Origin of the sequence: Pedobacter terrae, assembly GCF_036946585.1 — a bacterium.
Classification (GTDB): domain Bacteria; phylum Bacteroidota; class Bacteroidia; order Sphingobacteriales; family Sphingobacteriaceae; genus Pedobacter; species Pedobacter terrae_C.
The window spans coordinates 115343-169932 of the sequence record NZ_JAQIIV010000010.1 but is presented as its reverse complement, the minus strand read 5'-3'; the positions used below and the strand labels follow the sequence as shown (position 1 = coordinate 169932).

47 protein-coding genes (1 of these 47 cut by a window edge) are annotated in these 54590 nt (G+C 38.8%); 24 read left to right on the top strand and 23 right to left on the bottom strand.

What is annotated here, in order from left to right:
- Positions 1-16 precede the first annotated feature (16 nt).
- Positions 17-154 carry an ATP-binding protein gene (locus PGN18_RS14700; protein WP_335320308.1) on the top strand — a complete coding sequence of 46 codons (138 nt, stop codon included), beginning with the start codon at positions 17-19 and terminating at the stop codon, positions 152-154.
- On the opposite strand, the gene PGN18_RS14695 is transcribed toward PGN18_RS14700, so the two are convergent.
- Both PGN18_RS14695 and PGN18_RS14690 read right to left on the bottom strand, forming a co-directional pair.
- Positions 140-400, bottom strand: a complete 261-nt coding sequence (locus tag PGN18_RS14695) for a hypothetical protein (RefSeq protein WP_335320304.1) — start codon at positions 398-400, stop codon at positions 140-142. The genes PGN18_RS14700 and PGN18_RS14695 overlap by 15 nt on opposite strands.
- 138 nt (positions 401-538) lie before the next feature.
- Entirely contained in the window at positions 539-1807 is a 1269-nt protein-coding gene (locus tag PGN18_RS14690; RefSeq protein ID WP_442955362.1) for an exo-beta-N-acetylmuramidase NamZ family protein, read from the bottom strand.
- 142 nt (positions 1808-1949) lie between these two features.
- Here PGN18_RS14690 and PGN18_RS14685 point away from each other — a divergent pair, with 142 nt between their 5' ends.
- Positions 1950-3203, top strand: a complete 1254-nt coding sequence (locus PGN18_RS14685) for an ABC transporter permease (protein WP_335320303.1) — start codon at positions 1950-1952, stop codon at positions 3201-3203.
- Between the two features lie 155 nt (positions 3204-3358).
- Here the strand turns inward: PGN18_RS14685 and PGN18_RS14680 are convergent, their stop codons facing one another.
- The gene (locus tag PGN18_RS14680; protein WP_335320302.1) at positions 3359-3790 is read right to left on the bottom strand and encodes a hypothetical protein; all 432 of its coding nucleotides are present in this window, start codon (positions 3788-3790) and stop codon (positions 3359-3361) included.
- 38 nt (positions 3791-3828) lie between these two features.
- Positions 3829-4629, bottom strand: a complete 801-nt coding sequence (gene truA / locus PGN18_RS14675; protein WP_335320301.1) for a tRNA pseudouridine(38-40) synthase TruA — start codon at positions 4627-4629, stop codon at positions 3829-3831.
- Between the two features lie 73 nt (positions 4630-4702).
- Between truA and PGN18_RS14670 the strand changes: the two genes are divergently transcribed.
- Positions 4703-5086: a YchJ family protein gene (locus tag PGN18_RS14670; RefSeq protein ID WP_335320300.1), complete on the top strand. Its 384-nt coding sequence runs from the start codon at positions 4703-4705 to the stop codon at positions 5084-5086.
- Here PGN18_RS14670 and PGN18_RS14665 read toward each other — a convergent pair.
- The 7 genes from PGN18_RS14665 to mnmD form a co-directional block, all read right to left on the bottom strand.
- Positions 5081-6205, bottom strand: coding sequence for an ATP-binding protein (locus tag PGN18_RS14665; protein WP_335320299.1), 1125 nt, complete (start codon positions 6203-6205; stop codon positions 5081-5083). The genes PGN18_RS14670 and PGN18_RS14665 overlap by 6 nt on opposite strands.
- A 75-nt stretch (positions 6206-6280) precedes the next feature.
- A complete protein-coding gene (mazG, locus tag PGN18_RS14660; RefSeq protein ID WP_335320298.1) occupies positions 6281-7087 on the bottom strand; it encodes a nucleoside triphosphate pyrophosphohydrolase in 807 nt (268 codons plus the stop codon).
- An 18-nt stretch (positions 7088-7105) separates the two neighbouring features.
- Complete coding sequence (locus PGN18_RS14655) at positions 7106-7555, bottom strand: DoxX family protein (RefSeq protein WP_335320297.1); 450 nt, start codon at positions 7553-7555, stop codon at positions 7106-7108.
- 16 nt (positions 7556-7571) lie between these two features.
- Positions 7572-7868 (bottom strand): hypothetical protein, encoded by a 297-nt coding sequence (locus PGN18_RS14650; RefSeq protein WP_335320296.1) that lies wholly within the window; start codon positions 7866-7868, stop codon positions 7572-7574.
- Position 7869: 1 nt separating this feature from the next.
- Positions 7870-8979, bottom strand: coding sequence for an AI-2E family transporter (locus PGN18_RS14645; RefSeq protein WP_335320295.1), 1110 nt, complete (start codon positions 8977-8979; stop codon positions 7870-7872).
- Between the two features lie 80 nt (positions 8980-9059).
- Entirely contained in the window at positions 9060-10007 is a 948-nt protein-coding gene (locus tag PGN18_RS14640; protein WP_335320294.1) for an aldo/keto reductase, read from the bottom strand.
- Between the two features lie 217 nt (positions 10008-10224).
- Positions 10225-10899, bottom strand: coding sequence for a tRNA (5-methylaminomethyl-2-thiouridine)(34)-methyltransferase MnmD (gene mnmD / locus PGN18_RS14635; RefSeq protein ID WP_335320293.1), 675 nt, complete (start codon positions 10897-10899; stop codon positions 10225-10227).
- A 229-nt stretch (positions 10900-11128) separates the two neighbouring features.
- Here mnmD and PGN18_RS14630 point away from each other — a divergent pair, with 229 nt between their 5' ends.
- A complete protein-coding gene (locus PGN18_RS14630; protein WP_335320292.1) occupies positions 11129-11467 on the top strand; it encodes an MmcQ/YjbR family DNA-binding protein in 339 nt (112 codons plus the stop codon).
- A gap of 64 nt (positions 11468-11531) precedes the next feature.
- On the opposite strand, the gene PGN18_RS14625 is transcribed toward PGN18_RS14630, so the two are convergent.
- Positions 11532-12332, bottom strand: coding sequence for a DUF2625 domain-containing protein (locus PGN18_RS14625; RefSeq protein ID WP_335320291.1), 801 nt, complete (start codon positions 12330-12332; stop codon positions 11532-11534).
- Positions 12333-12642: 310 nt separating this feature from the next.
- Entirely contained in the window at positions 12643-14676 is a 2034-nt protein-coding gene (locus PGN18_RS14620) for a M13 family metallopeptidase (RefSeq protein WP_335320290.1), read from the bottom strand.
- Positions 14677-15027: 351 nt separating this feature from the next.
- Here PGN18_RS14620 and PGN18_RS14615 point away from each other — a divergent pair, with 351 nt between their 5' ends.
- From PGN18_RS14615 to PGN18_RS14580, 8 genes are all read left to right on the top strand, one after another.
- Positions 15028-17019 (top strand): heavy metal translocating P-type ATPase, encoded by a 1992-nt coding sequence (locus tag PGN18_RS14615; protein WP_442955361.1) that lies wholly within the window; start codon positions 15028-15030, stop codon positions 17017-17019.
- A 168-nt stretch (positions 17020-17187) separates the two neighbouring features.
- The gene (locus PGN18_RS14610; protein WP_335320289.1) at positions 17188-17430 is read left to right on the top strand and encodes a hypothetical protein; all 243 of its coding nucleotides are present in this window, start codon (positions 17188-17190) and stop codon (positions 17428-17430) included.
- Positions 17378-17821, top strand: a complete 444-nt coding sequence (locus PGN18_RS14605; protein WP_335320288.1) for a Uma2 family endonuclease — start codon at positions 17378-17380, stop codon at positions 17819-17821. Before PGN18_RS14610 ends, PGN18_RS14605 begins: the two co-directional genes overlap by 53 nt.
- A gap of 48 nt (positions 17822-17869) precedes the next feature.
- A complete protein-coding gene (locus PGN18_RS14600) occupies positions 17870-18505 on the top strand; it encodes a Uma2 family endonuclease (protein WP_335320287.1) in 636 nt (211 codons plus the stop codon).
- Positions 18506-18716: 211 nt separating this feature from the next.
- Positions 18717-21395 (top strand): valine--tRNA ligase, encoded by a 2679-nt coding sequence (locus PGN18_RS14595; protein WP_335320286.1) that lies wholly within the window; start codon positions 18717-18719, stop codon positions 21393-21395.
- A gap of 367 nt (positions 21396-21762) precedes the next feature.
- Positions 21763-23118 (top strand): Gfo/Idh/MocA family protein, encoded by a 1356-nt coding sequence (locus PGN18_RS14590; RefSeq protein ID WP_335320284.1) that lies wholly within the window; start codon positions 21763-21765, stop codon positions 23116-23118.
- Positions 23119-23232: 114 nt separating this feature from the next.
- Positions 23233-24597, top strand: coding sequence for a 3-keto-disaccharide hydrolase (locus PGN18_RS14585; RefSeq protein ID WP_335320283.1), 1365 nt, complete (start codon positions 23233-23235; stop codon positions 24595-24597).
- A 265-nt stretch (positions 24598-24862) separates the two neighbouring features.
- Positions 24863-26056 (top strand): Gfo/Idh/MocA family protein, encoded by a 1194-nt coding sequence (locus PGN18_RS14580; RefSeq protein WP_335320282.1) that lies wholly within the window; start codon positions 24863-24865, stop codon positions 26054-26056.
- An 887-nt stretch (positions 26057-26943) separates the two neighbouring features.
- Here PGN18_RS14580 and PGN18_RS14575 read toward each other — a convergent pair.
- From PGN18_RS14575 to PGN18_RS14560, 4 genes are all read right to left on the bottom strand, one after another.
- Complete coding sequence (locus PGN18_RS14575; RefSeq protein ID WP_335320281.1) at positions 26944-28611, bottom strand: GH39 family glycosyl hydrolase; 1668 nt, start codon at positions 28609-28611, stop codon at positions 26944-26946.
- Between the two features lie 364 nt (positions 28612-28975).
- Positions 28976-30625 (bottom strand): protein-disulfide reductase DsbD family protein, encoded by a 1650-nt coding sequence (locus PGN18_RS14570; protein ID WP_335320280.1) that lies wholly within the window; start codon positions 30623-30625, stop codon positions 28976-28978.
- Positions 30626-30641: 16 nt separating this feature from the next.
- Entirely contained in the window at positions 30642-31091 is a 450-nt protein-coding gene (locus tag PGN18_RS14565; RefSeq protein ID WP_335320279.1) for a protein-disulfide reductase DsbD domain-containing protein, read from the bottom strand.
- A gap of 21 nt (positions 31092-31112) precedes the next feature.
- Positions 31113-32159: a PLP-dependent cysteine synthase family protein gene (locus PGN18_RS14560; RefSeq protein WP_335320278.1), complete on the bottom strand. Its 1047-nt coding sequence runs from the start codon at positions 32157-32159 to the stop codon at positions 31113-31115.
- Between the two features lie 196 nt (positions 32160-32355).
- Between PGN18_RS14560 and PGN18_RS14555 the strand changes: the two genes are divergently transcribed.
- Complete coding sequence (locus PGN18_RS14555) at positions 32356-32823, top strand: Lrp/AsnC family transcriptional regulator (protein WP_335320277.1); 468 nt, start codon at positions 32356-32358, stop codon at positions 32821-32823.
- Between the two features lie 354 nt (positions 32824-33177).
- On the opposite strand, the gene PGN18_RS14550 is transcribed toward PGN18_RS14555, so the two are convergent.
- The 5 genes from PGN18_RS14550 to PGN18_RS14530 all read right to left on the bottom strand — a co-directional run bounded on the left by PGN18_RS14550 (position 33178) and on the right by PGN18_RS14530 (position 39666).
- Positions 33178-34539 (bottom strand): DUF3526 domain-containing protein, encoded by a 1362-nt coding sequence (locus PGN18_RS14550; RefSeq protein WP_335320276.1) that lies wholly within the window; start codon positions 34537-34539, stop codon positions 33178-33180.
- Between the two features lie 8 nt (positions 34540-34547).
- A complete protein-coding gene (locus PGN18_RS14545; RefSeq protein WP_335320275.1) occupies positions 34548-35993 on the bottom strand; it encodes an ABC transporter permease in 1446 nt (481 codons plus the stop codon).
- On the bottom strand, positions 35993-38500 hold the full coding sequence (locus tag PGN18_RS14540) for a TonB-dependent receptor (RefSeq protein ID WP_335320274.1): 2508 nt from the start codon (positions 38498-38500) through the stop codon (positions 35993-35995). The genes PGN18_RS14545 and PGN18_RS14540 overlap by 1 nt, the downstream gene beginning before the upstream one ends.
- Before the next feature lie 19 nt (positions 38501-38519).
- Positions 38520-39215, bottom strand: a complete 696-nt coding sequence (locus PGN18_RS14535; RefSeq protein WP_335320273.1) for an ABC transporter ATP-binding protein — start codon at positions 39213-39215, stop codon at positions 38520-38522.
- Between the two features lie 91 nt (positions 39216-39306).
- A complete protein-coding gene (locus PGN18_RS14530; protein WP_335320271.1) occupies positions 39307-39666 on the bottom strand; it encodes a hypothetical protein in 360 nt (119 codons plus the stop codon).
- A 425-nt stretch (positions 39667-40091) separates the two neighbouring features.
- On the opposite strand from PGN18_RS14530, the gene PGN18_RS14525 reads away from it, so the two are divergent.
- From PGN18_RS14525 to PGN18_RS14510, 4 genes are all read left to right on the top strand, one after another.
- Positions 40092-41696 (top strand): tetratricopeptide repeat protein, encoded by a 1605-nt coding sequence (locus PGN18_RS14525; protein WP_335320269.1) that lies wholly within the window; start codon positions 40092-40094, stop codon positions 41694-41696.
- A gap of 259 nt (positions 41697-41955) precedes the next feature.
- The gene (locus PGN18_RS14520) at positions 41956-44733 is read left to right on the top strand and encodes a TonB-dependent receptor (RefSeq protein ID WP_335320268.1); all 2778 of its coding nucleotides are present in this window, start codon (positions 41956-41958) and stop codon (positions 44731-44733) included.
- Between the two features lie 22 nt (positions 44734-44755).
- Positions 44756-46015 (top strand): right-handed parallel beta-helix repeat-containing protein, encoded by a 1260-nt coding sequence (locus PGN18_RS14515; RefSeq protein WP_335320267.1) that lies wholly within the window; start codon positions 44756-44758, stop codon positions 46013-46015.
- 2 nt (positions 46016-46017) lie between these two features.
- Positions 46018-47094: a phytase gene (locus PGN18_RS14510; protein ID WP_335320266.1), complete on the top strand. Its 1077-nt coding sequence runs from the start codon at positions 46018-46020 to the stop codon at positions 47092-47094.
- 186 nt (positions 47095-47280) lie between these two features.
- Here PGN18_RS14510 and PGN18_RS14505 read toward each other — a convergent pair whose 3' ends face one another.
- Positions 47281-48177: an AraC family transcriptional regulator gene (locus tag PGN18_RS14505; RefSeq protein ID WP_335320264.1), complete on the bottom strand. Its 897-nt coding sequence runs from the start codon at positions 48175-48177 to the stop codon at positions 47281-47283.
- A 543-nt stretch (positions 48178-48720) separates the two neighbouring features.
- Between PGN18_RS14505 and spt the strand changes: the two genes are divergently transcribed.
- The 7 genes in view from spt to PGN18_RS14470 are tightly spaced (at most 19 nt apart) and all read left to right on the top strand, a layout consistent with a single transcriptional unit that may run on beyond the window.
- Entirely contained in the window at positions 48721-49926 is a 1206-nt protein-coding gene (gene spt / locus PGN18_RS14500; protein ID WP_335320263.1) for a serine palmitoyltransferase, read from the top strand.
- A complete protein-coding gene (locus PGN18_RS14495) occupies positions 49923-51044 on the top strand; it encodes a hypothetical protein (RefSeq protein WP_335320262.1) in 1122 nt (373 codons plus the stop codon). Before spt ends, PGN18_RS14495 begins: the two co-directional genes overlap by 4 nt.
- Positions 51041-52030 carry an NAD-dependent epimerase/dehydratase family protein gene (locus PGN18_RS14490; protein WP_335320261.1) on the top strand — a complete coding sequence of 330 codons (990 nt, stop codon included), beginning with the start codon at positions 51041-51043 and terminating at the stop codon, positions 52028-52030. The genes PGN18_RS14495 and PGN18_RS14490 overlap by 4 nt, the downstream gene beginning before the upstream one ends.
- A 19-nt stretch (positions 52031-52049) precedes the next feature.
- Positions 52050-53375, top strand: a complete 1326-nt coding sequence (locus PGN18_RS14485; protein WP_335320260.1) for an inositol-3-phosphate synthase — start codon at positions 52050-52052, stop codon at positions 53373-53375.
- Positions 53375-53830, top strand: coding sequence for a phosphatidylglycerophosphatase A family protein (locus tag PGN18_RS14480; RefSeq protein ID WP_335320259.1), 456 nt, complete (start codon positions 53375-53377; stop codon positions 53828-53830). Before PGN18_RS14485 ends, PGN18_RS14480 begins: the two co-directional genes overlap by 1 nt.
- Before the next feature lie 2 nt (positions 53831-53832).
- Entirely contained in the window at positions 53833-54207 is a 375-nt protein-coding gene (locus tag PGN18_RS14475; RefSeq protein WP_335320258.1) for a GtrA family protein, read from the top strand.
- Positions 54208-54590, top strand: the beginning of a protein-coding gene (locus PGN18_RS14470; RefSeq protein ID WP_335320257.1) for a DUF5686 and carboxypeptidase-like regulatory domain-containing protein. 2161 nt of this gene lie beyond the right edge of the window; only the first 383 of its 2544 coding nucleotides appear in the window; it begins with the start codon at positions 54208-54210; its stop codon lies off the right edge, out of view.

The following is a 54590-nucleotide window of genomic DNA, read 5'->3' as shown; positions in this document are numbered from 1 at the left end:
TCGTGTAGATGGCAGTTTGCAGCATACCTATCCGGGTTTAGGTTTAGGCCTTTACATCTCGGCCGAAATTATAAAAAATGAAGGAGGAAGGATTTGGGTAAATAGTGCAGTTGGAGAAGGTGCTACTTTTTTCTTTGCTTTAAAAATAATATAATCGTTCAGATCCTACAACTTGGTGCAGTCTGAACGATTGATTAGGCTTTCGGTGCCTTTTAATCGGATGTACAGGTTGCTCCTCGTTTTCACGCTGTTTGGCCGGATTATTTGTGCGAACAGGTTTATTGGGTGTACTGTCATTTTCTTGTCTTACTGTTTTATGGTCAACAGGTTCCCTGCCTTTTGGCACCTCTTTCTCGTAATTGCTTCCAGGTTTATCACTTTTAACTTTTGGACCGCTCATGATTAACTGATTAAATTTTAATTAATTGAATAAAGAAAATCTTCATCCCTATAAATCATAACAAATCAGCATAGGTTAAGTTTAAAAATCTTTTAAAGTTTATCCATTCTCTCATTCAGTCATTCTCTCATTCAATCGTTAATTATAAAGCAAGTATTTCTTACGCATGGTTTTATATGCACTTAAACCGGGCTCCCAGCTTGCTCTGATTTCTGCTTCACTTTTTCCATCAATTACCTGCTGCCTGAAATCTGCAACACCAACTAATCTTTCAATAACGCCCATCTCTTTGCTCAGTTTAGTGTTAAAAAAGTCTTCTTTTTTAGGTGATGCCTGATACAATGAAATCAACCACGATAAATTAATCTGTTTGCTTTTGCGTAATTCAGCTGTATCGTAGGTTCTTAAATCTAAACCATAACAAACCTGATCTTGAAATAATGGTGTCTCAGCCATCCCTTTTATGCTTTTTGGCGTAAAACTAAACTCGAATTTACCTTTAAGATAAGGGGCTCCAACAATCGTAAAAGGAAACATGGTTCCACGGCCATGGTTTAAATAAGTACCCTCAAATAAACAAGTTGATGGATAAAGTAAAATAGATTGCTGCGTGTTTAAGTTTGGAGAGGGCTTAACCGGTAAACTATACTCCATATTATGATCATAATTTGCATTTTTGATAATGGTAATTTTACATTTCGCCTTATCTTTCAACCAACCCTCGCCATTTAACATTTGTGCATACTCGCCAATAGTTAAACCATGTGCAATAGGTATGGGCTGTATACCAATGCCCGATTTAAATTTAGGGTCTAAAATCGGCCCATCGATTAAATAACCATTTGGATTAGGCCGGTCTAAGATCAACAAGATTTTATTGTTCGCGGCACAGGCTTCCATCACATGCTGCAAAGTATTGATATAGGTGTAAAAACGGACACCTACATCCTGAATATCGAAAACCATGATATCAATATCAGCTAAATCTTCAGCTGTAGGCGTACTGTGTTTACCATAAAGAGAGATGGCTTTTATGCCTGTTTTAGTGTCAACATCATCGTTAACGGTAACGCCAGCGCTGGCATTGCCTCTAAAACCATGCTCAGGTCCAAATATCTTTTCGATTTTTACCCCTCTTTTTAACAGACTATCAACCGATGTTTGTGTACCAATAATTGATGTGGGATTAACTACCATGCCCACACGTTTGCCTTTTAACAGCGGTAGATATTTTTCTGTCTGCTCTGCGCCGGTTTTAATCGCTATGGGTAGCTTTACCGTCTTAATCATCAGTTTTTTGTTTTCGGAGCTATTTTTTCCCAAAACTTCCTGTTCTTTTGGCTTTGGTTGCCCGCAGGCCGATAAAGCAATTAAACCTGTTAAAGTGAAGCTGATGTATTTTTTCATTTTAGTGTATGCTAATCTTCTGGTATGATATCAAAACAATTTACAGTATATTTTATTTATGCTACTGGTATTTCTTACTATAAATGATGATTGACATTAAAGTTGGTTATTTATTTTCGAAAATGCCATTTTTTAAAAGGAATTGAGCATTTTTGTTACTTACAAGCTGATTAAATTGAATTTCGAATATTTCATAGCGGGGCGCATAGCCATTAAATCTGAGCGTACTTTTTCAAAACTCATTGTACGTATCGCAATTGCGGGCGTGATGTTGAGCTTGGCTGTAATGATTCTTTCCATAGCCATTATAAAAGGCTTTAAAACTGAAATTCAGGATAAAGTAAGGGGATATTTAGGCGATATACAAATTACCCGTTACGATCTTAATAATTCATTTGAGCATTCCCCTTTTATACTTGATGGGGAAACGGAAAAGATGCTCAAAAACAATCGTTATGTCGAATATTATTATCCTTTTGCTACAAAACCTGGTATTCTATCGGCCAATAATGAAATTGAAGGCATTAATTTTAAGGGAATTGATAAAAGCTATAAATGGGATTACATTAAACAGCATATTATCAGCGGTACCATTATCGATTTTTCCGATAGTACAGCAGCCATGCAAGAGCTACTGATTTCAAAATACACGGCCAACCGGTTAAAACTTAAAACGGGTGACGATTTTATCATGTACTTTGTTCAAAACCAGTTACGTCCACGTAAATTTAAAATTGTAGGTATTTATGATATTGGGGTAGAAGACATTGATAAAGGTTTCGTGCTTGGAAATCTTAATATCATTAAACGCCTGAATAACTGGAAAGCTAATGAAATTGGTGGCATAGAGATCAGGATTAAGGATTTTAACAGACTTAAGCCCATTTCAGATCATATTTATGAGAGTCTCCCGCGTAATTTACGCTCGTATTCCATTGAAGAGAATTTTCCTAATATTTTTACCTGGTTGGGTCTTCTTGATGTCAATACCAGAGTGTTATTAATCCTGATGCTCATTGTTGGTGTGATCAACATGATTACAGCGTTGTTGATTATGATTTTGGAAAAAACTAATATGATCGGGATGTTAAAGTCGTTCGGGGCCAGCAACTGGAGCATTATGAAAATTTTCCTCTACAATGCGGCTTATTTAATCGGGATAGGTTTGTTGCTGGGGAATATGCTGGGCTTAGGGCTTGGATTTTTACAGCAGTCTACGCACATTTTTAAACTTAATCAGGCCTCATACTTTTTAGCTTATGCCCCAATAGAGTTTCATTTTATTGATGTGCTATTGCTGAATCTCGTTACAGTAGTGGTATGTTTAACGGTTTTGATCATTCCTTCGCTATTGGTGAGTAAGGTTTCCCCGCTAAAGGCAATCCGGTTTAAATAAAAAACTTGGGACACCGGACAGATCAATTTCCGATGCCCAAGCAACCTAAACTAAGTTCTTGTTTACGCCAACTTTGCAGTTTTTGTATATATCTTTTCTAGATATTAGTGTATACTTGATAATTAATTACCTAAAGAAGATCAATCACAACAAAACTAATTGCTCCTTTTTAAGATATATTCATAATCTGTTGTAGCCGGCGCGAGATCTGTTTTCGTACTAAATCTTTTTCTAAGGGTTAAATCTTTTCCGTTGCTTCTAATATTATATTCTCCGTTTAAAATCGTATTCCAATCAAAATCTGCTGTCCACACATTTTCATCTTCAAAATAACCAATGCCATTTTTAAAAGTATAGGTTCCTTTCCCTCCCAATGGTTTTGAAGTGGCGCCTGCATTTGCAATATTGAATTTTCCACCCTGTAAAACCATTGAAATGGGGCGGGTTTCGGGCACAGATATAAAACTATTGGTAATTACCAGTATCCCAGTATAATTACCATCCAATAAAACATTTGCGATTGTAGATTTTTTACAACCCAAAGATAGGATGAGGATAAAAAGGAAAATGCAGATTTGGACTTTCATCAACCCCTTAAACGGAGTTGAAAGTAAAAACGCTACACTTAAATCGAAATCCAGTCTATGCCTTGAGTATTATAGATAAATTCAGTCCGTGGTTCGAGGTTTAAATAGGGATAAGTAACTTTTGAAAGATACAATCCTGTTGGATGAGCAGGTAATGATATTTTTGAAGGCTGAAGGGTAATCAGCTCGCTTTCAAACTCATCAAAACTAAGCTGTCCCTTGCCAACCATCAGGATTTTTCCCATAATCAAACGGATCATTTTACCCAAAAAGCGGTTGCTGGCAATATGAAACCTTAATCTGTCACCCTTTGCGTTTACAAACAAATCAGCTTCCATTACGTTGCAGATGGTGTGTTCATATTTATCCGGATGTGTACAAAAAGCCCTAAAGTCTTTATATTGAGGTAATAATTTTACAACAGCCTTCATTTTATCAAAATCTAAATCGTTTAATAGATAGAAAGAGCTTTGGGCAGTTAGAAAAGGATCTTTATAGGTATGGATAAAATAATCATATTTACGCTGTACGGCATCAAACCTGGCATGGGGCTTGCCCTCCATTTTAATAATGTCGAATACGGCGATGTTAGCAGGTAAAGCTTTATTCAAAATGTAAAGCAGATTAGAGTTGATCTCTTTTTCAATATCGGCATGGAAGAAAAACTGACTGGCGTGCACATGCGCATCAGTGCGGCCGCAACCATTAATGGCAATAGGAGATTTTAAAATCTTCGACAGGGTTTGTTCGATTACTTCCTGAACGCTTTTTATGCCAGGTTGTTTTTGCCACCCATTATAATGCTGGCCTTGATAGGCAATATGAAAGAAATACCTCATTATTCTGCTGCAATTTTACGGAAATTTTAGCAGCAGGAATATTAAATGATACTTTTGTGCTTAAATTTTAGTCATGGATTTAATAAACTGTCCTTGTGGAAGTGGAATAACCTTTCACTACTGTTGCCAGCCTTATCATATAAAAAAGAAAACAGCGCCTACTGCAGAGGCGCTAATGCGGTCCAGATATTCAGCTTTTGTAGTAGCCGATGCAGATTATCTTTATGAAACCACTCATCCTAGTAAACGAAAAAACCATTCCAAAAATGGTTACCTAATCAGTGCGAAAAATACCAAATGGCTAAAGCTAGAGATTATTTTCTCGGCTTTTGATTTAGTAGAGTTTAAAGCTTTTTACCTGAATAACAAATTTCAGACTGAAGTATTACATGAAAAATCTAACTTTAGGTTAGAGGATGGGAAATGGTATTACGTAGACGGGAAATATTATTTATAGCAAAAATTCACTTACATTGTCTGGTGTGATTACTTTCGTTTCTACATTATCATAAGCCTCCAAAAATGTTTTTGGAAATTTTACATTAGCTTTCGGATTCCATTTAAATTCATAAGCATTCATCAATCCGTTTCTTTCTTCAATATAATCTATTTCCTGTTGGGCATGTGTACGCCAAAAGTATTGGTTGCAATTAATCTGCTTGTAGGCAAGAAGTTTAACCCGCTCACTAATAACGAAATTTTCCCAAAGGGCACCAATATCCTGTCTTAATTCTGCCGGACTAAATTGATTAATTACAGCATTTCTGATTCCGTTATCGTAAAAGTAAATCTTCCTGCTTTTCTTCAACTCATTTCTTAAATTCCTGCTTAAAGAACCCAATCTAAACACAATGAAGGCCTTTTCAAGCAGATCAATATATTTTTCTGTTGTCTGATTATCCAATCCTGATAACTGTCCCAATTCATTATATGATACCTCATTGCCAACCTGGAAAGCCAAAGCTTGGATTAATTTTTCCATCTTATCTGGCTTTTGTATTTTTTCCCAGATTAAAACATCTTTATATAAATAACTATCAGACAATTGCTTTAATCTTATTTCCTCTCCGCCTGGATTATTAACAATTTCTGGATAGTATCCATAAATTAAACGATGGTGTAATAACCTTCTCTCGATAAGGAGACCTTGTTCATCCACCATTTCTCCAAATGAAAAAGGAAAAAGGTGATATTCCCATTTTCTACCGGTAAGCGGTTCGTTAAGGTGATTGGCCAACTCAAAGGCTGAAGAACCGGTAGCAATTACTTTTACATCTTTAAGCTGGTCTATAATTAATTTTATGGAAAGTCCGATATTATCGATTCTTTGTGCTTCATCAATTACAAGTGTTTTTGATTTTCCCAGAAGAGCACGTAATGACGTAGCGGTGGTATTAGTCAGTAGCGTCCTAACGTCTGCATCATCACCATTCCACCATGCAACTGGTTTAGCAAATTCGGAAGATAACTGGTTTAAAAGTGTACTTTTCCCCACTTGCCTTGGTCCTAAAAGTATAATTGCCTTTTCATCTTTTAGGTTTTTCTTGATAAAGCTTGAAATTGCTCTGGAAATCATATTCGCAAAATTAATATAAATTTTGCGATTGTAATCGCAAAATTTATATTAATTTTGCGAATTTACTCCTTTTAGCTATATTTTCTTTGCTTCATTCCAATAGATATCCATTTCCGAAAGTGTCATGTCGGCCAAGGACTTTCCATTTTCTTTAGCTTTCGTTTCGAGGTACTGAAAACGTTTGATAAATTTTTTATTGGTTTTTTCTAAGGCATTTTCAGGATTGATATTGATGAAACGGGCATAGTTGATCAGCGAGAACAGTACATCGCCAAATTCTGATTCAGCTTTTTCCAGATCAATTGCCATGTTGTCTGCTACATTAAATTCAGTTTTAAATTCCTGTAGCTCTTCCTCAACTTTTTCCCATACCTGGTTTTTATCTTCCCAATCAAAACCTACTCCACGGGCTTTTTCCTGAATACGGGCAGCTTTAACCAAAGCAGGAAGTGATGATGGAACACCAGCCAATACCGATTTGTTACCTTCTTTGAGCTTAATCTGTTCCCAATTGCGCTTAACATCTTCTTCGTTCTCCACTTCAATATCACCATAAATATGTGGATGCCGGTTTACGAGTTTATCGCAAACGCCATTTAAAACATCAGTAATATTGAAATCGTTGGTTTCAGAAGCAATTCTAGCATAGAAAACAAGGTGCATCATCAAATCGCCAAGTTCCTTTTTAATTTCGTCTAAATCGCCGTCTAATATGGCGTCGCTTAACTCATAAGTTTCTTCTATGGTTAAATGGCGCAGTGTTTCCATGGTCTGCTTTTTATCCCATGGGCATTGCGTACGCAGGGTATCTAAAACGGTAAGTAAACGTGTAAAAGCATCGGCTGGATTACTGGCGCTTGGCGGAATTGGGTTGTTAGGCATGTTTTATGGTTACTAGATTTAACGAACGCTAAAGTACCAAACCCAAATGATTAAGAAAAGCTGAAAAGGAATTCTGAACCATAAATATTTTGGTCCTGGTCCTGGTTTATACAAATCTTCGTAGTTGACGCGGTTTTTGGCAGCGTAAATATTGGCAGGTAAAATAACAATTAAAAAAATAATTAAGGCTGTCCCGGTGAAATATCTGATGCCTGGTATGGCCAATCCGATTGCAAATAAGATTTCCAAAACACCTGTTAAAAGTACAACTTCTACTTTTTTTGGGATGAATAACGGAACCATGGCCGCCATGCTGGTTTTGAATTTGAAATGGCCAACAGCAGTAAATACCAGCATCGCAGACATCGCCATATTGCCTGCAAAAATATCCCCTTTGTCAAAGGTCGTATGTCTGCCAAAAGCCAATAGCGCAACATAAACGATTACCAATACAAATAAGGGCTTCATAATTAAGTGAGCTAATCTACTTTATCAAATTAAAGGCAATTAAAATGGTTGCAATAAACAATACCAACAGGCCAGATAAAAAGATAAAATCAGCAGCTTTTTCGAGCCGCTGGCTTGCGGTTATTTGTCTTCTCATGGAGATAAAAGATAAGATACAGCTGGTCATAAAAAACATAACGGCAGCCACAGCAAATTCGTCAATCAAAGAGCCATCATTGAGTGCAAGTTTTTTTAAAGACGTGAGCACAATAAAGCAAATACCCAGGAGATTGGCCGAAGTGCTTAAGATATGAGGCGATCTGTTTTCTGCCATTTTAATCTTTTTCTTCTAATTTAATCTTTTTTGTAATCCGGTAAACACGTTTCTTTTTATCAGGCTTATGTTCTTCTCCCATTAATATGCCCCAGGGTTTTAAACTATCAACCCTATCAAAGATTATTTTTAAAATGGCCAGATAAGGAATACATAAAAACATGCCCGATATGCCCCATATCATTTCACCTACAACGATACCAATAAAGGCAAACAATGCGTTTATTTTCACTTTAGAGCCTACTACTAATGGCATGAGAACATTTCCATCTATCGCATGTACACCAACGTAGGCAATCAAAACCAGCAGCACTTTTCCAGCGCCCGCTGTAGCGAAAGTAATTAGGCAGCTTACCAGCAGTGCAAAGAATATGCCCAAATAAGGTACTACATTAAAAATACCAGCTACCAGGCCCAATAGAACAGCATATTTAACGCCCAGTAAACTTAGTACGGTAATCATTAGAACCGTAACAATGAGCATTTGCAAGAACAAACCTATAATGTATTTTTTAATAATGTACTGAATCTGGCTTACAATTTCTGATACCTTTTCTTTATGTTCTTCACTAAAAACAGAAGTTAAAAAAGTAAATAAAACCCTTCGGTAGTTTAAAATAAAGAAAGTGAACAGTAATGTAAAACCTAAAAATAACAGGGTAGAAGATAGGGTAGAAAGGGTGGTAGCTACAATTGCAGCACTGGTAGCCAAAGCTTTTTCAGTGCTATCGTTTAAATAACTGAGCTGTTTCTGAGAATTGATACCGAAAGTATGCGAAATCCATTTTTGGAGTTCGTGGTAGGAAACATTTGCTTTCTCTTTAAGTAAAGGCCAATCTGCCCATAAATCACTGAGTTGGTTGCCAAAAAAGTAAACAATCCCTCCAATAACAGCAATCATCAGAATTACGGATAGGAGTGTTGATAAACTTCTTTTAAATTTTAACCGGCGTTCTAAAAAATTACCCACGGGTAATAGTAAGATCGCCATTAAAAAAGAAAAAAGCAAAGGAGCCAGCAAAGAGTGGCCTAAAATGGCGATGTAGGTTAAACTGATTAAACAGAATAGAACCAGCGCCAGTTTGGGTAAAAAAGATAGTTTGTCTTTCATATCTATTAAAAATCCTGTTTAATACAAAATGCCCGAATAATTGTTTCATCAATCGGGCATTTAAATATAAGAGATTATTTTTAATAGCTGCTCGCTTTGTCTAAAAGAGAAATGTCTTCTTCTGATAACTTCAAATTAGCGGCTTCAGTAAACGATTTTAATTGATTTAAATCGGTAACGCTTGCAATTGGAGCCGTAATTGATGGGTGATGAATTAACCAGGCCAAGGCAACAGAAGCTGGCTCCACATGGTGCTGGGCAGCAACCTGATCAAGTGCAGCTAAAATTTTAAAACCACGATCGTTCAGGAATTTTTTGATACCTCCACCTCGCTGGCTTTTGTTCAGATCATTTTCACTTCGGTATTTGCCGGTTAAGAAACCACTGGCCAGCGAATAATAAACCACAACGCCCAAGCCATAGTCTTTACAGATTTTTTCATGTTCTTGCTCAAAGTCAGCTCTATCATAAAGGTTAAATCCCGGTTGGTAAACCTGGTAACTAGGTAAACCATGTTTGGTGGAATAAATTAGAGATTCTTTAAGTCGCTCTGCCGAAAAGTTTGAAGCTCCAATCCAGCGGACTTTACCAGCCTTGATTAAAGTTTCGTAAGCACTTAAGGTTTCCTCAACCGGTGTGCTTTCATCATCAAAGTGAGAAAAATAAAGATCGATATAATCAGTTTGCAAGCGCGATAAAGAATGTTCTACTTCGTTGATGATATAATCTTTCTTCAACGATTTGCCTTGGCCCATATCTGAGCCCACTTTGGTTGCGATAATAATGTCGTGGCGTTTGTTCTGTTTTTTTAGCCAGTTACCGATAATCGTTTCCGATTCGCCGCCATTATTTCCGGGTACCCATCGAGAATATACATCAGCCGTATCGATAAAATTGAAGCCATTTGCTACAAATTGGTCTAATATTTCAAATGATTTCTTTTCATCAATCGTCCAGCCAAAAACATTTCCCCCAAATACTATGGGAGCAATACTTAAGTCGGTTTTTCCTAAGGTTATTTTTTCCATGATATGAATATTAATACATTTTTAACAAAATTAGATGGCGCTGGTTTTGAATGGTAGTCTGAGTGATGTAAAATGACGCTGGTTTTAACCGAAAAGGGCAGAAGAGATTAGCGCAATGCGTACGGCGTTTGGTATCTACAGTGTACCGGGAAAACGCAAAGAAGAATATTTTTTTGAAATTTTACTTCGGACTTTCGGACATCAGATCTCTGGCTATTTAACTTGCTATCTTAACCGCTCGCAACATTTCTCTTTTTCCGGGGGCGCCAGGCAATTTTTCTATGTTAAAACCACAAGCTTTTACCGCTCTTTTTAGTTTTCCGGTGATGGCATAGGTAACAAAAGTACCGCCGGGTTTCAAGAAGCTGCAGGCATGTGCAATAATCTCATCGCTCCACATTTCAGGCTGGTGCTGTACAGAAAATGCGTCGTAATAAATCAGGTCAAATTTTGTGTCGCTGCGGTATTCGGCCAATGTTGTATATGGAATTTCTAATGTACAAAGTGGCGCTAATTTTTGAGGTGCTTTTAATGCTTCCTGATAATTAGAAATAAAATCGGCCCATACTTCTTCTGGAACGTAGGCCGCATAACCCGTTTGCTCAATTATTGTTGTAGTTAGTGGAAAAGCTTCAATACTGGTGTAGTTGAGTTTTATGCTTTTCTCTGTACAGTATTCGAAACTTAAAATAAAATTTAACCCGGTCCCGAAACCAACCTCTAAAATAGAAATTTCAGTTAAATCAACAGCAGCATATTTTAATCCGGCATTTATAAAAACATGTTTGCTCTCCTGCAACGCACCATGTTTGCTATGGTAATGTTCGCCTATGTTTTCATTATAGAGTGTATTGGAACCATCTGCGGTAGGCGTAATGATATTCATGAGCATGGACTATTTTATTTTGAAAGTAATGGTGCAAATATAGGGACAGGATTGATAGGATTTTTAGATTTCCAAGATCAATATGTGGTTTCAGGAGTCAATGAGTAAGAATTAACTATTCAAAGATCAGTTGTCTTTATGCTTTATCTTAATAGTTGTGTCTTAAGTCTTTCCACTTTGAACTTTTGTGCTTAGCTTTGGTTTTACCCTAAACCCTAAACCCTAAACCTAAAATATGGATATCGAATCGTTCAGAGAATATTGTTTAAGTTTAACTGGTACTACAGAAGGTATGAAGTGGGAGCATCTGTGTTTTATGATAGAAGAAAAAATCTATGTCATTATCGCTATTGATGAAGGTAATCGTTTTTCCATCAAATGTAATCCAGATGAATTTGACGAACTCGCCGCAAGAGATGGCATTGCGCAGGCCTATCATATGGCAAAGCGGCAATGGATCCAGATCGAGAATTTAGATGTATTAAACGATAAAGAACTAAAAAGTAGGGTTGCCGATTCGAGAGCGATGGTTTTAGCTAAACTTCCCAAAAAAACGCAAGCAAAATACGCTTAAATTTTATTACAAAGGTTTTGTTTAATTGAATCGAGCACTGGATTGACTTATAACTTAAGGGTAATTATCGCTCGCTTTTAATTTTTTCTTTTGTGGTTTCGTCTTTTTTTATGCCTTTACCAGCATTCAATTCTTTTGACTTCATGATATTAAAACGGTACATTTCTTCAATTCCAACAAGTTTTCGTGAACATTTATCAATGTCGGTACCTTCTTCCCACAAATAAGGGCGGAAACTGTAGGTTTTGGTTCCATCCAGATTGGCAATAAATTGATTCCAGCTGCTCCAGCGTAATCCTTTATAAAACTTAGAAAGATCACTGTCGAAACAAAAAACTAGGAATTCGCCATAACCAGCCCCAAGCGGTTGCCAGGTTAGCGTATTGGGTTCAAGATAATACACGTTTTTAATGTCTTTGCCTAAACCACCATAATTAATCGCAAAAAAACCACCAACCGCATCATCGGCGATTAAAAGGTAGGGAATGTTATCGCCATATTCTTTTAAGGTTTTTCCTTTGTTCCAATCAGCAATATTTCTGTTCAGTCTTTCGCTACCGGAACCTAAAATTCTAATCCAGCCGTTATCAACCATAATGCCCCCGGTATTGTAAATTACCGAACCAAGTGTGGCATAAGTTGTCATTTGCGAATGATATAAAACCTCTTTTGCCCTTGTAGAATCAACGGGCAGGATTTCTACCTTGTTTTTTGCCGAATCGATCCATTTTTTTACCAGTGGCCACGCAGGATCTGTTTTATTGATTAACTTCTCAATACTGATCAAGTTATTTTCCTGAGCAATACCGCTGAAGGAAAATAAGGTTAAAGCGAAGATAAATAGTAAGGTGATGGGACTTTTCATGGATAGGGTATTTATGTTTTTTCAAAGATAGGATGATAATTAGGAATTGCTGAAAGGAGGAGAATAATTTTTGATTTAGATAAAAGGTCGAGTCAGTTATTGAGCACACAAACCACGGCACCTAAAATTGATTGAATTGATACTTTTGGTAAGTGTCAGATGGAAACATCTGACGCCACAGCTAAAAAAAAGCGTCCCGAAATAATCAGGACGCTTGTACTATTGGAATGATATCATAATTAGTTTTTAAAACTAGGCTGAAGAAACTTTAGGCCTTACACCCTCTGCCTTCTAGCCCTCTCCCTCAAAACTACCACATTCTAATCCTGTCTTCTGGTTTTTTGTACAGTTTATCGCCAGGTTTAACATTAAAAGCTTCATACCAGGCATCCATATTTACAGGTGCACCAATGGTACGGTAAGGGCCTGGAGAATGTGGATCTGTTTTAATTAATTGTGCTGCGCTTTCAGGTAAAATGTTACCTCTCCATACTTGTGCCCAAGCTAAAAAGAAACGCTGATCTGGTGTAAAACCGTCAATTTTTTCATTGCTTTGCCCTTGTTTGGTCATTTTGAAAGCGGTATAAGCGGCATTTAAACCTCCTAAATCACCAATGTTTTCGCCCATGGTTAATTTACCGATTACATGAATGGTATCCAATACGGTGTAAGCATCAAACTGCTCGCCCAGAGCTTTGGTTTTAGCATCAAATTTAGCTTTATCTTCAGCTGTCCACCAGTTTTTCAAGTTACCGGCTGCATCATATTGGCTTCCACTATCATCAAAACCATGGCTCATCTCGTGACCGATTACCGCACCTATACCACCATAGTTAACGGCATCATCGGCATTTGGATCGAAGAAAGGAAATTGTAAAATACCGGCAGGGAAAACAATTTCATTCAGTGTAGGGCTATAGTAAGCATTAACGGTTGGAGGGGTCATTCCAAAACGTTTACGATCAACCGGTTTCCCTAACTGATTAACCATTTCATTGTAGCCCCAAATACTTGCATTGCGTAAGTTTTGGAAATAAGTATCCTTGTTAATTACTAAACCATCATAATTTTTCCACTTTTCAGGATAACCCACTTTTGGTGTAAATGCATTTAATTTAGCCAAAGCTTTTTGTTTCGTTTCAGGGCTCATCCACTCTAAACCTTTAATTCTGATTTCGAATGCTTTACGCAAGTTCACAATCATCTGGTTCATACGCTCTTTAGCTTCTGGCTTAAAATATTTAGCTACATAAAGCTGGCCTAATAATTCGCCAATAGTGCCATCTGTTAAAGATGACATGCGTTGCCAACGTGGTGTCTGTACTTTCTGCCCAGTTTGAGCCTGTGTAAAAGCGAAACTCGCCTTCACAAACGGAGAACTTAAGCTAGCAGCAGAACCTTTTAAAATGTTCCATTCCAAATAGGTTTTCCAGTCCTCAACCGGAATTGATTTCAACATTCCGTCCAGACTCGCCATAAATTTAGGTGATGAAACCAGAACAGTATCTTGATTTTTAATTTTGAATTTTGGTAAATAAGTTATCCAGTTAATATCTGGCGTTTTCTGGTTAAGTTCAGCAACGGCAAGCTTGTTATAGGTGGCGTAAGGATCACGCATTTCTAAACGGCTCATTTGCGCTTCAGCAAATTGCTTTTCGATTTTGTAAACCGTTGCTGCTTTTTGTTTAGCTTCTTCAGCTTTACTTCCTGTTAAGGTAAATAAAGTAACCATATAGGTGTTGTAAGCATCGCGGATCTTCACACTTCGCGCATCATCTTTCAGGTAATAATCACGGTCGGGAAGTGTAGTGCCGCCCTGACTAATATTCACCATATATTTGTTTACGTTCTTGCGGTCTTGGCCAACGCCCAAACCAAACATTCCACCACCCAAACCATTGGTGCGCATGTAAGCTACCTGATCCAGCACGCCTTGAATATTTTTGATTTGCTTAATTTTTGCTAAATCGGCTTTTATTGGTGCATAACCCAGTTTTTCGATGGTTGCGCTATCCATGGCGGCTGAATAAAAATCGCCAACTCTACGCTTAACTGAACCAGCAGGTGCAGATTTATCGGCAGCTGCATCTTCCACTAAAGATTTAACGGCATTTATGTTAAAATCGCGAAGTTCGTTAAATGAACCCCAGCGGGTTTCTTTAGCAGGAACAGGATTGTTTTTTATCCATGTGCCACTTGCATAGGTGTAGAAATCGTCGCCTGGTTTAACGGATAAATCCATATTGGCAGGGTCGATAAATTTTTTCGTTTGTGCATTTGCAGAAAAGCCGGCAGCGACTATACCCAGCGCCGCAAAACATCTTTTCAAATTTTGGTATTTCATTCGCTTAATAAGTTAATAATGATGCGAAATTTATGAAATACTAATTAATACTGATGTTATATATTAAGAATATTACTTGTTAAACCAGTAGTAAATTTTTGCTAAGCCAAGCCGTCTGATCAAGTTGGAAGCTGAAAAAGGAATTTTGATAGATTTCATGATTTTAAATCTTTTATACCATTATTAACATTTTTTAACAAAATTTATTGTGCGCTTGTAAAAAATATTGCTATTAAGAATGATTCAGAATAAAACCTATTATTTTCCATAAATTTGAAATGCTTATCAAACCTTGCGCTATTTTCTAGGTTTGGTAGGTAATAATAAGTAATGTCCTACATGCCGTATATAATGAGCCACTCACACCATAACGAAGACAACTGTTGCAGCAGTAAAGTGCATTCCGAACCAAAACATACCCATGACCATGATCACGCACATGGAGAAGGCGATGAACATGATCACAATCATGGCGGGGATCCATCAGCCTTTAAAACTTATTTGCCAGCTATTGTAACATTAGTAATGCTGCTGATTGGAATTGCGTTCGACAATTTTTTGAAGGTTCCGGCATTTCAGGTCATTCGCCCTTATTGGTATATTGTGGCTTATTTACCCGTAGGCATTCCGGTTTTACGTGAAGTATGGGAAACATTTAAAGCCAAAGATTACTTTACGGAATTCTCGCTAATGTCTATCGCTACTATTGGTGCTTTTGCTATTGGCGAGTATCCGGAAGGTGTAACGGTTATGCTTTTCTACACTATTGGAGAGTTATTTCAAATGGCTGCGGTAAACCGCGCGAAAAAAAATATTAAAACATTGCTTGACGTTCGGGCGCAAGTAGCACATGTATTCCGCAATGGGAAATACGAAGACATTAATCCTGAAAAGGTAGAAATTGGCGAAACGATACAGATAAAGGCTGGCGAGAAAATTCCCTTAGACGGAGAATTGATCAGTGATAAAAGTAGTTTCAATACTGCGGCTTTAACAGGTGAAAGCAAACCGCGCACCATTAGTAAAGGCGAATCGATTTTGGCCGGGATGCTTAATCTGGATAAAGTAATTGAAGTAAAAGTAACCAAAGCCTTTGCCGATAGTGCATTGTCGCGCATTTTAGAAATGGTTCAAAATGCCACTACACGTAAAGCTAAAACAGAGCTCTTTATCCGCAAGTTTGCGAAAATATATACCCCAATCGTTTTTGTTTTGGCCCTTGCACTGGTTGCCGTTCCAATTTTGGTTTTAGGAAATGAATACCATTTTCAGACCTGGTTATATCGTTCGCTCGTTTTTTTGGTGATATCTTGTCCATGTGCGTTGGTGATTTCAATTCCATTGGGTTATTTCGGCGGAATTGGTGCGGCATCGGCAAATGGCATTCTTTTCAAAGGCTCAAATTTCCTTGATTTAATTACCAAGCTGAACACTGTAGTAATGGATAAAACAGGAACTTTAACTAAAGGTGTTTTTAATGTTCAGAAAGTAGAAAGTAGTATAGAGGAAACAGATTTTTTAAACCTACTTACGGCTGTGGAAGCCAAATCTACCCACCCGATTGCGAAAGCTGTTGTGGCATATGCAGGACAGAAAGAAATTTATCCTGCAGAAAACATGGAAGAAATTTCTGGGATGGGTTTAAAGGGCTTCGTTAATGGTAAGGAAGTTTTAGCAGGTAATGTTAAACTTTTGGAGAAATTCAATATTGATTTCGACCCTAAAGTTGCATCCATAGAAGAAAGTATCGTTGTGGTTGCTGTAGATCAGAAATATGTTGGTTATGTGCTTGTTGCAGATGAAATAAAAGATGATGCTGCCGAAGCCATCAAACAGCTTCATGAAAATGGAATTAAACAGGTGGTGATGTTAAGTGGGGATAAAACCTCAATCGTTAAAAAAGTAGCTTCAAGTTTAGGAATCGACACTTATTTTGGGGATTTATTACCCGAAGGTAAAGTAGCCAAACTCGAAGAAATTAAAAGCGACAAAAGCAGGGTTGTGGCTTTTGTTGGCGATGGTATTAACGATACACCGGTATTAGCGATAAGCGATATTGGTATGGCTATGGGGGCCATGGGTAGCGATGCTGCTATTGAAACAGCTGATGTCGTGATTCAAACTGATCAACCTTCTAAAATTGCAACCGCGGTAAAAATAGGTAAAGCGACCAAAAATGTTGTGATCCAAAATATCGTATTGGCATTTGCTGTAAAGGCAATTGTTTTAATTTTAGGTGCGGGAGGAATAGCCACCATGTGGGAGGCTGTTTTTGCCGATGTTGGTGTAGCATTTCTGGCGATTTTAAATGCCGTACGGATACAGAAAATGAAGTTTTTCTGATGGTTAATTGTCCAAATTGATTAATCGGTTATTGTCATTAGGTTAAAACATCTTCTTTTTATTGATTCAATGATAACTGCTAGCAGCCAACTGAAAATTTGTTGGTACTGAGTAAGATCTATTGAAAAATATAAAATCAAATTGCTATAAAAATTAGTATATTTGGTTATGTCTGAACCTGTTCCATATCCTATATTAAATGATGATGAGCCTGTCAGGCAGTTCAATGAACTTGATGCATCATTAACTTACAGCTATGGCAGCTATTTAAACTGGCTTTTTCCTGAAAGAGTAGAGTTGATTAAGGGTAAAATCTTTAAAATGAGCCCTGCGCCGCCGAGCGTTCATCAGGAAATTATTGGTAACATATTTCTTAAACTGGGAAGTTTTTTTAAAAAAGCGACATTGTAAAGTCTACATATCACCGTTTGATGTTCGTTTTCCAAAGGAAAGTCACAATGATAAAGCTGTTTTTACTGTTTTACAGCCAGATATTTGCGTAATATGCGATAGGAGCAAAATTGATGCCCGTGGCTGTATTGGCGCACCCGATATAGTTGTAGAGATTTTATCTCCAGGAAATACCAAAACTGAATTGTTTCATAAATACCGCGTTTACGAAGAATTTGGCGTTAAGGAATACTGGGTGGTGAGCCAGAGCGATAAAAGTGTTTTGATTTACACCCTGGATGAAATGGGTAAATTCCAACCTTCTAAAATATTTACCCTAAGCGAAAAAATTTCGTCAACGGTATTGCCAGGTTTTGAACTGGCATTGGATGATGTTTTTGAAGATTTATAACATTCATCAATATTTTTATACTGCTACCTTTTTTAGTGTCTAGAATTTATGTCTGAACCTGTTCCATATCCGATCTTAAACGATGATGAGCCTGTTAGGCAGTTCAATGATCTTGATGCATCATTAACTTACAGCTATGCCAGCTATTTAAACTGGCTTTTTCCTGAAAGAGTAGAGTTGATTAAGGGTAAAATCTTTAAAATGAGCCCTGCGCCGTCAAGAGTGCACCAAGGCATTTCTATTAATTTGTTAAAGCCTTTGATTAATTTTTTAGATGGTAAGCCTTGTAAAGTTTATGCAGCACCTTTTGATGTCCGCTTTCCAAAAGAAAGCAAAGCTGATAAAGATATATTTACTGTTCTTCAGCCAGATATTTGTGTAATCTGTGATAAGAGCAAACTTGATGCCCGTGGTTGTATCGGTCCACCTGACCTGGTCATCGAAATCTTATCACCAGGTAATACCAAAACCGAATTGCTTCATAAATACCGTGTTTACGAAGAATTTGGTGTCAAGGAATATTGGGTGGTGAGCCAGAGCGATAAAAGTGTTTTGATCTATACCCTTGATGAAACGGGTAAATTTCAGCCCTCTAAAATATTTGCCCTAAGCGAAAAAATTACATCAACTGTATTGCCAGGTTTTGAACTGGCATTGGATGATGTTTTTAATGACGTAGAGTAGGCGTTTAATGAAAAAGCATGGTCATTCTTGTGTTTCATTAATTAATTTTTTCTATTCCTTAGCATGTTAGTTCCTGACTTCACTTCGTACCTACAAATTAAAGTCAGCACTAAATCAAAATATGTTACTTGCTTTAGTCTTTTAGCTTTCCACTTACCTGGCTTTGGGCTTTCAGCTTAATTAGCTATTTTTGGGCTTTTATACAATTTTCATGAGCATTTCCACCAAGTACAATCCTGCAGAAACAGAAGATAAATGGTATAGCTATTGGCTATCTAAAAAGTTTTTCCATTCAGAGCCTGACGAGCGCGAACCTTACACCATCGTTATTCCGCCGCCAAACATAACAGGTGTACTGCATATGGGGCATATGCTCAACAATACCATTCAGGACGTTCTCATCCGTAAAGCCCGCATGCAAGGTAAAAATGCTTGCTGGGTACCTGGAACTGACCACGCGTCTATTGCTACCGAAGCAAAGGTTGTGGCCATGTTAAAGGAACAAGGGATCAATAAAAAAGATCTTTCCAGAGAAGATTTTTTGAAATACGCCTGGGAATGGAAAGAGAAATACGGTGGTATCATTTTAGATCAGTTAAAGAAATTAGGAGCAAGCTGCGATTGGGATCGCACCCGTTTCACGATGGAGGAAGATCTTTCTGAAGCGGTTATAGATTCATTTATCCACCTGTATAAAAAAGGATGGATTTATCGTGGAATCCGTATGGTCAACTGGGACCCGGCTGGAAAAACTGCGGTTTCTGATGAAGAGGTAATCCGTAAGGAAGTAAACCAGAAGCTATATTATATCAAGTATCAAGTATCAAGTAATAAGAACCAGGACGAGCCTGAATATTTAACTGTAGCAACCACGCGCCCGGAAACCATTATGGCTGATGCGGCCATCTGTATTAACCCGAACGATGAACGTTTTACGCATTTAAAAGGTAAAAAAGTTTTTGTGCCGTTGGTTAACCACGAAATTCCGGTTATTGAGGATGAATATGTAGATATTGAATTTGGAACGGGTTGTTTAAAAGTTACACCGGCACACGATCTGAACGATTATGAACTGGGTGTTAAGCACAATTTGCCTGTTACCGATATTTTAAATGATGATGGAACTTTAAATGAACTGGCCGTTATTTTAGTGGGTGAAGACAGGTTTGTTGCCCGTAAAAAAATTGCGAAAATGTTGGAAGAGGCCGGTCATTTAGATAAAGTGGAGGATTATAAGTCGCAGGTTGGTTTTTCTGAACGTACCGATGCGGCTATCGAACCTAAACTTTCTATGCAATGGTTTGTGAAGATGAAAGAAATGGCTCAACCGGCTTTAAACGACGTTTTGAATGGCGAAGTAAACCTGATTCCGAATAAATTTGAAAATACCTATCGCCACTGGATGGAAAATGTGCGCGATTGGAACATTAGCCGTCAGCTGTGGTGGGGTCAAAGAATTCCGGCTTGGTATGATGATAAAGGAAACTGGGTGGTTGCCAAAACCAAAGATGAAGCCTTAGAAGAATTTTGGAAGAAAAAACATCTGGATGAGAATTGTTCAGAAGCTGAAAAAGCTGGATTCAAACATCAGTTATCGCCATTTGTAAGACAAGATGATGATGTGATGGATACCTGGTTTTCTTCATGGTTATGGCCGATTTCGGTTTTTGATGGCTTTAAAAATCCTGAAAATAAAGACATCAATTACTATTACCCAACCAATGATCTGGTTACTGCACCCGAAATTTTATTTTTCTGGGTGGCCCGTATGATTATGGCCGGACACGAGTTTATGGGTAAAAAGCCATTTACAAATGTATACTTAACCGGTATTGTACGCGATAAATTAGGACGTAAAATGTCTAAATCGCTGGGTAACTCACCTGATCCGATCGGCTTGATTGAAAAATATGGGGCAGATGCTGTTCGTGTAGGTATGCTAATGTCATCACCTGCCGGTAACGATTTAATGTTTGATGAAAGCTATTGTGAGCAGGGACGTAATTTCGCCAGTAAAATATGGAATGCTTTCCGTTTGGTAAAAGGATGGGAAGTTGATGAGAATCTGACGAACCCAAATGCCCAGGCCATATCATGGTTTGAAAACCGCTTTAACGAGGCATTGGTAGAAATTGAAGCCAACTTTAAACAATACCGACTGTCTGAAGCATTGACAATCACCTATAAGTTGGTTTGGGATGATTTCTGTGCGTGGTACCTGGAGATGGTTAAACCTGCTTATCAACAGCCCATTGATGCAGAAAGTTATCAGGCAACGATTAGATTTTTTGAAAATATTATCAAATTATTGCATCCGAATATGCCTTTTATTACCGAAGAGTTATGGCATGATGATCTGTTTGGCGTTCGTGCAGAAATGGATTGTTGCATTGTGGCTGAATTTCCGAAGGGCGGACCTTTTAATGAGCAATTATTAAAAGATGCCGAGGTAATTAAAACTGTTGTAGCCGAAATCAGAAACGTAAGGAACCAGAAGCAGATTTCTCCTAAAGAAGCCTTGCCTTTGAGTATCAAAATAAATTCTGAACTTGATTATGAAAAATGGTTAAACATCGTTTTTAAACTGGCTAATGTTTCAGAAGCTGAACTTGTAAATGATAAAATTGTTGGTGCAACAACTTTTATGGCTGGTAAAGATGAATTCTTTATTTCACTGACAGAAAACGTTGACGTAGAGGCTGAACGCCAACGTTTACATGCTGATTTGGTTTATCTACAAGGTTTTTTGAAGTCAGTTGATGCCAAATTGAGCAATGAACGTTTTGTGCAGAATGCAAAGCCTGAAATTATTGCGAATGAACGCAATAAAAAAGCTGATGCCGAAGCCAAAATCAAAATCATTGAAGAAAGTTTAGCGGTTTTAGGATAATGATAGTCGCATAGGCCTATAAGGTTTCTAAAACCTTACAGGCCTTAAAGCACGTCAGGGTAAAAGCCTTTCAGATAATTATCTGAAAGCTTTTTTCTTTTAAAAATTTATTAAATTATCTCATTAGGAATAATTATTTCAAACGTTTTCCTACCTACCAAATAAAATAGTTTATGCTTTAAATATTGGTCTCCCGGCTATTTATTTAGGGTTAATACGATTATAAGCCGTTATTTTGAGATAAGGTTTCAAAAATATTACTTACGGATATTTAAGGTTTGTTTTTATTAACCATATTTTAGTTTTTTGATAAAACGGTCTGTCAGATCGTAAACGATTAAGCGATAATCTAACCTAATATCCTGAAATGGAAAATTCCAGAAGAACATTTATTAAACAATCAGCAATATTTGCTGCAGCAACCTATGCGGGTACCATGGGTATGAGTGCTAAAAGTTATGGTCGTATCATTGGTGCAAATGATCGGGTGCGTGTTGGTGTTGTTGGATTTTCTGATCGTTTTAAAGATACGCTATTACCTTGTTTTTTGAACCATAATAAGGAGCTGAACTTTGATATCGTAGGTCTTTCTGATCTTTGGAATTACCGTAGAGATTTAGGAATTGCTCATTTAAAAGAAAAATTCGGCCATGATATAAAAGCATGCCGTAACAATGATGAACTTTATGCTACAAAGGATCTGGATGCTGTAATTATCAGCACTGCCGATTTTCAGCACGCATTACACACCATCGAAGCTGTAAAAGCCAATTGCGACGCTTATGTAGAAAAGCCTTTTGCTGAAACCATGGATGATGCTAAAGCCGCATTTAAAGCCGTTAAAGCAAGCAGACAAATTGTGCAGATTGGTTCGCAAAGAAGGAGTGGAGAAAACTATATCAATGCGGCAAAATTTATACAGGACGGAAAATTCGGGCCGATTACTGCCGTAGATCTGGTATGGAATGTAAACCAGCCTGGCAGATGGCGCAGACCAGATTTAGTAGCCAAATTAAAGGAAGAGGATATTGATTGGAAAAGGTTTTTGTTGAATCGCCCGAACGAAGCTTTTGATCCAAGAAAATATTTAGAATACCGTTTGTTCTGGCCTTACTCGTCGGGAATGCCCGGACAATGGATGAGCCACCAGATTGATACGGTACACTGGTTTACCAATTTAAAACATCCGCGAAGTGTGGTGGCCAATGGTGGAATTTATACCTGGAAAGATGGCCGGAGAAACTGGGATTCGATGGTAGCCGTATTTGACTACGGCCGGCCGGATACGACCGATGGTTTTCAGGTAACTTTTACTTCCAGGATGCAGAACAGCGTGGGCGATGTGGGTGAGGTTTATTACTCCAACGGAGGGGAACTGAACCTAATTACCAATAAAGTGTCGCCAAAAGGTGGTTTAAAAGATAGAGAAGCTGCTGCTATGGGCTTGAAGGCTAATCTATTGCCTGAATTTGATTTAAGCAAAACCGAAATTAAAGCCGCAACCGGTGCCAATATGGGCGGTGACGCCTTAACCTCTGGCCACATGCGCAACTGGATGGAATGTGTTCGAAGCCGTAAAACACCTAACGCCCCGGTTGAAGCGGGTTATTCACACTCTATTGCCAATATCATGACCAATGCTGCGGTGCGTACGGGCGCAAAAGCAGTTTTTGATGAAGGCAAGCAAGAAGTAATGGCAAACGGAAAAGTATTTAAATATTAAAAATATCGTCATAGCAAGGCACGAAGCAATCTGTTAGCAAAAAAGATTGCTTCCCCGAATGGTCAGGACAAGCTGTCCATTCTTCCTCGCAATAACGACTGGAAAAACTCTAACATGTTAAATTTAAAAAAATATAGTATTGTGGCGCTTTCGCTAATCAGTTTATCAGCAGCTGCACAAAAAGCAAAGCCATTATTTGACGGTAAAACGCTTACCGGCTGGAAGGCCGTTGCAGGCGCTGCACCGTATAAGGTTGAAGATGGCATGATTGTGGGAACCATGACGAAAGGCACGCCAAATTCATTTTTGATCACCGAAAAAGAATATGGCGATTTCATTTTAGAGCTAGATGTGAAACTGGAAGGCGAAACCACCAACTCAGGTGTGCAAACGCGTAGCCATATTAAACCCGAAGGGAATGGCGGTAAAGGATTGGTTTTTGGCAGGCAGGTAGAAATAGACCCTACACCGCGGGCATGGACAGGCGGAATTTACGACGAAGCGAGAAGGTTATGGCTTTATCCATTGGAACTTAACCCCTCTGCAAAACCATTATATAAAAAGGATGAATTTAACCATTACAGAATAGAATGCATTGGTAACGAAACCAAAACCTGGGTAAATGGAACGCCCGTTGCTTATGTGATTGATACATTGGATAAATCTGGCTTTATTGGTTTACAGGTTCATGGTATTGGAAATAATCTTGAAAATGATGGTAAGAAAGTTTATTTCAAGAACATCAATATTCAAACAGAGGGGTTAAAAACTAAAGCTTTTCCAAAAGGCATTTATACGGTTAACTTAACGCCTAATACTTTATCTGCTTACGAAAAATCGGAAGGATATAAGCTGTTATTTGATGGTAAAAGCAATGCTGGCTGGATTGGTGCCTATAAAACTGCTTTTCCTGCCCAAGGATGGAAAATTGCCGATGGTGTGATCAGTGTGGAACCTTCAGGTGGCGCAGAATCAACAAATGGTGGCGATATAGTAACCAAAGATGAATACGCCGCTTTTGATTTATCGTTCGAATTTAAGCTGACGCCAGGTGCCAATAGCGGCGTGAAATATTTTGTTACGCTAAGTGAAAAGAATACAGGTTCAGCCATTGGTCTGGAATACCAGGTTTTAGATGATGTATTACACCCTGACGCTAAATTAGGTCGAGATGGAAACCGCACATTGTCCTCTTTATACGATTTGATTACGGCTAAAAAAGAGCCCCGTTTCTTACGGCCAATCGGTAGCTGGAACAATGGCCGTGTGGTAGTTTATCCTAATAACAAAGTAGAACATTATTTAAATGGCGTGAAGGTTCTGGAATATGCCCGTGGCTCGGCAGAATTTAAAAAACTGGTTGCCATTAGTAAATATAAAGATTGGAAAAATTTTGGTGAAGCACCGAAAGGGCACATCCTACTGCAGGATCATGGCAATAAAGTAGATTTCAGAACCATTAAAATCAAGAATTTATAGGTTTTTGATTTGAAAACAGATGTTAAGTTCAATACGACGGCCTGTATTCCCGCTTACGCTAGGCTTTGGGTAGCTAGTTCACCCATGAGCACTAACACAAGTTAATTAGCCCAGACATAAGCGGAAATACTTTTTGTTGCAGTTTCCGATAATAAGGTAATTACCTGGAACAAAAAGATTGTAGCATTGGCGGGACTAGACGTTAATAGCAGCAGTAATTGGCGCTCCAAACCATCATTTTTAAAAAATAAAACATTAACATATCATGCATCGTCGATCTTTTGTTAAAACATCTGCTTTAGTAGGCTCTGGTTTATTTTTGGGCCACCAGGGTTTTGCCAATTTAATGGCTGACGAAATTATTAATGTGGCTATGATTGGTTGTGGCGATCGAGGTAAAGGTGTTTTATCGGTAATTAAATCCATGCCTACGAAGTATAGAATTAAAGCCTATTGCGATCTGCTCGATTTTCGACTTAGGGAAACTGAAAAATATGTCCCTGCTGATGCCAAGGCTATGAAAGATTATCGAAAAATTTTAGATGATAAAACAATACATGCAGTTTTTATCGCCACGCCTTTAAGCGAGCATTTCGGCATTGCAAAAGATGCTGTACTGGCCAATAAACATGTGTATGTAGAAAAAACCATGACTTACAGTATCAGCCAGGCTCTAGAACTTAAGAAACTGGTTGAAAAACATCATAAGCAGGTTTTTCAGGTGGGCTATCAGTATCGCTATTCGCCCTTGTATTTTAAGGTAAAAGAGATGATCCAGAGTGGCTACTTGGGTAAGGTTAGTCAGATCGATTGCCGTTGGGACCGTAACGGTAACTGGCGCAGGGCTGTTCCTGATCCGGCTTTAGAGCGCAAAATCAACTGGAGAATGTATAAGGAATATTCTGGTGGATTAGCTGCCGAACTGCTCTCGCACCAGATCGATTTTATCAATTGGGCTTTTGAAACCCAACCTGATGAAATTATGGGCTCGGGGGGAATAGATGTTTTTAAGGATGGTCGCGAAACTTATGATAACATTCAGGCGATATTGCGTTATCAAGAAAAAGGTATGATTGGCAACTTTGGGGCCACTTGCGGCAACGCACATGATGGTTACCTGTTTAAAATAAAAGGTACGAAAGGTTCAGTTTCTTTGTTAACCAATACGGGCTTGTTTTATCCCGAAGCAAGTACCAAAAAAGAATTGGGTATTGTTGATGGCGTAACGGGGGCGACAAAAATAGTAGTTAATAAAGACGGCGGAATTCCTATTCTTGATCAGCCCACCATAGACGGTACAAATTATGCGCTCGATGAATTTTATAAATCGATCACTACAAAGACACAACCGGCATCCAATATCAATACAGGAACACAGGCCGCTATATGCGTGGCCATGTGTAACGAAGCCATTTATAGCGGCAATAAACAGGTTTGGAAGAAAGGCTATAGTGTTTAGATTAACGCTCCTTTCATTCTGGACGATTGAAGAATCTTTTCTATTGGGAGATGCTACAACGATCATAGAGAAAGATTATTCTACTTTTGTTTAGTTGATGCAATTAAACATCGGTAGACGAAACGCCAACCGATAGATGAAAGTTAAATTTTGATAATTAGGCGGACGCGTCGTGCTAATTCTTGATGTTTTGTTTCTTGTTTGATATTTGGAAACGAACGGTATGAAGTTCTTGGCAGTTTTCGTACCGCTTTCGCTTATAGTCCAGCGCTGTGGGCCATTCCGCTCCTCCGATAGCAATCGGATCGGGTTTAGGAATAAAGTTTTGCGCATGTTCAACCTCTGATTTGAAATGCTGTTTTGACCACTTAGTCCTGCCATATAGTAAGTATAAGCTTATACGGCTGTTATATTTCTCATATGGTCTGATATATTGGAAAATGAGCATTAGGTAGTTTTCTGGCAATTACGGATTAGTTGCGTTTTACTCTGTCTTCGTAGTAAACAATGGTATATGCATACTTTACCCCTAGAATGAAATACTGTATTGGACATTCAGCCTGGCTGGAGCTTTACCCTGCAGCAACCTGGAACGAGGCAGAGAAGCAGAAACGGGAGGGAATTTAGTGTTTTGTAACAGCCCTGCGCTCCAATTAATAAAGATATTTTTACCCTTTTTCTTTAACAGAAAAAAATTATTCAGAAGTGGTCTGTGAGACACAGACCATGGGATTAGAAAAACGGGAAGCAACTTTGTACTTTGCGTTATGATTGCGCATCATCAATAAAATAATTCATCCTTTATCCGTATCTGAATAAAACGAAAAAACGTTTAGGAGTGGTCTGTGGAGACACAAACCAATGGATTAGGATTTCCGGAAGTAAACCTACCAATCCAACTTTAACAAAGCTACCCCCTGTCTGGCCAATTCCATTTCGAAAGCACCACTGCCGGTATTAAATTTTGAGGGTTTACCCATCATTTTAAGTTGGCCAGATTTTTCCAATGTTGCAATTTGTTTGGCATCAGGAGTTTGTGGTGAACCCATTTTTTTCCATTCCGTGTAAGAATTGCTGTTTTCAGTATCTATAAGGTATTGGGTGACAGTTACTGTTTTTACAGGTAATTGATTGAACGAGATGGAAACAGCATCTTTTTTACCTGTTTTATCCTCATCATGGTAATTCCATACCATAACAGCAGCTGTTCTTTCTGCTTTGCTGGCTAAAACACCAATATCTGTTTGCGTTTTTCTGATACTTGAATCCAAAATGGAATTTAAATGATACATATGATCGCTGATGGCTTCCACACGGTTTCCTTTCATTTGGCCAAACATCCTGAATACATTTAAAACAGGTTTATCTACTCCGTTGGTCGCTAAATCGCGGAATCCTGCAAACCAAGGCTGGCTTTCAAATTCGAACGACCAGGTAACAGCCCCCAGGAGATTGATGTTATATTGATCTGTAAGTTCATAAAGTCTGGCAAAAGAAGCTGCGGTATAACTCGAATACATGGTGCCGTTGCGGTAGGCATTTTCCGGATTGGTACTCATGCCACAGGCTGCACAACCTTCTGGATCAGATTCGCCAATTATTACCGGAATATTTTTAAGCTGGGGATACTTACGAATAATCTTATAATTGGCATCAATATTACGGAGCTGCGCCCTAATACTCATTACTACTGTACCATCAATCACCCGTGGCGATCCTTTAGCATGGAACAATACCGCATCTAAAGGCGAACCGATTTTGCCGGTGACATGATTCGTATCTGTTAAACAATGTTTAATAAAAGCGTCTAAATACTTTGTGCCACCACCTGTTACGTTGGCACCGCCAATTTTTGCAGTAGGTAAGGCCCGTTTCAGCCCATCGGCAGCGTAATCATAAAGTTTAAAAAAATCGGCTTGCGTACCTCTCCAATAAGCGCCATCTGGCTCATTCCATACTTCCCAATACCAGCTTTCTACCTCGGCCTTTCCGTAACGTTCTACACAATGTTTAACCCATTCGTATACCAGATTGCCCCATTTTTTATAATCTTTTGGTGGGTAGGCCCAACCGGTTAAAATTTCATCGTATGGTGCGCCAGGTTTCCATTTATGTTGGTATGGAAGAGGTTTGGTAGATAATGCCTCGGGCATAAAACCTATTTGTGCCAAAGGTTTTATGCCTCTTTTTACATAAGTATCAAAAATCTGGTCGACAATTTTCCAGTTATAAACAGGGTTGCCCTGTGCATCTTCGGTGTAGGCATTGGTTGATCCCCACTTTAAGGCAGGGGTGCCATCTCCCGAGGTAAGCAAATTATGGGCACGTACATACACTGGAACCGGACTTAATTTTGAGATCTCGGTGAGCAATTTCTGGCCGTCTTTCATATAGGTATAATTTGGTTCATCATAACCAAACCAGGCCCATATCGGTTTCATAGGTGCTATATTTTTGTCGAAATTAACCTCAATGTTAGTTTTTGACTGAGCGTTTGCAACATAAGTAAAAACGGATAAACTAATGAAAAGGTAAACGTTTTTTAAGAGGTTCATATGTATGTTTTATAATTCTGTCGGGGTATAATGGAAGCTCAACATATAAATTAAATAAAAAATAATGATATTCATCATGTTGCCCGCGAACAAATTCAAATAATCGTCCTCCCAAATCTGTTCGTAGCTTTCAGTATGGCTATACAGACTATCATTGGAAAAGAGTCTGCGACTAGTTCTTGTCAATTGAGTTTGAAACTCCACCTTACAATTGAATACGTCGAGAAGCTGCATTTAACTCTACGGACAGTTTATGGATTATTCCGCTGCAAACCCAGCTGCAAAAGAAAAAAGGACAGACCATCCGGTACTGCCCTTTTACATCATTAACTAAAATTAAATTCAATATTTTTATTCCTATCTGTTAGTGAAAAGCTTTTAAACCACTCACTAAGAATTTTTTATAATTAGCGATTTCATAATCAGCACCTTGTGGTGGTGCCAATAGCGCTTCAGTTTTTGGATCCAGCAGTACATAAGATGGCTGCGAATTAGACTGGAATTTTCTGGCTTGCAGGTCGCTCCATTTTTTGCCAATGGTGGTGAGTTTTTTTCCTTCGGGTGTGACCGTTACATCAGCAGGAGCCAGCTCGGTTTTATCATCTACATATAGCTGGATCAATACATAATCATTGCTGAGCATCTTATATACATCTTTATCCGGCCAAACATTGGCTTCCATTTTCCTGCAGTTTACACAGGCGTGGCCGGTAAAGTCGATCATTACCGGTTTGTTCAGCTTTTTCGCTGCAGCCAGGCCTTCATTATAATCGAAATAAACATTCAGTTTTAACGGCGCATGGAATTTGTCTGCATATTTATGCGGGCCATCAGTTGTTGCGGACTGTTTTCCGCCTAATACACTGGTGGTATACAAATCAAAATCCTGTGTTTCCTGCGGTGGAAGAAAAGCAGAAATACTTCTTAACGGCGCCCCCCACATTCCTGGAATTAAGTAAATGGTAAAAGCCAATACTATAGTGGCGAGAAAAAGCCTCGGTACGGAGATAAATGCCAATGGACTATCATGCGAAAACTTTAGTTTACCCAAAAGATAAATGCCCATCATCCCGAAAATAACAATCCAAAGACTTAAGAAGATTTCACGGTCAAACCATTCCCAATGATAGGCCAGATCTACATTGCTTAGGAATTTTAAGGCAAAAGCAAGCTCAAGAAAACCGAGCACAACCTTAACACTGTTTAACCAACCGCCAGATTTTGGCAGTTTGTTCATGGCAGAAGGAAATAGCGCAAATAGGGCAAATGGAATTGCCAGGGCTAATGAAAAGCCAAACATGCCAATCGCTGGGCCTAACAAAGCACCGGTTGTAGCCGCCTGTACCAACAGGGTACCTATAATAGGACCAGTGCAGGAAAAGGATACCAAGGCCAGCGTTCCGGCCATAAAAAATAACCCTGCCACACCACCTTTGTCCGAATTGGCATCCATTTTATTTACCCATGATGAGGGTAGTGTAATTTCGAAAGCCCCTAAAAAAGAAGCTGCGAAAGCAACAAGCAATAGGAAGAAAAAGAAATTAAAGATCCCATTGGTAGATAAACTGTTTAGGGCATCGGCACCAAAAATTATGGTAACCAGAAGACCTAGTACCACATAAATGAGGATAATAAAAAAACCATACAGTGCTGCCCGTTGAAAAGCTTTTCCTTTTTCTGAACCTTTGGTAAAAAAACTGACCGTAAGCGGCAACATGGGGAAGATGCAAGGCATCAACAGGGCCGCTAAACCGCCAACAAAGCCTGCGATAAAAATGCCCCACAAGGTCTTATGTTCTTCTGTTGATGGTGCAGCAGCTTGATTAACGGTAGCGGGTACTGCGACTGACGTTTTAACAACCGTATCAGTTGCTTTGATGCTGCTGTCAGCCGCTTCAGGCTTAATTTCAGTAAATGTAAGATCATCCGTACCTGTGCTGTCCTGTGCATATCCGTTAAGGGATATGGCACCACAGAACAGCAAACCGAGACAGATTTTTTTTAAGGATTTCATATGCTTGGTTACGCTATTATTTTACAGGAATACTAAAGTCAACCTGTTCTGGTGGCAAACATTGTTTGTCATCGCATACCATAAATTCTACACTGCCTTTAACAGTCGCGGTTTTACCTTTCAACTTTATTTTTTGTTGAAAAACTACCGATTTTTCGAAGTAGCTCACCTCCATTTTGAAAGTAGGTTCGAATTTGGTTATCGCTTTTGGCTCGATTGTTTTTCCAACCAGGGTATAAGCAGCAGCTGTTGGAAAGGTAAAGGTTGTTTTAACAGGACCTCCATCTTTAACAAATTGCGAGTAGAGGTGCCAACCTTGGTCTACAGTGGCTTTAATAAAAACAGTAGCCGTATTTGGGCCAGTTTTTTTTGCAGCGTAACTCCAGGTTACGGGTTTTAAAATCTGGCTGTATGCGCTAAGGTTGATCAGGCATACGGCACATAATAAAAAAATGATTTTTTTCATGTTGTGGTTATTGATTATGGTTTAGTGTAATCTGCTAAAGGCCTGGTAATCCAGAAATTCGACTTCGGGGGTAATGTATCCTGTTTTAACTGGTTCCTGCTTCATTAAATCGGTACTTAAATATTTTTTATTGCTATCAGAAAAGATGGTCACTACGCAGCTTTTAAGTCCCATTTTTTGCTGCTGTTTGATGGCACCTATCACATTTGCCCCTGATGATATACCTACAGCTAAACCCAATTTTTCAGCTAGTTTTTGCGCCATCAGTATGGCATCGCCATCGTTTACCTGTATCACTTCATCCAGTTCGCTCAGTTTAACAATTTCGGGAATGAACTCATCAGAAATGCCCTGGATTCTGTGGCTGCCTACTTTATAGCCTGTAGTTAACGTTGGCGATTCTGCAGGCTCGAGCGGGTGTATCTTGATATCAGCATTTTGCTTTTTTAAAAAATTACCTACACCCATGATGGTTCCTCCGGTGCCTACGCCGGCAACAAAAGCATCGGGCGATATATTTTTCAATTGTAATTGCCCCCAGATTTCCTTTCCTGTAGTATGCTCGTGTGCTTCTGGATTGGCAATATTTTCGAATTGTTTTGGTAAAAAGATATTCGGATCTTTTGCAGCCATTTCTTCTGCAAGTTTAATACTACCGATAAATCCGCCCTCTTCTTTGGTCACCAAAATAATTTCAGCACCTAAACTTCTAATAATATCCATGCGCTCTTTGCTCAGCCAGTTAGGCATAATGATGGTTACCGGATGGCCTAATGCTCTGCCTATGGCGGCAAATGCAATACCGGTGTTGCCACTTGTAGCCTCAACAATGCGGTCGCCAGCTTTGATTTTACTTTCCGAATAAGCTTTCTTCAGGGTGTAAAGGGCCATCCTGTCTTTAATGCTGCCAGTTAGGTTGTAGTGTTCGCATTTAACATAGATTTTACCCATACTTCCCTGATAAGTATAAGTAAGCTCCAGCATCGGGGTATTGCCAACCAAGAGTGATAAATGTTCAAATTTTCCCATTTTGGAAGATGTTAGTTCATTAGCTGTTAATGCTTTCATGGAGATTTTTCTAAATCAATTAAAGTAAATTTTTAATTAATTAAATTTCGGTAAAACTCCATATTATTCTTATTTGTGTCAATACAAGTTAGTTTTTTCAGAAATTTTCTGTTATTTTTAGTTTTTATTAAGCTTTATTTCATTTTAGGCTGATTTTTTTAAGGTTCATTATATTTTTTTTCATTCATAAGCATATATGGTACACGGAGATTTGGATCAGGTTGATATCGAAATATTAAAATTGTTGCAGCATGATGCCGCCTTAACTCATAAAGAGATAGCCTTGAAGCTGCATAAATCGATAGCAACCATACATGAACGGATCAGGAGATTAAAGGAACAGGGTTATATTAAAAGAATAGTGGCGATTCTTGATCGGAAAAAGATGAATAGAAACCTGATTGCTTTTTCGCATGTATTGCTAAAAGAGCATACTGCTAAAACCCTGATCGAATTTGAAACCGAGGTTTCGAAGTTTGGGGAGGTAATGGAATGCCTGCAAATGACGGGAGCGCACGATTTTATTCTCCGTATTGCCACTAAAGATATGGATGCCTATCACGAGTTTTTACGCAATAAATTGGCTACACTGCCTAATATCACGACTGTTCAGAGCTATTTTGTGCTTTCCGAGCCGAAGAGTGAAACTGCTTATCCGTTGTAGTGTTGGTTCATTAGTCATTAGTTCATAGGCTTTATTTTCTCCTTAAAGCCATCATCATTTCGAGCGGAGTGCAACGCAGCCGAGAACCCGAAGGCTCTGCGAAGCAAAATCTATCAAGAGAGATTTATCTGCCTAGCGTTCGAGACTGTGCTTTAGTTGTTGGAATGACGACATTTTCTATCGAAGTGTATCATTGATAATTGAGTGCAATGCAGCTAAAATCTTAATAAATAGATTTCTCCCGGCCCGCACAGGCAGGCATTTCGCCGCCGAGAAAAACGGCCGGCTCCAGTCGAAATGAGGATTTTATTCATGAAAATCCGAAGAAATTATAGACACAGTTTCATTAACATGTTAATTATTGAACCTTTTCAAATTAAAAATTGTGGCACCAATAATGATTATGGTTATCAATGATACCGAAAGCATATTTATCCATATCGCTGGAAACTGTTGACGGTTAAATTTTTCCAGTTTATAATCTCTGATATCCGTATCATCGACGGGTTGATTGAGAAAGATGGCCGGATAAAAATGTAAGCGGATCTGCTCGTGGTATTTTCTAACCGCCTGCTGAAACTCAAGATGTGTATCAAGATCTGATCCCGCTATTTTATTTACACCAAGCTGTGTTTGTATAGTGGGAAAGAAAAAGGCAACAATATTGGTAAAATATTGTCTGCTAGCCAGTTTTTTTTCGATTGCCAATCTACTTAACAAGGCCTGGTCATCGCCCATTTGCTGCATGGCATAATACCAATACCAGCTAAAGGTTTTCTTTTCAGGGAAAGGATATTTCTTTAGTTCTGGATAGTGTTTGAAAAAGGGTTTCATGGTGACGTCTTTGGCCATATCCCATTTCTCAAGGTAACCTTCGCGTTGGTTAATTACATTTTGCAACGCTTCAGGTATCGGATATTTCCGCGTTAGCAAAAGATTAAACGAGGCAGGAATGACGATACAAATAAGCACCCACACGGCTATTAGTGCCGATGCGTTAAAATTAGAAGATTTGCCTAAAGAGATCAAGAAAAAGGAAACCGCAAACCAAAAACTGAGGTAAAGTAAAATGAGTGCGGTGACAGAAAGGAAAGTTAAATTTAGCGGAAGTGCTAAATAAAGCATCGCTACAAATAATAGCAACAATGCTACACTGAAAATCACCACAATCCTGACTAAAAATTTTTGCCAGATAACCTGGAAAGATTGGTTGGTTTGTGCCTTTAAAAGTGACCAGATTCCACTTTCTTTTTGCTCTGAAAGGAGATTGTACGTAAAGGCAATAATAACCAATGGAAACAAAAAGATAAATATAAAACTCAGATCCATATTGCCCAAAAGCAGGCTAACCGGGTTATTGATATCGGTATCATAAAGCTGGCCCTCAAGACCCAACATGGTTACCGAAATTAAGTAAGGGTTTATATCGCGCTGTCCATTGGCAAAAGCCGCCCAGTGATCGGGTGCATTTGCGAGTGTAAACTTATTGTGATAAAATAACAGGCCAATATCTTCACCAAAATGATCAATATTATTAAGGGTGTTTTTCTTTTGCAATTTTGCTGCTTTTTCAATTACAGCCTCTTGCTTGGCAATGAAAGTTTTGCCGAAATATAGGGCAGCAAAACCTGTTATCAGGAGCACAAAAATCCCAATCCATGAAGAACTGCTTCTAAAAAACAATTTAAATTCGAGTTGATATCTATTCTTTTTCATGCGTGTTGCTATATCGTTTTAATCCATTTGCTTGAATATTGAAGCAAGATAACCGTAACCAATAACCAGAAAGTTAAGGCACTTAATGCCAATAACTCATTCGACAAAACAGTATTTAATTTTTTGAAATGATAGTTGAAATCGGGTTGTTCAGCCCAGTTGGCCTTACTAATGGCCGGCGGTTTTTCTTCATCACCTGGTTTTATGTTGCTGATCTTCTCAATTTGTAGCTTATTCATTTTTTGAGCGAGTTGATAGCGGTAAGTTTCTGCCTGTTGCTGAAAATCGACGTAGGTATTAAAATCAGATGCGGTTAAGGCCATCGAAATATTTTTCAGCGACAAATAAGGATTTAAGAAACCCGTAATGGTAGTTAGGCTGTTCTGTTTTTTAAAAATTTTGTTCAGTTCGTCCTGATGCTTAGTGTAAATTTTCGAGGTAATTTTTTCACCCTCGGCCATAATGTAGCCACCATAGTTGAAAGGCAGTTTTTTAACATCATCCACAGCGTAGGCTTTCAGGAGTGAATCTTTAATGGCCGCATAATGAGGATCGTTTGGATCATGGCTATCGCCCTGCTGATGAACTTCAGTAGCAATGGCATCGGCAAATTCTATTTTGGATGGTGAAGGATGGATTTTTACCCCAACCGCCTGGGTAATGCGTGGCATAATCACCAAAAAAAATATCCAGCAGGCAAGCAAGGTAATTAAGGCCGATTTGGAACTGTGGGCAAAGGCAGAAATCAAAACCGTAATGGCTGACATCACGAAAAAATAAATGGCGTAAGTCAAAACCAGTAGAACTAGGCGTAAGGCTGAATCCATACTGATTTGCCAATGACTTAAAGATGCCCATAATAAAGTGATAAGCACTATAAGCGGAATAAATATGGAAAGACATATACCGATAATGCCGATGGTTTTGCCCCAAAGGAGTTGTTTCCAGCTTACATCCTGGCACAACAGGATTTTTAAGGTGCTCGATTCACGTTCAGCCGATATACTGTTGTAACCCAAAAAGAAAATGAGTAAAGGCACCATCAATTGTAATACCATGGCTACACTGATCTCGCCAAAGCTTAACATGCCGTTTGTAAAACCTGCTTCGCTAAAATTAACGGTGTTCTGTTTATGTGCCTCTAAAAAAATAGATACCCCTGCAAAACTTTCTATGCCAAAATCGAAGAAACTAAGTTCATGTTTTTCACGAAAGGCGAGATAACCATAGTGCGCCATCCGGTGGGGATGTTTATCTGGTTTGGCTAACCATTGTGCCCTTACCAGCGTCTTATAATGAAGCCGTTGATTATTTTGCATTTTAAAGTTTTGCCAACCCACATAAGTAGCCAAAAAGAGCGATAGGCCCAATAAAAGCGTCAAGCCGAAGGTGGCGCCATTGTTAAAGGCGGCTTTAAACGTTTGTTTTGCAATAGTGCTTATTCTACCCGACATTATATTCTATAGTTTACGTTAAACATTACATTTCTTGGCGTGCCCGGGAAAAGGCGTAAGTAGTTTTGCGCACCTACCCAATAGGTTTTATTTAAAATGTTGTTTACATTTAAGGCCAGCTGCACCTTTGATCCTGCTGGCGAATAATAAACTGCAGCATCAACCAGGGTATAGGCAGGTAGCGTAAAATCCCTGATGTACAATGGCAGTTTAGTGCCGCTATATTGTAAACCTGTACCAAAACCAAGGCCTTTCAACTTTTGCGTTTCAAAATTATAGCGTGTCCATAAACTGGCACTATGTTTTGGCGTATTCTGCACGCGCTGACCAATCAAAGCGGGATTGAAATCATCCATAATAATAGCATCTATATAACTGTAACCAGCATTAAACTGCCAATTCCAGCTGATAAAACCTGATGCTTCAAATTCGAAACCTCGGCTGCGCTGTGCGCCACGTTCAATTAAACGGTTCACATCCAGAGGATCATTCGCATTCATCAAGAGGTTTTTCTGTTTAATTTCAAAAACCGAAACATTAACCATTAAACTTTTATTCAACCATTCTGATTTTGCACCCATTTCTTTTAAATCACTTGTTAAGGGTTTAAAGTTTGCGCCTGCAGGTGGTGGAATAATGACCAGGGTTGAAGTATTACCCTGTGGTTGATAACCCTGTAAGTAAGTTGTATAAAGGTTAATGTTCGAAGTCACGGCATAGGTTAGTCCGATTCTAGGCAAAAGCTTCTGCTGATCGACCTTCTTTTCAGTTGACAGTTTGTAATTGCTGTAATCTTCATACCACTCCTGTCTTAGTCCAAGGGTCAATGTAAGTTTATCGTAATTGATCTGATCCTGAAAATAAACAGCATTAACTAAATTATAGGCCGGCGGGATTTCAGTTTTAGTGAAAATGTAATCGTTTAAATTTTTAATCGTGTAACTTGGGTTGGCCAGGTTAAAATGCTCTACATTAGGTACGGGTGCATTTACACCATTTACCATTTTAAATAAATAAAGGTCTTTTTTTGTAGGATCATATCTGTTTGCAATGGTGCCATCTTTTAAGCGGTAACCCTGTGCTGCATTTTCCCCGCCACCACGCAGCTTCGCGGTATTGATCCGATCATAGCCGATTACCATTTTGTGATTTAAGCTAAAAGTATTTGCGTTTATACTAAAATAGGTACTCAAATTATCGGTACGCCAATTTTGCTGACGCTGAACTGCCCGCATAGCCGCAAGGGTAGGTATGGGTTGATTATTTTCATCAACGCCAAAAGCATTGGTGGTACGATGCTCTAAAAGATCTTCGTTCCAGTTTTGCTTCATGTAAGCCATATTAAATACAATATCCTGATTAAAACGATGAGAAAAATTGCTCATCAGCATTAAATCCTGACTGTTAAATCGATCGTTGCTGGCGCCCATGTTAAAGCTGATCGGTGTACTTTCTAAGTCGGTTTGCCCGGCAATGGCACCAAAAATCGCCTGGCCGCGGTCCAACCTGGAGTTGCTGTTGTTCATCACCACCTCAACATTTAAGCTGGTACGACCATTTGGGATATAGGAAAAAGAGGGGGCAATCATATAGCCCTTTCTGTATTGCAGGTCTCTGAAGCTTTTGCTGTCTTCATAGCCAAGATTCAGCCGGTAAAGCAATGTTTTATCTGCATTTAATGGACCTGTAAAATCCAATGCACCACGTATCGTGCTAAAACTTCCAGCTGAGACGCTGATCTCTTTTCGATCCTCTGCAAGGGGCTTTTTCGTTACCAGGTTAATACTTCCCCCAGGGTCTACACTCGAAAAAGTAGCACTCGCCGGACCTTTTATCACCTCGATCCGTTCGAGGTTATTGGTTAATGGTTGGTTAAAATAAAATTGGCGGGTACGCATACCGTTGATAATCGCACCTTCTTCGTTTTGGTTGATTCCCCTGATGGAGAATTGGTTATAATAACTGCTTTGCGATACACTGGTTACGTTTTTAATGGCGTCAGCTAATACGGCTGCCTGCCTATCGGCAATCAATTCTTTCGATACAGAAGAAATGGCCTGTGGAATGTCTTTGTTTAAAGTGGCCGTCTTTGTGGCTGAAAAGGAATAATTGCCATAATATTTCTTGCCATTGGTGCCCACCACTTCCACCGTTTGCAGTTCTTCGTTCGAAGCTTGCAATACAATGGCATCAAGATTTAAATCAACAGTTTGATTGATAGGGTATAAGCGGCTAAAACTGCTAAAACCAATGGCACTAACAGTGACTGCGTAATTTGCCGGCTTAGGTAGGATAAGCGAGAAATTCCCTAAAGAATCGCTCATTGTATTCAATTGATCTTTACCATTTCTAAATTTAATGGTGGCTTTGTAAATGCTTTCACTTTCCGCATTGATCACTTTTCCGCTTACTTTAATCTGAGCAATGGCTTGAATACTTAATAGATTGAGCAAAAAGAGTAAACAGACTACTACGGCATCAGAAAGTGCCTTATATTTTGGGTACATTAAAATGGGTTTGATTTTATTATATGGTTTGTAAATATAATTCCTGTAGGTCGGTTGCGTTGATCTCGCTTGCCTTAAGGGTATGGATCAATTCGCCCTGTTTCATAATGCCGATGTGCGAACCTACATTTACGGCATTAAAAATATCATGCGTTGCCATTAAGATTGATTTACCTTCGGCAGCCAATTGTTTAACCAATGTTGTAAACTCTGCTGTTGCTTTTGGATCTAAGCCACTGGTGGGCTCATCCATTAAAATAATTTTCGCATTTTTAGCCAAGGCAATTGCAATACCTACTTTTTGACGCATCCCCTTACTAAAACCAGATAGGCGCTTGTGGTGAGCCGATTCTTGTAAACCGCATTGATTTAAAAAATTGGTTAAGCTTTTAGTCTCATAATTAAAACCTGCCAGTTTCGAAAAGTAATCAAGGTTTTCCATGGCCGAAAGGTTACCATAAAGCATTACTACTTCAGGTATATAGGCCAGGTGTTTGCGGCGTTCGTGATCATGCGCACCCAGTTCCTTACCATCAATTAAAATTTTACCGGCGCTTGGTTCAATAAAACCGAGAAATAAATTAATGGTAGTTGTTTTACCTGCGCCATTTTGGCCTAAAAGGCAAAAAACTTCGCCAGCGTTAACAGTTAAATTAAGTTGGTTTAGAGCCTGATAAGCTCCGTAATTTTTAGATAATGAAATAGCTTGAAGCATAAATATATAGAAAATGTAGGTACATGCCGTATACAGCTGCGAATTAAACAAAATAAATTTGCCGAATGACTTATTAAACCTGCTTTTGAGGTTAGGCCATCAAATTTGGTGGCCCTTTATTACTAAAAGATAAAATGTAAGCAATAGGTTGCTTTATCAGGTAAACACAGGGCTTAATACCTGGTTTATTTAGGGGTAAAAGATATACAAGCGGTACAGGGTGATCAAAAAGGTGCGATTGGTGTTTCACCACTTCGCAGAGTTTACAGGTTAACTTAGCCGAAACCTGTTGTACACTATATTTTGAATGTGATGTCTGGTGTGAGGTCTCTCTCGCGGCGTGGTGGTGAAGACTTTCTATCAGCGTTGCGTTGAGGAACACCGCCAATAACAATACCGCCCATATTTGGGTAAAAATTTCACGGCGATATTTACTCTTTGCATGATTCAATGCAACAAAGTTACATTTAAAAAATTAAAATCAAACCTTTTATTAATCCGAACTCGATTAATGACATGTCTTTAAAGATCTTGGGCAGATATTTTCAACTTAGTATCGTCGTCCTGAATTTATTTTTCTGTGGTGTCTGGTGTTTCTATCTGACATGAAAACGGTTAAGAGAGTTTAAAATTAAAAGAAAGAATTTTCTCTGCATCGTCACCCTGAACCGAGCCTTAGCGAGCTCACCGAAGGTAATTTATCTCAGGGTCTCTAATTGTGGTTTCTGATGTTTCCATCTGACAGTAATACCACTTAAAACTCAGAGAAAAAAGATTCCATGAACCACTTCATCATTTCACTTGATACTTCAACTTAACCTTAAGTTAATATGTACGTTCTTTCTTTGTTCTGCATTGCCTGATAATTGCTTTAACATGATTAAACACATTACTATACTGATATTTTTTCTTTTTTTCATCTCCAACATAAATGCAGGGGAAGACAGATTTGAATCGATTATTGCGTTGAATCAAAAAGATCCAACTGTGGCACTGGCCCGATTAAAAAAAATATACGCCAAAGCTATAGACGATAATGACGAGCTATTAGAAGGCAAATGTTTGCAGCAGATGGGCAAGATCTGTTATACACAAGGCCATTTCAGTCAGTCTTTAGAGTTTTTTTTAAAAGCAGATAAAATATTCGGTAATACCGATCAACCACAGTTAATGGCCGCCAACCTTAACGATGCCGGTGTGCTTTACTATTATATGAAGCAGAAAGATAAGGCTATGTATAGCTATAGTAGAGCCATTGGCATATATAAAAGACTGAATAATTTGAGAGGTCAGATAACCGTTTTAGGTAATATTGGGCAATTATACGAAAAAAGGCAGCTTTATGATAGTGCGTTTTATTATCAAAAGATGGCTTTAAAAATAAACGAAAAGCTCAACGATAAAAGTACGGCTGCAAAAATACACGAAAACCTGGGTAGTATCTATGAAGATCTGGAGCGTTATGATTCTGCATATGTACACTTTAAACAGTCACTGGATTTATATCAGAAAGATCATGATAAACTGGGGAGTATTGAGGTCATTAATAACCTAGGCGATATTTTGCGTAAAACCGGGCATTACAGGGAAAGTATTGTGCAAACTCAAACCGCGCTAAAACTTGCCGAAAAGATGGGTAATATTTATCAGTTAAGTTCTTGCTGCAGAGATTTAGGCAAGGCCTATGAGTTATTGAACAATATGGATAGCGCCTACCACTATGTAAAACTTGGGTATAAATATACCATTGATCTGTATTCAGTGGATGGCGCCAGGCAGGCGGCATTTTTGCAGGTGCTTTATGATATCAATAAAAAATCGGATGAGATTATTAAACTGAAAAATGACCGGAAGGTAAACCGTATTGTTGCTTTTTCTTCTACCATCGTGGTGATCTTGATGGTTGTTTTAAGCTTTGTTATTTTCAGCAGGCAACGTTTAAAGTTAAAAGATCAGCAGATGCTGGCAAGGCAGCAGGCAATAGAACACGAGATGACCAGCCTCGAGCTTAAAAATCTCCAACTTGAAGAGCAAAATCTGAAACAATTGCTGGAGGTTAAAACCAGGGAGCTATCTACCCACACTTTAAATCTGATTAAGCATAACCAGTTTTTAGAAAATTTAAGAAGTACGCTACAAACTATGGTTAAAGAGGATAAACGCGATCAGAAAAAGCAAATGAACCAGATCCTCACCGAAATTAATCAGAGCTTTAATCACGAACGCAATTGGAAAGAATTTACTGTTGCTTTCGAACAGGTGCACCATCAATTTCTCGAAAGTCTTAAAAAATATAGCCATGAGCTTACCTCAGCAGATATGCGCTTGATTGCACTATTAAAAATGAATCTCGATTCTGGCGATATTGCAACCTTGCTCGGTATATCAACTGATAGCTTAAGAGTATCGAGATATAGGTTGAGAAAAAAACTAAATCTAGCTCAAGGCGATAATTTATCAGCATTTATTCAGGCGTTATAACCGTTACATCAGGTTTAATATTCACGTCGTTTTTGACACTTATAGGGCTTAACAATTTGTTAATGTAACGGTAATAAAAGCATAACGGCGCTTTTTGTTGTGTTTAATTAATTGAAATTCATTTATTTGCGATTTTGTGTTGCCTTTTGATATATGCCGGTTGTAACGTTGTTGCCTTTATGTAACCTCAATAATTTCTTTGTGTAACATGGTGTACACACCTTTGCCTGTCGATAATAAAAAGACATGACCAAACACAATGAATAAACTATTACAAATTCTGTTTTTACTTCTTTTTTGTGCGGGCACCGTTCACGCCACAAAATTGAAAGGCCACGTTTACGATAAGCAAACTGGCGAGGCCATTGTTGGTGCAACAGTGGTTTTGGAAAACCCGAGACGCGTAACCAATACCGGATTAGATGGTACTTTCGAATTTAAGGACGTAAAAGCAGGCGCTGCTAAAATCAGTGTAAGCTACATTACCTACAGAACCATAGTAAAAACCTTTGTGATCCTGAAAGAAGATAACGATCACTTAAAGTTCTACATGGAGAGCGATTCAAAAAGTCTTGACGATATCACTATTAAATCAAATGCAGTTAGTTCTACTGATCAGGGAGCAAGACGTTTAGAAAAAAATGCACCACAACTGATGAACATCGTATCTGGCCGGGCGATTGAAATTTCACCGGATTTAACGGTTGCGAATGTGATGCAGCGTATTTCAGGGGTGTCTATAGAGCGCAATAGCAATGGCGATGGGCAATATGCCATATTAAGAGGAATGGATAAACGCTATAATTATACTTTGGTAAACGGTGTTAAAATCCCAAGTCCCGATAATAAATACCGTTACGTTCCGCTCGATCTTTTTCCTGCTGATCTGCTCGACCGTTTAGAGGTTTATAAAACCCTTACGCCAAATTTAGAGGGCGATGCGATTGGCGGGGCGATTAATATGGTGATGAAAAATGCACCAGGCCAACTGCAGGTAGATGCCAACGTTTCTGCCGGGTACAGTCAATTGTTTTTCGACCGTAAGTTTACCAGTTACAATGCTTCAGGTATTCATTATAAATCGCCTTACGAAGTAAACGGGAAAAACTATAATGCTACGCAAAACGATTTTACCAAAGGAACACTTGATTATAAGTTCAAAAATCCTGCTCCTAATTTAATCGGAAGTTTATCTTTAAGTAAACGCTTTTTAGATAATAAATTAGGCGTGGTAATAGCAGGAAGTTATCAAAATACCTATCGCGGCAGCAACAGTACGTTTTATAATAATTCGGTAGTTGGTACAGATGCCTATGCCACCATTACCAGTAAAAGTTACCGTGAATTTTCTGAACAGCAACAGCGTACCGGTTTGCATGCAAAGCTTGATTATGTTTTGAACAAAGACCATCAGATCAGTTTTTACAATGTGTATGTTAACCTGAAAAACCAGCAGGTTAGAGATGCCGTAACCACTACGTATAATAAGGATTATGATCCGATAGCAGGAAATGCACAACTGGTTTTTGATACCCGAAGCCGTTTAACAGAGCAACAGATTTATAATTCTACGCTGCATGGCGACCATAAATTTTTGGATAATAAATTTAAGATACAGTGGTCGGCTGTTTATTCTTCAGCCAAAAACGATGTGCCTGAAAATACCAGTATCAGCCTGAATGGCCTGGAGCAGAATTTTCAGCGCAAACGCACCAGTTTAGTCAATACCAACCCGGTTACCCGCAGATGGGAGCGTAATACCGATGAGGATTTAGCAGGTTACCTGGATTTGACCTACCATATTTTAGCTGGCGAAAATAAACTGGATGTTATGGCTGGAGGTTTATACCGCGATAAAAAAAGGAGCAGCTTCTTTAATAATTATAACATGGCCCAGGGAGCAGATCATGCAAATGATATTTATGGCGTAAATTTCCAAAACTATACCGACTTGAATTTGGTAGTCAGCAATCCAACAGGTGCGGTAGCCAATTCGCTTACCTACGATGCGACCGAGCAAACCACTTCTGGTTATGGAATGTTTAAATATACTTCCGCTAAATTGGAAGTAATTGGTGGAGCAAGAGTAGAGCATACCAATCAGGGTTATCATCTTCTTTTTGCAGCAGGAGAATCTTTTCCAAAAGGAAATCAGATTTATACAGACGTATTACCGAGTTTGACTGCAAAATACTTTTTAACTGAAAAAGCGCAGTTACATGCATCTTATTACAAAGCACTTAACCGCCCCGGCTTTTACGAAATTGTACCCGGAAAAGTAGTTAATGAAGAATTTCAGGAACGTGGTAATCCAAACCTACAACGTGCATTGGCCGATAACTTCGATTTAAGATATGAACTTTTTCCTGGCGCTTCCGAGCAATTATTAGTTGGTGCTTTCTATAAAAGAATAAAAAATCCAATTGAATATACTTTTCAGGCTGATGCTGTTCGCGGTCAGGATATTTATTATAGTCCAGGGAACTTTGGCACGGCCAAAAACTTTGGCGCAGAAGTGGATTATATCAAGTATTTTAGTAAAATAGGGGTAAAGGCCAATTACACTTACACCCATTCGCGCATTACCACCACGAAGACCACCAGGGTGATCAATAGCACTAACGGCGATACGGAGCCTGCGAATGTTAACCAGGAGCGTCCGCTTTATGGTCAGTCTGCGCACATTGCCAACCTTTCTATATTGTTTAAAGACACTAAAAAAGGCTGGGATGCTCAGGTTGCTGGTGCTTACACGGGCCCACGCATCAACACTGTTTCACAATTCTTAAATAACGATTTGTGGCAGGAAGGATTTATACAGGTAGATGCCTCTGCCGAAAAGCGTTTCAAAGGTGGAATCAGTGTTTTTATAAAAGCCAATAACATTCTAAATACCCCAACTAAATTATTTATAAAAGGTACAAATCCTGCAAATAACGATATCAAAGAAGATTTGGTTAAAAATGGAAATACCTTGATTAGGAGCGATTATTATGGCCAAAATTATCTTATTGGCTTTAGGTATAAATTTAATTAATAGTATTTAAGAACACAAAGACATGAAATCAAATCAGATTTTTACATTATTAATCCTTGTTGTAATGGCTCTGGCAGGATGTGAAAAAGCCAATATAGATGTGGATACCACTGCTGTTGATGGCTCAGCAATTGGTGAGGTTTCCGGAGTTTGGGCAAAAGGAAGTACACAGGTAATAAAAGGTGACATTGTTATCCCGGAAGGGAAAACGCTAACGATTGAAGAAGGGGTAACGGTGCTGATGGATACGGTTGCCAAACCAGAAATTGTGATAAAAGGCAATCTGTATGCGCTTGGAACTGCAGAAAATCCAATCAGGTTTACGGTAAATGAATTTTATAAAACCGCATCAAAAAAATTCGGAAAGCTTTGGGGCGGTCTTTTGGCCGGACCAACTTGTGAGGAGCTGGTACTTGATCATGTTATCCTCGAATATGGTGGATCTACAACTTCAGATGCATCAACCTCGGTTAAAATGGGGCTTTATAAAGCCAAAGCGGGAGAAAACCTACCTGCACTCTGGTTTTCCAACGCCAATGGCAAATTAGTCGTTCAGAATAGCATCTTCAGAAACCTCCAGGAGGATTGTACTTACATTGAGGGCGGAAAAATTATTTTTGCCAATAATGTGTTTTACACCACGGGTGTAACCGGAGGAGAGGCCATGAACTTTAAATCGGGCTGTTTAGCAGATATCGCCTATAATTTAGTTTATAGTACGAATACCAACGCATTAAAATTATCGAATACAGGAGATAAAACGCCACAAACCTATATTATTGCTTATAACAATACCATGGTAAATACAGGTTGGAGAAGACCAACGGCCAAAGGTGGATCCATCTGGTTGGAAAGCACCGTGCGTGCCGATCTGTACAATAACCTGTTTGCCAATACCCGTTTTGGCGTGAAAAGAGATCCGAAAAAGCCTGAAGATAGCCGTTCAGCTTACAGCAATAACTGGTATTATGGTTTTGATCAAACTACTGTAAATCAGTTTCAGCCAACGGGCGATATTGTGGGTGGTAAAAACGATGTGATCAGTAAGGTTGCCGGTACAAATGATCCTAAATTTGTGAATTATCCCCTAAATACGTCGGTTACCAATGCCGATTTCAATACCGTATGGGATTTTCACCTCCAGGGTAACTCGCCGGCTTTAGGTAATGGCATTACCAATTTTAACCGTCATCACAAAGCTGGCATTGTAATGAAAAATGGAATTACCTATGTCTCACCTTCACCATCTACATTTGTGGGTGCATACGGAACTAAAATATAAAAATGAAACATCACCATATATTAAAATTTGCCGCTTTTGCGGTTTTAAGTCTGGCCATTTCTTGCAAAGGAGGTGCGCAAAATGTAAATAATACAACTGTAAAACCATTGTATGTATCTGATCCTGTTGATTTTGATACAGATGATCCGGCAATCTGGGTAAACCCGAACGATCCTGCGCAATCTTTGGTCATCGGTACCGATAAAGATACCAACGGTGGTTTGTATGTCTTCGATCTGAAAGGTAAAATCATCAAGTCAAAAACGGTTAAGGGCTTAAAGCGACCTAACAACGTGGATATTGCCTATGGTTTGCCGTTAGCAGGAAAGAAGATAGATATTGCAGTCACAACCGAACGTTATACCCATAAACTGCGGATCTTTTCTCTACCAGATATGAAAGCAATAGACAATGGTGGAATTCCGGTTTTTGTTGGCGAAACAGGAGCAGAGTACCGGGATTTGATGGGTATTGCGATGTATACCGATCCTTCCGGAAAAATTTATGCCATTGTTGGTCGTAAAACCGGACCTAAAAACGGAGGTTATCTTTGGCAATATGCATTGGCAGATGACGGAGAGGGGAATGTTAAAGCAGATTTAGTGCGGAAATTTGGAATGTATAGCGGCAAAAAAGAAATCGAAGCCATTGCCGTTGACAACGAATTGGGCTTTGTTTATTATTGCGATGAGCAGGTAGGGATACGCAAGTATTATGCAGATCCGGCCAATGGGAATAAAGAACTGGCACTATTTGGGAAAGGCGATTTTGCCGTGGACAATGAAGGTATCGCTATTTATAAAACCCAGGGCAATAAAGGATATATCCTGGTATCCGATCAGGGTGCCAGACAGTTAAAAGTGTATGATCGGGTGGCTAAAGCCAATACAAATAATTCTCATACACTGTTAACTACCATAAAATATTCAGCTAACCAAACGGATGGTATTGATGTGGTTTCAGCTCCTTTGAATAACGATTTTAAACATGGTTTGTTAGTGGCGATGAGTGATGATAAAACTTTTCATTTTTATAGATGGGAGGATATAGCAGGTAAAAAACTAAATGTAAACAGGTAATACCAGACTGAGCAATGACGATTTTTTATTGATGCTGTTAATAGGTCGAAATTAACAGTACCAAAAAAATTAAATGGCAGGTTTTCAGTTAATCGTCATCTTGACCTCGGTGCTTGCCCGTGCAGGCGTGCCTGTCCATACGGCCGGGCACGCCTCGTTGCTCCGGTCGAGGTGAAGCCTATTTATTTAAACTGCAATATTATTCGATAATTTATATTCAGACGGGGTAATTCCCGTCTGTTTTTTAAAGTATTTACCAAAAAAAGAGGAGTTGCTAAAGCGTAGTTCCATTGCAACTTCCGAAATATTCATTTTATGGCTCGTAAGCAATAATTTTGCCTCCCTGATCACCATTTCGTCAATAATTTTACCTGCCGTTCTATCAGTTACCTGTTTCACCACCTGCGATAAATGCCTGGGGGTAATGCGTAAGCGGGTGGCATAATAAATAACACGTTTTTCTTTCTTAAAGTTTTCTGATACAAGCGATAAAAACCGGTTCGTAAGTTCTGTCTTGCTATCATGCACAAAAGGCAATGCATCTTTCTGTTTGTTTTTTAACAGGAAAATATCGTACAATAGTTCTAAGAAGCTGTTGTGGACAATATTTTTAATCTGAGGCGTATCTTTAGGTACGTTCAATTTTTTGTGGAGGGCAAGCATATCATAATAAATGAATGTATGCTCTTCTTTTGATAATGAGAATTTATGAATAGGATTGGTCTGGAACATTCGGTAAGCTTCGCCACTATTGAAAAATACACCCTTGGTTTTCAAATAACTTTCACTAAAATGAATGCTGATAAAAGAAACATCATTGTTATCTCTAATTTCATAAACCGCATGTGGAAAAATGAGCAAAATATCTCTTTGGGTTAATACATGTTCTGTAAAGTTTATCCGCAAGTTCATTTTTCCTTTAGTAATCAGGATTAGCGCATAACTTGATACCCGAAACGGCTCCGAACTGCAATAACTCGGATCTGTGCTATGATGTATTTTTGCCATCAGGCCATCATTTAACGAAAGCGCTTCCTCATGGCTTTTTTCTGAAATGGTTTTGGTGAGTAAATCTTCTTGCATAAAATCGTTCGATGTTTTTTAATAATTTCTTAACAGATCCAATCATCTTTTGCACTACAATTTCACCCACCCCTTTTTTGGATAGTTTTTGCCCTTTATCTGTCGGATTTTTAATGTGGCAAATGTAATGTTCGTAATTAATTTTGCAATATTATTTTTTTTAAATGACTAATTTCTGATTGATTTTTGAGTTTTTGATTAATATTTTAAAATGTTTAAAATGCTTAAAAACAGTTTATTATGATGTATGTTATGCTTTAATTAATGTTTTTTAACTTTTTTACTATTTTATAATAAAAGTCAGAATGTCAATTGGTCAATTCATCTGAATGTCACTTTTTGCCAATCCAACTTTTTGACCAATATATCCCACATTTGAACCTTTTTTTGCCCTCAGTTACACACTAAAATTGTGTGATCAAATCATTTGGTTAATGCAGCCTTAATCTACATCGATGATTTTTATTTCTACATGTAGTATTTGGATTGCAGATCAATGTTTCAGAACAGGGTTTTAAAAACTGAAGAATATAAGTGTTCAGCATGCGTAAAAAATTACAAGATAGAATTGCCTCTTTTAGGGATGCGGCGGTGATAAAGGAAAAAGGATTATATCCTTATTTCAGGTCCATATCATCCGGTCAGGATACCGAGGTGGTGATCAACGGAGAAAAGGTACTCATGTTTGGTTCAAATTCCTATTTAGGTTTAACCAATCATCCCAAAATAAAAGAAGCCGCCAAAGCAGCTATTGAAAAATATGGAACTGGTTGTGCAGGATCGCGGTTTTTGAACGGTTCACTCGATATCCACCTTGAACTGGAAAACCGCCTGGCCGAATATGTAGGTAAAGAGGCTGCAGTGCTTTTTAGTACCGGTTTCCAAGTCAACTTAGGGGTTATATCCTGTTTGCTCGACCGCAACGATTATCTGTTGTTGGATGAATACGATCATGCCTCTATTATAGACGGTAGCCGTTTGGCCTTTTCCCGCACCATTAAATATGCGCATAATGATATGCAGGATCTTCGCCGGAAACTAAGCCGGTTACCTGAAGATGCCGCTAAACTGATTGTGTCTGACGGGATTTTTAGTATGGAAGGCGATTTGGTAAATCTTCCTGAAATGGTAGAAATTGCCAATGAATTTGGCGCTAATATTATGATGGATGATGCACACAGCCTAGGTGTAATTGGTTTTAATGGATCAGGAACGGCATCACACTTCAATCTCACAGCAGATGTCGATCTCATTATGGGCACTTTCAGCAAATCACTGGCCTCGTTGGGTGGTTTTATAGCCGGCAATACCGAAACCATCGAGTATATTAAACACCGTGCCCGCTCACTCATGTTCAGCGCCAGTATGCCGCCATCTGCTGTTGCCAGTGTGATCGCTGCACTGGATATAATCGAATCAGAACCTGAAAGGATTGATCAACTTTGGGCCAATACAGCATATGCGAAGAAACTTTTGCTCGATGCAGGTTTTGATATCGGGCACAGCGATAGCCCTATTATTCCCATTTATATTCGCGACAATACCAAAACCTTCATGATTACGAATATCCTTCAAAAAAATGGGGTATTTGTAAATCCGGTGGTTTCTCCTGCAGTACCGTCAGATTCATCTTTGATCAGGTTTTCTTTAATGGCTACACATACTTTCGATCAGATTGAATCGGCCATAGCCAAGTTAAGTGCAGCTTTTAAGGCTGTTGATGTAGAATTAGTGGGTAGTCAATCATGAGAGAACTGGTAAAGGTTTCTTGTAAAAAAGCATTAGCCGCATTTGTAGATTTTCCACACGAATTGTATGCAGGCGATGTAAATTATGTACCCGAACTTTTTATCGCCCAGCGCGATCTACTTACCCCAGGTAAACATCCTTTTTACGAACATTCTGAAATTCAGCTTTTTTTGCTTTATGACGGAGGTAAAATAGTAGGACGGATTGCTGCAATCAATAATAACAATCATAATAAAGTTTACGAATCAAAAGACGGATTTTTTGGTTTCTTCGATTGTATCAATGATGCAACCGTAGCTAAGCAACTCGTTGAAGCTGCGCAGGATTGGCTAAGACAAAAGGGATTAACCAAAGTTTTAGGTCCGGTAAATTTCTCTACCAATGAAGTATGTGGCTTGCTCATTGAAGGCTTTGATGGGCCGCCAGTAGCCATGATGCCATATAATGCCAAATATTATCTGCCGCTTTTGGAACAAATCGGCTTTCAAAAGAACGTCGATTTACGGGCCTATCGCTACACTGCCGGTAACTATAGCGAAAGGTCGGTCAAATTGTTGGATAGGATAGAGGAACGCTTGATGCGGAATGATATCATTCTCCGGAAAATCAATATGAAGAAATTCAAGGAAGAATGTAATGCGGTGAGGGAAGTATACAATAAAGCATGGGATAAAAACCTTGGTTTTGTACCCATGACGGATAAGGAATTTGATTATACGGCAAACGACCTGAAGCTGATCCTCGACCCCGAATTTTGTATCCTGGCAGAGCAGCACGGCAAAATTGTAGGCTTTGCACTGGCTATACCCGATATCAATCAGATTCTAATTAAAATTAAACGGGGAAGGTTGTTTCCGACAGGTTTAATCAAACTCTTGGCCAATAAAAAGAAAATTGATGGCATCCGTATTTTATTGCTTGGCGTGGTAGATGGTTACCGTAAAATGGGGATTGAAGCCTGTCTTTATGGTCGCATCATTAAACATTTCAAAGCTAAAAACATGAAATATGCGGAAGCCAGCTGGACTTTAGATCATAACGATTTAATTAATAAACCCATTGAAGATATTGGTGGAAAGTTATATCGTAAATACAGGATTTTAGAGAAAGCGATATGAAAAAGCGGGTGTTGATTACGGGAGCAACTGGGTTTGTAGGCTATCACCTGATTAAATCTGCTTTGGCCAAAGATCTTGAAGTATACGCCAATGTGCGTCATTCAGCCAATGCAGCACATCTTAAAGATTTTCCGATAAACTATGTTAACCTTGATCTCTCGTCTATATACCTGTTAAAAGAAAATATAGAAGAAAAAAGATACGATTACATTGTGCATGCCGCTGCGGTAACAAAGGCAAAGAATCTGGAAGATTACAATAAGATCAATGCCATATATACCAGGAATTTAGCGATAGCCGCATCGAAATCAGCATATCGCATCAAGAAATTTGTATTTATCAGTAGTCTGGCTGCACTGGGGCCTTTAGATCAGAAAAATGAAAAACTCACTGACAATGGGGCTTCAAATCCGGTAACCAATTATGGCATCAGCAAAGCACTTGCTGAAACATATCTGGCCCAGATTCAGGATCTGCCACTAATTACTTTCAGGCCTACGGCAGTTTATGGACCGCGCGAGAAAGACATTTTCATATTAATTAAAACGATTAAAGCAGGGCTGGAGCTATATATCGGCAAACAGGAACAGCAATTAAGCTTTGTATATGCCACCGATTTGGCTGATATCATCATAAATGCACTCGCATCTGATGTGGTTGGTAAAAGTTACAATGTATCTGATGGAGCAGTTTATAACCGATCGGCACTGGCTGCCTACGTGCGCAAGGCTTTAAACAAAAACACATTGATTGTAAATGTGCCTTTGCAAATCATTAAAGGCCTTGCCTGGGGGATGGAACGGTTGTATGGCACTTTCAATAAGATTCCGGCTTTAAATGTAGATAAGATAAAAGAACTCACCGCCCTTAACTGGGTCTGCGACATTAAAAATATTCAGAAAGATTTCGGTTTTGCTCCCCGGTTCGGATTGGAAAAGGGATTAAACGAAACCATCAACTGGTACCGTAAACATAATTGGTTATAGGATTTTAAATAAAAATAGAATGAAACAACAAGTAAAAGCAGCCGAAGGTAAACTGGGAATATTAATGCCAGGATTAGGCGCTGTAGCAACAACGATGATTGCCGGGGTGGCTGCAATAAAAAAAGGGATCTCGAAACCCATTGGCTCATTAACGCAAATGGGAACTATCCGTTTGGGTAAAAGAACCGAAAAAAAAGAGCCAAAAATTAAAGATTTTGTTCCTTTAGCCAATCTGGAAGATTTAGTGTTCGGTGGCTGGGATGTCTACGAAGATAACGTTTACGAAGCCGCATTGAATGCCCGTGTATTGGATGCCAACCTTTTGCGCGATGTACGCGAAGAATTACAGGCCATTAAACCCATGCGTGCGGCGTTCGACAGAAATTACGTGAAAAACCTTGATGGTAAATATGTAAAAGATATCGATAACCGTTACGAACTGGCTTTAGCTGTAATGGAAGATATTAAAAATTTCAAAGCAGAAAACAACTGCGACCGTATCGTACTGGTTTGGTGTGGATCTACTGAAATTTATTTCGAACCATCAGAAGTGCATGAGTCATTGGCTGCATTTGAGCAAGGTTTAAGAGATAACGACTTGCGCATTGCGCCAAGTATGATTTATGCTTATGCGGCGTTAAAATTAGGAATTCCGTTTGCTAATGGTGCACCGAACTTAACGGTTGATATTCCTGCTTTAATTGAACTGGCTAAAGAAACCGATACCCCAATTGCAGGTAAAGATTTCAAAACTGGTCAAACTTTAATGAAAACCATTTTGGCACCTGGTTTAGCAGCACGTTCGTTAGGCGTAAACGGTTGGTTCTCTGATAATATTCTAGGTAACCGCGATGGTTTGGTGTTAGACGATCCGGATAACTTTAAAACCAAAGAAGTATCAAAACTGGGGGTATTGGAAGATATCTTTAAACCAGAGCTCAATCATGATCTGTACGGCGATATGTATCACAAAATCAGGATCAATTATTATCCGCCTCACGGTGATAACAAAGAAAGCTGGGATAACATCGATATTTTCGGTTGGTTAGGTTATAAAATGCAAATCAAAATCAATTTCCTTTGCCGCGATTCAATTTTGGCTGCGCCGATAGTATTAGACCTTGCTTTGTTTATCGATCTGGCTAAACGTGCAAACCTTTCAGGTATTCAGGAATGGTTATCATTTTACCTGAAATCGCCACAAACAATCCCGGGTGTACCTGCAGAAAACGACATTTTTAAACAGTTAATGAAACTTCAGAATACCTTACGTTACATTATGGGCGAAGAATTAATCACCCATCTAGGTCAGGATTACGAAGAAGAACTGATAGAAACGGTATAGTGTTTATCCATAAATTTCTTTCAACGGCTCTGGGAATCGGGTATATCGGCAAAGGTGCTGGCACCTTTGCTGCTATAGCAACCTGCATATGCTGGCACCTTTTCCAGGGCCCTTATACCAATCCCTATTTATGGCCAATACTACTCACCATGTTAATTGTAATCATTGGGATAATGAGTGCTGACAGGGTAGAAGAGATTTGGGGTAAAGACCATAACCGGGTAGTAATTGATGAAGTGGCGGGAATGTGCATTACCCTATTATTTGTGCCTTTAAAATGGCAGTATACCTTAATCGGGCTTGTTCTTTTTAGGCTTTTTGATATTCTGAAACCATTTGGTATCCGCAAATTAGAAGAATTGCCAGGTGGTTGGGGTGTAATGGCTGATGATGTACTGGCTGGAATTTATGCAAATGTTATACTTCAAGTGGTAGTGGTTTTTGAATTTTTCTAAACATGCTTACCTACCTAAAAGCACAGGCCTCATCCTTATTAGCTTCTGCAACCGATTTCGGCATCACCATTATTGCGGTAAACCTTTTCGGATGGTGGTACCTGGCAGCAAGCATCATCGGTACCATTTCGGGTGGTGTAGTTAATTTTTACGTGAACCGTAAATGGGTTTTTCAAAGTAAATCTACAGCCATCAAGTGGCAGATATTGAAATATGTTTTGGTATGGGCAGGTAACCTGATCATCGTAACCGCAGGTGTATTTATGCTCACCCATTTTTTTAATCTCAATTACGTACTCGCCAAAGTTTTAAGCTCCATTTTAACGGGCGTAAGCTACAATTATATCATGCAAAAGCAGTTTATTTTTTCCAATTAAATGAAACCGATTTATTCATTTTTATTATTCTTAACGCTCTGTTTTATTTTGCAGGTAAATGCTCTTGCCCAAAGAACTATTGTGTCCGGTACTGTACGCGATGCCGTAACCAAAGAAACGCTGCCCAATGTTTCGGTTTTTTTTAAAGATACCCAGATCGGTACACAGACCGATGCGAACGGGAAATATGTCGTTGTTTCTCCAAATCCCCAAAGCGAGATCAGTTTCAATTATGTAGGTTATCGTACTATTATTAAAAACACTGTTCCCTCTGCGACGCAAGAACTTGATGTTGCCCTGGTGCCCGATTCGAGAGTCTTGGATGATGTAACTGTTGTGGGCGGTAAAAAGATAAAATACCGTAACAAAGATAACCCCGCGGT

Excerpts from the sequence above, each read along its gene's own strand:
- PGN18_RS14615 (WP_442955361.1), top strand. The coding sequence starts at position 15,028 with ATGAGCCACTCACACCATAACGAAGACAACTGTTGCAGCAGTAAAGTG.
- PGN18_RS14495 (WP_335320262.1), top strand. The coding sequence starts at position 49,923 with ATGAGAGAACTGGTAAAGGTTTCTTGTAAAAAAGCATTAGCCGCATTT.
- PGN18_RS14540 (WP_335320274.1), bottom strand. The coding sequence starts at position 38,500 with ATGTACCCAAAATATAAGGCACTTTCTGATGCCGTAGTAGTCTGTTTA.
- PGN18_RS14655 (WP_335320297.1), bottom strand. The coding sequence starts at position 7,555 with ATGAAGCCCTTATTTGTATTGGTAATCGTTTATGTTGCGCTATTGGCT.
- PGN18_RS14630 (WP_335320292.1), top strand. The coding sequence starts at position 11,129 with ATGGATATCGAATCGTTCAGAGAATATTGTTTAAGTTTAACTGGTACT.
- PGN18_RS14590 (WP_335320284.1), top strand. The coding sequence starts at position 21,763 with ATGGAAAATTCCAGAAGAACATTTATTAAACAATCAGCAATATTTGCT.
- PGN18_RS14640 (WP_335320294.1), bottom strand. The coding sequence starts at position 10,007 with ATGGAAAAAATAACCTTAGGAAAAACCGACTTAAGTATTGCTCCCATA.
- PGN18_RS14575 (WP_335320281.1), bottom strand. The coding sequence starts at position 28,611 with ATGAACCTCTTAAAAAACGTTTACCTTTTCATTAGTTTATCCGTTTTT.
- PGN18_RS14680 (WP_335320302.1), bottom strand. The coding sequence starts at position 3,790 with ATGAAAGTCCAAATCTGCATTTTCCTTTTTATCCTCATCCTATCTTTG.
- PGN18_RS14645 (WP_335320295.1), bottom strand. The coding sequence starts at position 8,979 with ATGAAAGACAAACTATCTTTTTTACCCAAACTGGCGCTGGTTCTATTC.
- PGN18_RS14670 (WP_335320300.1), top strand. The coding sequence starts at position 4,703 with ATGGATTTAATAAACTGTCCTTGTGGAAGTGGAATAACCTTTCACTAC.
- PGN18_RS14650 (WP_335320296.1), bottom strand. The coding sequence starts at position 7,868 with ATGGCAGAAAACAGATCGCCTCATATCTTAAGCACTTCGGCCAATCTC.
- PGN18_RS14595 (WP_335320286.1), top strand. The coding sequence starts at position 18,717 with ATGAGCATTTCCACCAAGTACAATCCTGCAGAAACAGAAGATAAATGG.
- PGN18_RS14580 (WP_335320282.1), top strand. The coding sequence starts at position 24,863 with ATGCATCGTCGATCTTTTGTTAAAACATCTGCTTTAGTAGGCTCTGGT.
- PGN18_RS14625 (WP_335320291.1), bottom strand. The coding sequence starts at position 12,332 with ATGAAAAGTCCCATCACCTTACTATTTATCTTCGCTTTAACCTTATTT.
- PGN18_RS14525 (WP_335320269.1), top strand. The coding sequence starts at position 40,092 with ATGATTAAACACATTACTATACTGATATTTTTTCTTTTTTTCATCTCC.
- PGN18_RS14560 (WP_335320278.1), bottom strand. The coding sequence starts at position 32,159 with ATGAAAGCATTAACAGCTAATGAACTAACATCTTCCAAAATGGGAAAA.
- PGN18_RS14520 (WP_335320268.1), top strand. The coding sequence starts at position 41,956 with ATGAATAAACTATTACAAATTCTGTTTTTACTTCTTTTTTGTGCGGGC.
- PGN18_RS14485 (WP_335320260.1), top strand. The coding sequence starts at position 52,050 with ATGAAACAACAAGTAAAAGCAGCCGAAGGTAAACTGGGAATATTAATG.
- PGN18_RS14475 (WP_335320258.1), top strand. The coding sequence starts at position 53,833 with ATGCTTACCTACCTAAAAGCACAGGCCTCATCCTTATTAGCTTCTGCA.
- PGN18_RS14570 (WP_335320280.1), bottom strand. The coding sequence starts at position 30,625 with ATGAAATCCTTAAAAAAAATCTGTCTCGGTTTGCTGTTCTGTGGTGCC.
- PGN18_RS14600 (WP_335320287.1), top strand. The coding sequence starts at position 17,870 with ATGTCTGAACCTGTTCCATATCCGATCTTAAACGATGATGAGCCTGTT.
- PGN18_RS14545 (WP_335320275.1), bottom strand. The coding sequence starts at position 35,993 with ATGTCGGGTAGAATAAGCACTATTGCAAAACAAACGTTTAAAGCCGCC.
- PGN18_RS14555 (WP_335320277.1), top strand. The coding sequence starts at position 32,356 with ATGGTACACGGAGATTTGGATCAGGTTGATATCGAAATATTAAAATTG.
- PGN18_RS14505 (WP_335320264.1), bottom strand. The coding sequence starts at position 48,177 with ATGCAAGAAGATTTACTCACCAAAACCATTTCAGAAAAAAGCCATGAG.
- PGN18_RS14550 (WP_335320276.1), bottom strand. The coding sequence starts at position 34,539 with ATGAAAAAGAATAGATATCAACTCGAATTTAAATTGTTTTTTAGAAGC.
- truA (WP_335320301.1), bottom strand. The coding sequence starts at position 4,629 with ATGAGGTATTTCTTTCATATTGCCTATCAAGGCCAGCATTATAATGGG.
- PGN18_RS14585 (WP_335320283.1), top strand. The coding sequence starts at position 23,233 with ATGTTAAATTTAAAAAAATATAGTATTGTGGCGCTTTCGCTAATCAGT.
- PGN18_RS14565 (WP_335320279.1), bottom strand. The coding sequence starts at position 31,091 with ATGAAAAAAATCATTTTTTTATTATGTGCCGTATGCCTGATCAACCTT.
- mazG (WP_335320298.1), bottom strand. The coding sequence starts at position 7,087 with ATGCCTAACAACCCAATTCCGCCAAGCGCCAGTAATCCAGCCGATGCT.
- PGN18_RS14535 (WP_335320273.1), bottom strand. The coding sequence starts at position 39,215 with ATGCTTCAAGCTATTTCATTATCTAAAAATTACGGAGCTTATCAGGCT.
- PGN18_RS14695 (WP_335320304.1), bottom strand. The coding sequence starts at position 400 with ATGAGCGGTCCAAAAGTTAAAAGTGATAAACCTGGAAGCAATTACGAG.
- PGN18_RS14510 (WP_335320266.1), top strand. The coding sequence starts at position 46,018 with ATGAAACATCACCATATATTAAAATTTGCCGCTTTTGCGGTTTTAAGT.
- PGN18_RS14515 (WP_335320267.1), top strand. The coding sequence starts at position 44,756 with ATGAAATCAAATCAGATTTTTACATTATTAATCCTTGTTGTAATGGCT.
- PGN18_RS14610 (WP_335320289.1), top strand. The coding sequence starts at position 17,188 with ATGTCTGAACCTGTTCCATATCCTATATTAAATGATGATGAGCCTGTC.
- PGN18_RS14490 (WP_335320261.1), top strand. The coding sequence starts at position 51,041 with ATGAAAAAGCGGGTGTTGATTACGGGAGCAACTGGGTTTGTAGGCTAT.
- spt (WP_335320263.1), top strand. The coding sequence starts at position 48,721 with ATGCGTAAAAAATTACAAGATAGAATTGCCTCTTTTAGGGATGCGGCG.
- PGN18_RS14620 (WP_335320290.1), bottom strand. The coding sequence starts at position 14,676 with ATGAAATACCAAAATTTGAAAAGATGTTTTGCGGCGCTGGGTATAGTC.
- PGN18_RS14690 (WP_442955362.1), bottom strand. The coding sequence starts at position 1,807 with ATGAAAAAATACATCAGCTTCACTTTAACAGGTTTAATTGCTTTATCG.
- PGN18_RS14665 (WP_335320299.1), bottom strand. The coding sequence starts at position 6,205 with ATGATTTCCAGAGCAATTTCAAGCTTTATCAAGAAAAACCTAAAAGAT.
- mnmD (WP_335320293.1), bottom strand. The coding sequence starts at position 10,899 with ATGCTCATGAATATCATTACGCCTACCGCAGATGGTTCCAATACACTC.